This window comes from Sporocytophaga sp., assembly GCF_017745095.1.
Lineage (GTDB): Bacteria > Bacteroidota > Bacteroidia > Cytophagales > Cytophagaceae > Sporocytophaga.
In genome coordinates this window covers 286,844-344,514 of the sequence record NZ_JAGHZZ010000008.1, presented here as the reverse complement: position 1 = coordinate 344,514, position 57,671 = coordinate 286,844, and the positions used below count along the sequence as shown (strand labels likewise).

General features: G+C 35.8%; 46 protein-coding genes and 1 tRNA gene (2 of these 47 running past the window's edge). 36 read left to right on the top strand and 11 right to left on the bottom strand.

Annotated features, from left to right (window positions below; all coding sequences use genetic code 11):
• Positions 1-817, bottom strand: the 5' portion of a protein-coding gene (locus J7604_RS14605; protein WP_293897072.1) for an acyltransferase. Its footprint begins 284 nt before the window's first position; only the first 817 of its 1,101 coding nucleotides appear in the window; the start codon lies at positions 815-817; its stop codon lies off the left edge, out of view.
• Positions 818-924: 107 nt separating this feature from the next.
• Between J7604_RS14605 and J7604_RS14600 the strand changes: the two genes are divergently transcribed.
• From J7604_RS14600 to J7604_RS14590, 3 genes are all read left to right on the top strand, one after another.
• Positions 925-1,728: an SDR family oxidoreductase gene (locus tag J7604_RS14600; RefSeq protein WP_293897071.1), complete on the top strand. Its 804-nt coding sequence runs from the start codon at positions 925-927 to the stop codon at positions 1,726-1,728.
• 237 nt (positions 1,729-1,965) lie between these two features.
• Positions 1,966-2,409 carry a hypothetical protein gene (locus J7604_RS14595; protein ID WP_293897070.1) on the top strand — a complete coding sequence of 148 codons (444 nt, stop codon included), beginning with the start codon at positions 1,966-1,968 and terminating at the stop codon, positions 2,407-2,409.
• A 15-nt stretch (positions 2,410-2,424) separates the two neighbouring features.
• Positions 2,425-2,634 carry a hypothetical protein gene (locus J7604_RS14590; RefSeq protein WP_293897069.1) on the top strand — a complete coding sequence of 70 codons (210 nt, stop codon included), beginning with the start codon at positions 2,425-2,427 and terminating at the stop codon, positions 2,632-2,634.
• On the opposite strand, the gene J7604_RS14585 is transcribed toward J7604_RS14590, so the two are convergent.
• Complete coding sequence (locus tag J7604_RS14585; protein WP_293897068.1) at positions 2,631-3,017, bottom strand: hypothetical protein; 387 nt, start codon at positions 3,015-3,017, stop codon at positions 2,631-2,633. The two genes, J7604_RS14590 and J7604_RS14585, sit on opposite strands and share 4 nt — an antisense overlap.
• 250 nt (positions 3,018-3,267) lie before the next feature.
• Here J7604_RS14585 and J7604_RS14580 point away from each other — a divergent pair, with 250 nt between their 5' ends.
• Positions 3,268-7,008, top strand: coding sequence for a PAS domain-containing protein (locus J7604_RS14580; protein WP_293897067.1), 3,741 nt, complete (start codon positions 3,268-3,270; stop codon positions 7,006-7,008).
• A gap of 32 nt (positions 7,009-7,040) precedes the next feature.
• On the opposite strand, the gene J7604_RS14575 is transcribed toward J7604_RS14580, so the two are convergent.
• Positions 7,041-8,264 (bottom strand): MFS transporter, encoded by a 1,224-nt coding sequence (locus J7604_RS14575; RefSeq protein WP_293897066.1) that lies wholly within the window; start codon positions 8,262-8,264, stop codon positions 7,041-7,043.
• A 179-nt stretch (positions 8,265-8,443) separates the two neighbouring features.
• Here J7604_RS14575 and J7604_RS14570 point away from each other — a divergent pair, with 179 nt between their 5' ends.
• The 6 genes from J7604_RS14570 (at position 8,444) to J7604_RS14545 (ending at position 13,941) form a co-directional block, all read left to right on the top strand.
• A complete protein-coding gene (locus J7604_RS14570) occupies positions 8,444-9,277 on the top strand; it encodes a universal stress protein (RefSeq protein WP_293897065.1) in 834 nt (277 codons plus the stop codon).
• A 7-nt stretch (positions 9,278-9,284) separates the two neighbouring features.
• Positions 9,285-9,797, top strand: a complete 513-nt coding sequence (locus J7604_RS14565; protein WP_293897064.1) for a DinB family protein — start codon at positions 9,285-9,287, stop codon at positions 9,795-9,797.
• A gap of 167 nt (positions 9,798-9,964) precedes the next feature.
• The gene (locus tag J7604_RS14560) at positions 9,965-11,251 is read left to right on the top strand and encodes a hemolysin family protein (protein ID WP_293897063.1); all 1,287 of its coding nucleotides are present in this window, start codon (positions 9,965-9,967) and stop codon (positions 11,249-11,251) included.
• Between the two features lie 98 nt (positions 11,252-11,349).
• Positions 11,350-12,249 (top strand): DUF3078 domain-containing protein, encoded by a 900-nt coding sequence (locus J7604_RS14555; RefSeq protein WP_293897062.1) that lies wholly within the window; start codon positions 11,350-11,352, stop codon positions 12,247-12,249.
• A gap of 113 nt (positions 12,250-12,362) precedes the next feature.
• The gene (locus tag J7604_RS14550) at positions 12,363-13,439 is read left to right on the top strand and encodes a GTP-binding protein (protein ID WP_293897061.1); all 1,077 of its coding nucleotides are present in this window, start codon (positions 12,363-12,365) and stop codon (positions 13,437-13,439) included.
• A gap of 292 nt (positions 13,440-13,731) precedes the next feature.
• A complete protein-coding gene (locus J7604_RS14545; RefSeq protein WP_293897060.1) occupies positions 13,732-13,941 on the top strand; it encodes a hypothetical protein in 210 nt (69 codons plus the stop codon).
• 9 nt (positions 13,942-13,950) lie between these two features.
• Here J7604_RS14545 and J7604_RS14540 read toward each other — a convergent pair whose 3' ends face one another.
• Both J7604_RS14540 and J7604_RS14535 read right to left on the bottom strand, forming a co-directional pair.
• The gene (locus tag J7604_RS14540) at positions 13,951-14,586 is read right to left on the bottom strand and encodes a hypothetical protein (RefSeq protein WP_293897059.1); all 636 of its coding nucleotides are present in this window, start codon (positions 14,584-14,586) and stop codon (positions 13,951-13,953) included.
• Positions 14,587-14,678: 92 nt separating this feature from the next.
• Positions 14,679-16,031: a HAMP domain-containing sensor histidine kinase gene (locus tag J7604_RS14535; protein WP_293897058.1), complete on the bottom strand. Its 1,353-nt coding sequence runs from the start codon at positions 16,029-16,031 to the stop codon at positions 14,679-14,681.
• 679 nt (positions 16,032-16,710) lie between these two features.
• On the opposite strand from J7604_RS14535, the gene J7604_RS14530 reads away from it, so the two are divergent.
• The 9 genes from J7604_RS14530 (at position 16,711) to J7604_RS14490 (ending at position 29,759) form a co-directional block, all read left to right on the top strand.
• Positions 16,711-19,233, top strand: a complete 2,523-nt coding sequence (locus J7604_RS14530; RefSeq protein ID WP_293897057.1) for a gliding motility-associated C-terminal domain-containing protein — start codon at positions 16,711-16,713, stop codon at positions 19,231-19,233.
• Between the two features lie 2 nt (positions 19,234-19,235).
• Positions 19,236-20,177, top strand: coding sequence for a PorP/SprF family type IX secretion system membrane protein (locus J7604_RS14525; RefSeq protein WP_293897056.1), 942 nt, complete (start codon positions 19,236-19,238; stop codon positions 20,175-20,177).
• A gap of 4 nt (positions 20,178-20,181) precedes the next feature.
• The gene (locus tag J7604_RS14520; protein WP_293897055.1) at positions 20,182-24,429 is read left to right on the top strand and encodes a CHAT domain-containing protein; all 4,248 of its coding nucleotides are present in this window, start codon (positions 20,182-20,184) and stop codon (positions 24,427-24,429) included.
• Between the two features lie 15 nt (positions 24,430-24,444).
• On the top strand, positions 24,445-24,666 hold the full coding sequence (locus J7604_RS14515; protein WP_293897054.1) for a hypothetical protein: 222 nt from the start codon (positions 24,445-24,447) through the stop codon (positions 24,664-24,666).
• A gap of 329 nt (positions 24,667-24,995) precedes the next feature.
• A complete protein-coding gene (locus J7604_RS14510; RefSeq protein WP_293897053.1) occupies positions 24,996-26,555 on the top strand; it encodes a cellulase family glycosylhydrolase in 1,560 nt (519 codons plus the stop codon).
• Positions 26,556-26,831: 276 nt separating this feature from the next.
• Positions 26,832-28,043 (top strand): NO-inducible flavohemoprotein, encoded by a 1,212-nt coding sequence (hmpA, locus tag J7604_RS14505; RefSeq protein ID WP_293897052.1) that lies wholly within the window; start codon positions 26,832-26,834, stop codon positions 28,041-28,043.
• Positions 28,044-28,054: 11 nt separating this feature from the next.
• Complete coding sequence (locus tag J7604_RS14500; protein WP_293897051.1) at positions 28,055-28,492, top strand: Rrf2 family transcriptional regulator; 438 nt, start codon at positions 28,055-28,057, stop codon at positions 28,490-28,492.
• 265 nt (positions 28,493-28,757) lie between these two features.
• Positions 28,758-29,216, top strand: coding sequence for a hypothetical protein (locus J7604_RS14495; protein ID WP_293897050.1), 459 nt, complete (start codon positions 28,758-28,760; stop codon positions 29,214-29,216).
• A gap of 84 nt (positions 29,217-29,300) precedes the next feature.
• A complete protein-coding gene (locus tag J7604_RS14490) occupies positions 29,301-29,759 on the top strand; it encodes a hemerythrin domain-containing protein (RefSeq protein ID WP_293897049.1) in 459 nt (152 codons plus the stop codon).
• A gap of 12 nt (positions 29,760-29,771) precedes the next feature.
• Here J7604_RS14490 and J7604_RS14485 read toward each other — a convergent pair whose 3' ends face one another.
• Positions 29,772-30,557 carry a helix-turn-helix domain-containing protein gene (locus tag J7604_RS14485; protein WP_293897048.1) on the bottom strand — a complete coding sequence of 262 codons (786 nt, stop codon included), beginning with the start codon at positions 30,555-30,557 and terminating at the stop codon, positions 29,772-29,774.
• Between the two features lie 183 nt (positions 30,558-30,740).
• Here J7604_RS14485 and J7604_RS14480 point away from each other — a divergent pair, with 183 nt between their 5' ends.
• From J7604_RS14480 to J7604_RS14445, 8 genes are all read left to right on the top strand, one after another.
• Positions 30,741-32,078, top strand: coding sequence for a TolC family protein (locus tag J7604_RS14480; RefSeq protein ID WP_293897047.1), 1,338 nt, complete (start codon positions 30,741-30,743; stop codon positions 32,076-32,078).
• Positions 32,078-33,136: an HlyD family secretion protein gene (locus J7604_RS14475; RefSeq protein ID WP_293897046.1), complete on the top strand. Its 1,059-nt coding sequence runs from the start codon at positions 32,078-32,080 to the stop codon at positions 33,134-33,136. Before J7604_RS14480 ends, J7604_RS14475 begins: the two co-directional genes overlap by 1 nt.
• 6 nt (positions 33,137-33,142) lie before the next feature.
• The gene (locus tag J7604_RS14470; RefSeq protein ID WP_293897045.1) at positions 33,143-34,732 is read left to right on the top strand and encodes a hypothetical protein; all 1,590 of its coding nucleotides are present in this window, start codon (positions 33,143-33,145) and stop codon (positions 34,730-34,732) included.
• 148 nt (positions 34,733-34,880) lie between these two features.
• On the top strand, positions 34,881-35,216 hold the full coding sequence (locus J7604_RS14465; protein WP_293897044.1) for a hypothetical protein: 336 nt from the start codon (positions 34,881-34,883) through the stop codon (positions 35,214-35,216).
• 18 nt (positions 35,217-35,234) lie between these two features.
• Entirely contained in the window at positions 35,235-35,519 is a 285-nt protein-coding gene (locus J7604_RS14460) for a hypothetical protein (protein WP_293897043.1), read from the top strand.
• 235 nt (positions 35,520-35,754) lie between these two features.
• On the top strand, positions 35,755-36,345 hold the full coding sequence (locus J7604_RS14455; protein ID WP_293897042.1) for a hypothetical protein: 591 nt from the start codon (positions 35,755-35,757) through the stop codon (positions 36,343-36,345).
• Positions 36,346-36,485: 140 nt separating this feature from the next.
• Entirely contained in the window at positions 36,486-37,358 is an 873-nt protein-coding gene (locus J7604_RS14450) for an AraC family transcriptional regulator (RefSeq protein ID WP_293897041.1), read from the top strand.
• Positions 37,359-37,424: 66 nt separating this feature from the next.
• Positions 37,425-38,162 (top strand): SDR family oxidoreductase, encoded by a 738-nt coding sequence (locus J7604_RS14445; protein WP_293897040.1) that lies wholly within the window; start codon positions 37,425-37,427, stop codon positions 38,160-38,162.
• A 928-nt stretch (positions 38,163-39,090) separates the two neighbouring features.
• On the opposite strand, the gene J7604_RS14440 is transcribed toward J7604_RS14445, so the two are convergent.
• Genes J7604_RS14440 through J7604_RS14430 form a run of 3 tightly spaced genes read right to left on the bottom strand, consistent with a single transcriptional unit; the run spans position 39,091 to position 42,400 of the window.
• Complete coding sequence (locus J7604_RS14440) at positions 39,091-40,701, bottom strand: hypothetical protein (RefSeq protein ID WP_293897039.1); 1,611 nt, start codon at positions 40,699-40,701, stop codon at positions 39,091-39,093.
• Positions 40,698-41,822 (bottom strand): hypothetical protein, encoded by a 1,125-nt coding sequence (locus J7604_RS14435; protein ID WP_293897038.1) that lies wholly within the window; start codon positions 41,820-41,822, stop codon positions 40,698-40,700. The genes J7604_RS14440 and J7604_RS14435 overlap by 4 nt, the downstream gene beginning before the upstream one ends.
• Positions 41,819-42,400, bottom strand: a complete 582-nt coding sequence (locus tag J7604_RS14430) for a sigma-70 family RNA polymerase sigma factor (protein ID WP_293897037.1) — start codon at positions 42,398-42,400, stop codon at positions 41,819-41,821. Before J7604_RS14430 ends, J7604_RS14435 begins: the two co-directional genes overlap by 4 nt.
• Positions 42,401-42,499: 99 nt before the next feature.
• On the opposite strand from J7604_RS14430, the gene J7604_RS14425 reads away from it, so the two are divergent.
• The 4 genes from J7604_RS14425 (at position 42,500) to J7604_RS14410 (ending at position 49,984) form a co-directional block, all read left to right on the top strand.
• The gene (locus J7604_RS14425; protein ID WP_293897036.1) at positions 42,500-43,366 is read left to right on the top strand and encodes a type IX secretion system membrane protein PorP/SprF; all 867 of its coding nucleotides are present in this window, start codon (positions 42,500-42,502) and stop codon (positions 43,364-43,366) included.
• 916 nt (positions 43,367-44,282) lie between these two features.
• On the top strand, positions 44,283-46,913 hold the full coding sequence (locus J7604_RS14420) for a hypothetical protein (protein ID WP_293897035.1): 2,631 nt from the start codon (positions 44,283-44,285) through the stop codon (positions 46,911-46,913).
• A gap of 19 nt (positions 46,914-46,932) precedes the next feature.
• The gene (locus J7604_RS14415) at positions 46,933-49,359 is read left to right on the top strand and encodes a family 43 glycosylhydrolase (protein ID WP_293897034.1); all 2,427 of its coding nucleotides are present in this window, start codon (positions 46,933-46,935) and stop codon (positions 49,357-49,359) included.
• 88 nt (positions 49,360-49,447) lie between these two features.
• Complete coding sequence (locus J7604_RS14410; protein WP_293897033.1) at positions 49,448-49,984, top strand: DUF6702 family protein; 537 nt, start codon at positions 49,448-49,450, stop codon at positions 49,982-49,984.
• A 457-nt stretch (positions 49,985-50,441) separates the two neighbouring features.
• On the opposite strand, the gene J7604_RS14405 is transcribed toward J7604_RS14410, so the two are convergent.
• Positions 50,442-51,329, bottom strand: coding sequence for a PorP/SprF family type IX secretion system membrane protein (locus J7604_RS14405; protein WP_293897032.1), 888 nt, complete (start codon positions 51,327-51,329; stop codon positions 50,442-50,444).
• Between the two features lie 114 nt (positions 51,330-51,443).
• Here J7604_RS14405 and J7604_RS14400 point away from each other — a divergent pair, with 114 nt between their 5' ends.
• The 4 genes from J7604_RS14400 to J7604_RS14385 all read left to right on the top strand — a co-directional run bounded on the left by J7604_RS14400 (position 51,444) and on the right by J7604_RS14385 (position 56,760).
• Positions 51,444-52,013 (top strand): sigma-70 family RNA polymerase sigma factor, encoded by a 570-nt coding sequence (locus J7604_RS14400; RefSeq protein WP_293897031.1) that lies wholly within the window; start codon positions 51,444-51,446, stop codon positions 52,011-52,013.
• Positions 52,010-53,092, top strand: a complete 1,083-nt coding sequence (locus J7604_RS14395) for a SprB repeat-containing protein (protein WP_293897030.1) — start codon at positions 52,010-52,012, stop codon at positions 53,090-53,092. Before J7604_RS14400 ends, J7604_RS14395 begins: the two co-directional genes overlap by 4 nt.
• A gap of 3 nt (positions 53,093-53,095) precedes the next feature.
• On the top strand, positions 53,096-54,529 hold the full coding sequence (locus J7604_RS14390; protein WP_293897029.1) for a leucine-rich repeat domain-containing protein: 1,434 nt from the start codon (positions 53,096-53,098) through the stop codon (positions 54,527-54,529).
• 200 nt (positions 54,530-54,729) lie between these two features.
• Positions 54,730-56,760, top strand: coding sequence for a cellulase family glycosylhydrolase (locus tag J7604_RS14385; RefSeq protein WP_293897028.1), 2,031 nt, complete (start codon positions 54,730-54,732; stop codon positions 56,758-56,760).
• A gap of 642 nt (positions 56,761-57,402) precedes the next feature.
• On the opposite strand, the gene J7604_RS14380 is transcribed toward J7604_RS14385, so the two are convergent.
• Positions 57,403-57,476 (bottom strand) — tRNA-Ile (locus tag J7604_RS14380).
• Between the two features lie 96 nt (positions 57,477-57,572).
• Here J7604_RS14380 and J7604_RS14375 point away from each other — a divergent pair.
• A protein-coding gene (locus J7604_RS14375; RefSeq protein ID WP_293897027.1) for an HAD family phosphatase crosses the window boundary here: on the top strand, positions 57,573-57,671 show its beginning. The gene runs 528 nt beyond the window's last position; 99 of the gene's 627 nt are visible here — the first part of the coding sequence; it begins with the start codon at positions 57,573-57,575; its stop codon lies beyond the right edge, outside the window.

Here is a 57,671-nt window from a genome sequence, read left to right as displayed (position 1 = left end):
TACCCGCTAAAAACGAAATGACAAACATGAAAAGTATCCCGAAGCACAATGGTTCAATAATATGTTTTAAAGGAAAGCTTAGTTTCGGGACAACGAAAACAAAACAAACCGCTATGATATAAATGAAAATTTTCAAAGCACGAGGGATATAACTGTTCCATTTTTCAAATACATCGTTTCGCATTACATAAAGATAGGCAGGTATAGCCCCGAAGGCAAAATAGTCCAGGTTGCTTGCAAGATCTGCAGAAACCAATGCATGACTGTGATAAAAGATTCTGAAAGGTGTAGCTGTTATCAAGGCCAAACCAATGAGGAATATGGAATTTTTAGGCTTAAGGAAAATGAAAGCTAGTCCCCAAAGTATATAAAAATGAATTTCAGTACAAAGACTCCAAACCACACTTAAGGGAGAAACATTAGCGGAATCTCTTTCCAGCATCATCTTGTAGTTTTCCATAAAAGTTAAAGACCATATGAGTTCGGGATTGTATCCTTTGTTGGAAAACGGTAATTGTAATAAAATAAGAATTGTAGGAGTGAGGAAGGCAAATGCTATAATAAGATAATATAGGGGTACAATTCTACATGCACGCTTGATGATAAATTTTATGAAATTAAATGATTGATTTTTATTCTTTTCATTTAGAATTATAAAGGTTATCAGAAAGCCGCTGAGTATGAAAAAGAATCTTTCAGCTCCTGTGCTTTGGAGTAAATGCAATGTGGGTAATATAGCTAAGGGTAAATGACTTAAAAAAACTTTTAAAAAAACTATAAACCTGACAGTATCAAATTGAAAGCGTTTTTTGCCCATTTTACCTTTCGTTTCAGAATGTAATTTACTAAGGATTGCTCTAAATACAATAATCGAACGCTGAATGAGCTGAACTTATATACTTTGATGGAGTTTGATATTTAGATATGAAGATTCAAAGACTGAAAGGGCAATCTGCCATAATTACAGGATCTAGTTCGGGCATAGGTGAAGCTATTGCGATCGAACTTGCAGTTGAAGGAGCAAAAGTGGTTATTAATTATTCTCACAGTGAAAAAGCTGCATTTGATATAGTCAGAGGCATTAAAAAGAATGGAGGAGAAGCAATTGCAATTAAAGCTGATGTGAGCAATGAAAATGATGTGAAAGATATGTTTAAAGAAGCAATCTCTACTTTTGGGACAATAGATATATTGGTTAATAATGCAGGTATTCAGAAAGATGCCAGCATAACGGAAATGAGTCTGAATGATTGGAAGCTCGTATTGGATATAAACCTAACGGGGCAATTTCTTTGTTCTAGGGAAGCTATTAAAGAGTATAGAAGACGCGGATTAACAGAAACTTCTTGTGCCCTTGGTAAAATAATATGTATGAGCTCTGTTCATGAAATCATACCATGGAGTGGTCATGTGAATTATTCAAGTTCAAAAGGAGGAGTGAGTATGTTTATGAAGTCAATGGCCCAGGAGGTAGGTAGAGATAAAATAAGGGTTAATGCAATAGCACCGGGAGCCATAAAAACCAGGATTAATAAAGAGATCTGGGCGACAAAAGAAGCTGAGCAAAAAGTTTTGGAACTTATCCCTTACAACAGGCTAGGGGAAGCAAAAGACGTTGCGAAAGTGGCTGCCTGGTTAGCTTCGGATGAAAGTGACTATATTCACGGTACTACAATATTTGTTGATGGTGGTATGGCCCTTTACCCTGGATTTGTAGACAATGGATGATCTTCCGAATTTAAAATCGGAAGAATTCTGGGAAAGTTCACTTGTCAAATTAAATTTGAGAAAATCTTATTAAATTATATTACAATTTCCATACAGCTGAATTTTTTTAATTCAATTTTTTGTATTGGCTATATTTTCAAATTAGAATTAATATCAAAAAAGAGTTTAGAATATTTTGATATAGATTTAATTATTTTATAATTGTTTAAAGTTATCTTGTATCAAATTTGAGCTAACATGAATAATCTGGTTGAAATAGGCAAAAGGCTTAAAGAGTTTCTTGATTATAAAAAGATGAAAGTTAATGAGTTAGGTAGGATGAGTGATACTTCAGGAACTCAGATTTATAATATAGTAAAAGGGAAAAAATACGGTGTAGATAAATTTATAAGCGTAGTAAATGCCCTCCCTGACTTAAATATTTACTGGTTATTGTTCGGAGATGGTCATATGTTAAAAGAGACCGTTCTAAAATATAATAATGCAACTTCAGGTGAAGCAGAATTGCTTATTAAGGAACTCGAAAACCTGAAAGTACTTATCAGTTATCAGGAAATGACACTTAATGCTTATAAGCGATCTCTTGATATGGCTGCAAGTACTAATGATGATTTGAAAAAAATGGTTGAGTTCTACAGATCTCAGGCTGAGAACAAATCTTCAAATATTAAAAGCGCTTGATTGTAGCAAACTGTTATGACTTTTACGCTGAAAAAAATCAATGACCCTAATGTTTACCGTTCAATTGAAATCATTAGGGTTGATGATAAATATTTTATTGAGATTGGGGAGTATGAGAATGTTGAATCATTTGCAGATCTAACTTTATTGTTAGCTTCTCGCATCGATTTTTTAAAAGAACGGGTTGATTATCTTGAAAACAAAATCAAAAAGTTTGATTGTTAATTAGGCTTGCATGTCAAGCTTTGAATCCATTCTATTGCTTCTTTTTCCTTTTTGAAAATTTTTGCAGGTATAGGGGGTTTATGCAAATTTAAAAATAAAGTTCCTGTAATCTCCTGAAAGAGGCTTTCAACTATAAAGGCTCCAGCCCACAGTTTTTCCATGCACTCCGGACGCGCCAGATATTCCCTGCTGGCTTTATCTATGCTTTTTAGCTTGCGCATATCAAGAACCAGTGGAAGATTTTTTTCATAGCACAGCTTCAATCTTTGTTTTACAATTTCTTTGGCAACTTCCAGTGATAAATTTTCAGTTAGGTGATTTATAAAAATTATATCATTATTGATATGCATCTCTACATTTTCATTTACAAAGCTAGTGTTCATTCTCATAGATGTTTGATTCCCAAAAATAAATTATTCTATCGTTTTTTAAAAAAAGATTTGTTATTGGTTATGAGGTAATTGTGGTGTATTGTGAAGCTTTTTTGAGAAGAGAAATAAAGAGGTTAAATCCTTGCGTGATTGAGAATTACAGGAATTGGCTGTCAATGACCTGAGGATAATTTTTTGTTAAATCTTTTTCTCTCACAAACTATTAAAAAAAATAAGGGTTTAGTAGTTGGAAAGGAAGGTCATGGCTGAGAAAAAATCCATCCCCGTTACAGATTTAACAGCAATTGTATTATTAAGGTTGGGCAAGGCATTTTGCCTTTTGGGGACATTTATACCTATTTTAATTCTAATGGGTCGTTTGATAGACTATCAGCTATTAGTGAGTCTGACCCCGGGTAAATTCATCGTGATGAACCCCCTTTCTTCAATTTGTTTTATTCTTACTGGTATTGCCATTTGGTTAGTTTGGGATGCCAACGCACCTCAGAAAAACAGAAGGATATCTAAGTCCTTAGTGTTTGTCGTCACTTTAATTGGCTTTTTAAAATTACTCTCCCTCTTCATCGGAGTGAATTTTGGTCTGGATGTGCTTTTATTTAAAGATCAATTGAATTTTCATAAAGAAATCTACAATACTTCCTGGAATGAAATGGCTCCCAATACAGCATTAAATATGATGCTGCTTGGTATAACAATTTGGCGGATAGACTATGATGACAGTAAAGTGAAGTATTTTCAGTACATCAATTACTTTATTACCCTGATGGCTTTGCTCTCACTTTATGGATATATCTATGGCGTAAAGAATCTTTATGGCGTATTTCATAGAGTTCCAATGTCATTCTATTCGGGACTTTGTTTTCTGTTTTTTTCGATTTCTGTGCTATTTATAAGGCCAATGAAAGGAACTATGGCTATTCTGGTTGGGGAAAATCCTGCAGAAGTGGTCCTACTGAGGTTTCTTGCATTCGTGTTGCCCTTGTTTTTTGGTTGGTTAAAGATTCAAGGAGAAAAGCTTGAGCTGGTTGAAAAGGAGCTTGGTACGGCAGTGTTGGCAGTACTTACTTATGTGATTTCAATGTTACTTATAGCCCGCAAATCCTCAGTGCAATATCGACTTAGAAAAGCCAGGAAAAAGATCGTGGATCTGATTGAGGAGGATAACAAAAGGTTAAAAAGAATTCTTGATAACTCGCCTACCTATATAAGTATCTATGATTTGGAATCAGGATATCTTGTCTATTCTAATAATGCCATGAGTATTCTTGGAGATAGGGAAAAATTTACTGCAGCACCTTTTGCAGAGGTAATGAAAACAATTATACATCCAGAAGACATTGAGAGATTGCAATCGAGGGTGAAGGAGTATTCTTCTTTCAAGGAGGATGAAGCTGGTCAGAATGAATTTAGAATGATTGATAAACGTGGTGAGGTACGCTGGTTTTATTCAAGAGCAATTCCTTTTAAGTTTGATAATGGTAAAGCCAGGCAGATACTAATTAATGCAATGGATTTCACTAACTTTAAAAAGGCAGAGCAGGAATTGCAGGAGCAGAAGAAGTTTATCGGGAAGATTGTTAGCGCTTCTCCTAATGTGATATATATATTCGATATCAAAAACAGACAGAATAAATTTTTTAGTAAAAATTTTTTTGAATCGCTTGGTTATAGTAAGAGTAAGCTGAACCCTTCAGATGTTAACTTTCTTATCACCTTGATATATCCGAAAGACTTGGTTCGTCTACAAAAACACTACATGAATTTTGTAAATGCTCGGAGTTTTGAAGTAAGGGATATTGAATACAGAGTTAAAGACGCAAAGGGAAATTGGCGATGGGTTTATGCAAGAGAGACGGCCTTTGCCCGAGATGAAGATGGTTTAGTGTCTCAGGTTGTTGGAGTATTGCAGGATATTACTTCAAGGAAAAATGCAGAAGAAGCTTTGAAGTACAGGGAACTTCAGCTTGTGGAAGCACAGAAAATAGCACACGTTGGAAGTTATGAATGGAATGTGATCAAAAATGAAATTGTCTATACTGAAGAAGCATATAGAATATTTGGTTTTTCATTGGAACGGAAAAGTTTTACAGTAGAAGATTTTAAAGCACTACTTTCAAATGAAGATCTGATTAAATACGAAATAAACATGTCTATAGCTCTTCAGGAAAGCAATAATTATGAAGGAGAATTCAGAATTCATCTTGCGGATAAGACTCAGAAAACGATTCTCAATAAGGCAAAGATAGAAAAGGATGATCATGGGAAGGCAATAAAGGTTTTTGGAACTATCATGGATATAACAACTCATAAACGTGATCAGGAAAAACTTAGACAAAAGAATGAAGAATTATTTCATGCCTATGTACAGTTACAATCTACTCAAAGAGAGTTGAGTATTGCCAATCAGGAGCTTAAAACAAAAGTGGTTGAGCAAGGGGCTGAGCTTTCGGGAAGTGAAGAACGTTACAGGTCATTTATCAGCAATAGCTCAGAAGGTATATGGAGGTATGAGTTCCGTGGTATAGATCATGTCGATACTTATCTACCTCCGGAGGTGCAGGCAAAACTTATTCTGAAACACGCCTATATTGCTGAAGCCAATGATATGATGGCCTGGATTCATGGATTTGATTCTGCTGATGATCTGATTGGAGTGGGGCTTACTAAATTTATCATGCTTCCTGAAGATGATAAGATCGAAATGCTAAAGAATTTCATATTGTCTAATTACAGGCTCTCAGATGTGCAGACACCGGAAGTAGATAAAAATGGAAAACTTAATTACTATTTAAGTAATATCAGTGGAGTTGTTAAGCAAGGAAAACTCTTGAGAGGATGGGGCACACAGAATAATGTTACTCAAAAGGTTTTAACTATGGAGGCGTTAAAAATAAGTGAGCAAAAATATCGGTTTCTTGCTGAAAACGTCCCTGAAATTTTCTGGACGGCAGATCCTGATGGCACTGTAGATTACCATAACAAAAGATGGTATGAATATACCAAAAGTAAGAAGGCTGAGTCTTTGAACTTGGAATGGAAATCTATGGTACATCCAGATGATTTTCCCAAAATCGAAAAGCTTTGGAATGAAAGTTTAAGGACAGGTAAGGAGTTCGTAGCTCAGTATCGATTGAAAGGGGCTGGCCATGATTATCGATGGAATTTAGGAAAGGCTTCTCCCTTAAGAGATAATGAAGGTAAAATTGTAAAATGGATTGGGACTTCTGTTGACGTGCATGAAGGGAAAATACTTTCACAAACTCTTTCTGAAAAGAATGAAGAACTGACCAGGATAAACAATGATCTGGATAATTTTATTTACACAGCGTCTCATGATCTTAAAGTGCCTATCACAAATATTGAAGGGCTGCTTTATATGCTTCTAGAGGAAATGAGTGAGGTTTGTCGTTCTGATAAAGATGTGAATGAAATTCTTCTTCGAATGAACATATCTGTAAATAAATTCAAGAAAGTCATTACAGATTTGACAGAGATTACCAGAGCACAAAAAAGTAACGAGGATGAAGTGGTTGAAATTAACTTTTCCGAAATTCTGGATGAAGTTCTTTCACTTCTCAGAGACCTGACAGATACAACAAGTACAACTATTCTCACTGATTTTTCCGAATGTTCAACTATTTATTTTTCTGAAAGAAATCTTAAAAGTGTTCTTTATAATCTTATTTGCAATGCAATAAAATTTGCTTCCCCCAATAGGGCTCCTGAAATTAAAATTACTACCAGTTGTGTTAATGATATGCTCTTGTTAAGGGTAGAAGACAATGGTGTAGGTTTTGATATTTCACAAATAGATAAAGCGTTTTCTATGTTTAAAAAGCTTCATTCTCATAAAGAGGGCTCGGGTATTGGTCTTTATATAGTTAAAAGAATTGTTACCAATGCGGGAGGTAAAATTGAAGTTGAAAGTGAAAAAGGAAAAGGCTCGGTTTTTAAAGTATACTTTAAGAAAAATATTGAATAATTCTTTGGTCTAATTTAATTGAGATTGTTTTTTTATCTGAATCCAACCGACAATTTCCTAATGTCTTTAGTTTCCGGCATGTAATAAATCACAAATATAAGAGTGAAAAGAGAGGCTACTGAAAGAACCACAAAGCAGTTATTGTAGCCGAATATGTTGGAAATTTGACCGGTAATATAAGCGCTGAGACCTGTTCCTATACCAATGCAGGCTGTTACTACACCTTGAATAAAGTTAAACCTTCCGGTTCCTTCCGTTAGATCAGCAATAATAATGATGACCATTACACCAAAAATCCCTCCTGCGATTCCGTCAAATAATTGTGTAATTGTCAAATAGACAGGATCCGCAGTTAAAGTTACCAGTAGTGCCCTTAAGGGGAGTATTAAAAATGAAACCATAAAAATACTTTTCCTTTTTCTGTTTGCAGAAAGCTTTCCGGAAAGCCTGGCCATTATAATCATTACCAGCTGAGCGATAATAATACAACAGGACATGAAGATATAAGCGCTTTCTTTTTCTGTAGTAGCAATTTTCTGCCCTACCAAAGTCATCATGGAACCATTGCAGAATCCGAAAAGGGTAACTGTGACCAAGAGAATAATAATATTTTTCTCTCTTACAATTTCTGTATATCCTATTGGTTTGTGCTGGATATTACTTTCATCTTTAGCACCTCTTGCAAGAGAATGATCTATGTCACTTTTTTTAATCATTAATACAGAAATGCTGCTGGCTATAGCCATTAACGTTACTAGGTAGAATATTCCTTCAAGAAACATATAATAGCCAATAATGCCAGCCAGCAAAGCATTAAGTACATTTCCTATATGATTAAAAGACTCATTCCTTCCTATGCGTTTTGCCAGACGTTCATATCCAACCATACCAAGAGTGATGGCTGCTACGGTTGGGGTATAGACAGAAGTGGCCAGCCCTATGATGCATTGGGATATACAAATAATCATAAAGCTCGGTGAAATCACATCAATCAAACATGCAATTCCTATCATAAGAGAAGAGAAAACAATGAGTTTTCTTTTATGATGGGTTTTATCAATCCAGGCACCGGAAGGAGTTTGAACCAATATTCTTATAAATCCCGGTAAACCCATGATCAGTCCTATATCAGCTGCATTCCAGTTTTTTTCAGTCAATAGGTAAATGGCAAGGTATGGCCCTAAACCGTCGCGCACATTAGCTAAAAAAAAGCTTAGGCAATCCAGTCCTCTCAAACTCCTCGGTGTAGCTTCCATAGAAAAATGACCAATTCTGATAGATATATAAAAAGATAACTTAAGTTTAAAAGATTGGTTTATCTATTTAGATTGAATTTTCTTTTCATAGAAGGATTAAATGGGGATTTCTTTCGTGATAATTCAATTGCATTGTTTCAATATAATTTTTAATGAACAGAAATAAAATATTTGTTTAAATGAGGGTTATACTTTGTCCTGTAGATTTTTCGGAGAACTCACTTAAAGCTTTGGAGTATGCTGCTGCTATAGCAGCGCAAACTCAAACCAAGCTATTTATTTTAAATAAATTTACCCTGACTGGAGGGGAAAAGGTAGAGTCTAGTGATAGTATATTTGACGAATCAAAAGAAGAAGCAGAAGATAAACTGAATGAATTAAGGAATATAATCCTGACGGAATATAAAGACTTGCAGGTGGATGTTTCTGTAACTTATGGCATTGAGCCTTCCCAGGTAATATTGGATTTTGCTGAAGATATTAAAGCTGACCTCATAGTGATGGGGACTAAAGGGGCGGGAGGTTTTAAAGAAATTTTTTTCGGAACCACTACCACATCTGTAACCAGCAAGGCATCAGTACCAGTACTAGCATTTCCTGTTGCAGCAAAACCTCATTTGCCTAAGTCAATTGTATACGCGACAGACCTTAAATGGGAAGACAGAGCGGTACTACATCCTTTATGGAATTTTACAATAAGTCTTGACGCTCAGCTTACATTTCTGTATGTTGCAAAGGGTGAGGAAAAAGGTGTTGATGCTATCAGAAATGAAATGGAAAGCAGTGAAGGATTTAATAGAATAAAAACAACGCTGAAAGTACATTTTGCAGAAGTGAAATCCAATGACGTCTTCGGGGCAATTCAGGATTATGCTAATGAAACAAATGCAGGTCTTATTGTGCTGGGAAACCATGAAAAAAATTATCTCGAAAAATTGAGAAAAGGGGATCTGACGCGTTTGATGACTATGTATACTGAAGTTCCTTTATTAATACTTCATAAGAGCAAATAAAATGAAAATGAAAAACGCAGCCGAGCTGATTGAAGAATTGAATAATTCTACAAATATGCTTACTAATAAAATTAATCAGTTTAAGGATAATGATTTTAACGTTAAGCCTGAACCTAATCAATGGTCTGCCGGTGATGTAGCAGAGCATATATATATTCTGGAATCCTTCATTAATAAGGTCCTTGTAGGGACGTGCATATCCACAGAGAGAAACCCGGAAGAAAAGATTTTGGTTGTCAAAAACATATTTTCAAATTTTGATAAAAAACTCAATGCTCCGGATCCTATTGCGCCTTCTGTTAATATAAAAACAATAGATCAATTATTAAATGATATTAAGACCTCAAGGTTAATTACTGAACAGATCGTTTCAGCCCACGATCTTAGCCTCATTTGTAAAGATTTTGTGCATAAGGGATTTGGAGAAATGACTCGCACTGAATGGGTTCACTTTTGTATTTATCACACCGAAAGGCATCTTCATCAAATGCAAAAAATAAAAGAAAAAATATCTGCATAGTTTTAATTTAAAATCCAAGAGATATAAGTTTTTTGTGAAAATAGGGTAGTTTTTAGAATGTTATAATATTTACAATTTTTGAAGGGTTATTAAAGTGACTTTAATTTTTTGTTTTTAGTCGATTTATTATAATCTTTCAAGCTTCATTGGATATTTAACATATAGAAATGGTAGTAGAAATTATCATCATTCTCCTCTTGATCATAGTGAATGGTATATTTTCAATGTCTGAAATTGCCCTGGTTTCTTCCAAGAAATATAAACTTGAATCTGCATCTGAAAAAGGGAATAAGGGCGCTAAAGTAGCTCTTGATCTTTCGGAAAATCCTGGAAAATTTCTGTCAACGGTTCAGGTTGGAATTACGCTAATAGGAATCCTAACAGGGGTTTTTGGAGGCGCTTCAATTTCACGAAGGCTCAATGATTATTTTGAAGCTTCCGGAATATTCGGAAACTATTCTGAAACTGCCTCAGGACTTATCGTGGTATTCGGAATCACTTATGTAACCCTTATTCTGGGAGAACTGCTCCCCAAAAGGATAGGTATGAACAGTCCTGAAAAAATTGCTTCAGCTATTGCTATTCCGATGACAATTCTTGCTAAGATTGTCAAACCCTTGATATGGCTTCTTTCCGCATCAACTGATCTGTTTATTAAAATTCTTCAACTCAAACCTCAGGAGGATCATTTTGTAACTGAGGAAGAGATTAAAGCTATGCTGGAAGAGGCTTCTGATATAGGAGAGGTCGAAAAGGAGGAAAGAGAAATGGTGGAAAGAGTATTTTTCCTTGGAGATACTGATGTCGGGTCACTTATGAGCAGTCGCGCTGATGTGGTTTCCCTTGATATAAACGAAGATCTAGAGGTCAATAAACAAATTATGGCCGAATCCATTCATACACATTTCCCAGTATATGAAAATGAATATGACAACATCATTGGTATTCTGAGTCTGAAAACCTTCAGTTCTTCCTTACTGAGAAAGGAGGATATAGACCTAAGATCTATGCTTATTGATGCCTTATTTGTGCCTGTTCAAATGACTGCTTTTAAATTATTGGAAAATATGAAAAGCAGAAATACTCATTTCGCTGTGGCCGTAGATGAGTATGGTTCTGTAAAGGGAGTAATTACAACCAATGATCTGGTAAATGTGGTCATAGGAGATATATACAGAAAAGAGGAGGCAGAGATCATAAAAAGGCAGGACGAATCTTATCTTGTAGATGGACTAATATCTCTGGATGAATTTTTCAGATATTTTGAAGTTGAGAAAACTGAAGAAATAGAAAGGGAAGGCTTTTATACTTTAGGTGGGTTAATACTTTACATTTTTAAAAGAATTCCTTCTTCCGGTGAAATAATTGATTGGAAAAACTTGCATTTCGAGGTGTTGGATATGGATGGACAAAGAGTAGATAAAGTTCTTGTGAGGCCGCTAGATAGGCAGTAGTATAAAGTATTTATAGATACTGTGTAAGTTAATTAAGGAATTTGTTTAGTTAATTTCTTCTCAGGCTTTTAATTTTGGATTTTACATCCTAATTAATCATGAAGAAGTTTATTTTAATAGTTTTTATTCTTTTAGCAAAAAACGTTTTTGCTCAAACAGACTTTTCCAATCAGGATACCATACCTTCTCCCTGGAAAAAATCATTAGAAGCAGGTGCAAATATTAATCAATCCTCCTTTAGTTCTAACTGGAAAGGGGGAGGAGTAAATTCCATTGCAATGGGCTTAGTGCTGGATGGTCGACTACTGTATGAATCAAATAAAATATCATTTGATAATATAATTCAGTTGCAATATGGTATGGTGAAAAATGATAAGGCTATATACAGAAAAACTACAGATAAAATATTCATTGATTCGAAGCTGGGATACAGACTTACAGATAAATGGAATGCTTATGTTTCAGTAAACTTTCTCTCTCAGTTTGCACAGGGCTTTAAAGTTACCAAAGATAGTCTTGACAGAGAATCTCAGCAGTTGATTTCAAGATTTATGGCTCCCGGATACCTTACTTCCTCTATGGGTCTTGAATATAAGCCAGTGAATTATTTTTGGCTAAGGTTTGGTGTAGGTAGCTTTCGTAACACTTTTGTTACTGATACTACACTATACAAAAATGTACCTCAGAATTATGGAGTACCTATCGGTAAGAAAGTCAGAAATGAACTTGCATTTGCGCTAACTGCAAACTTTGATAAAGATATCGCTAAAAACCTCCACCTGTATACCAGATATACAATGTTTGCTAACTATGAAAATCTGAAAGCTATTGACTCTCGACTAGACCTTACGCTATCAGCAAAAGTGAACCGATATATTAACGTTAATTTAACTGCAACTGCCTTGTATGATCAGGATCAGGATTATGAGATTCAATATACTCAAATGTTGTCTCTCGGCCTTTTATATAGGTTCTCTGAGTTTGATCCGAAGAAATAATTGGTGAAAGATTTATACCTGAAGAATAAAATCAGATTATCAAAAGCAGGCCCGTTTTGTTATAATTCTTGATAACTCTAACTGGCCTGTTTAATTTAAAATTAGAAACTACCATGACAATGCCGAAAATTCCCGTCACTATCATTACAGGCTTTCTGGGCGCAGGAAAAACTACATTGCTCAATTACCTTATCTCTCATCATAAACAAAAGAGATTTGCTGTGATTGAAAATGAATTTGGAGAAGTGGGAATTGATGGAGCTCTGGTGATGGACACAAAAGAGGGAATCTTTGAGCTCTCCAACGGCTGTCTATGTTGCACGCTTAATGATGATCTGATAGATGTTCTACAGAAAATCATTAACAGAGACAGAAAGATAGATCATCTGCTTATAGAGACCACGGGTATAGCTGATCCTGGACCTATTGCCATGAGCTTTCTTTCAGATCCGTATGTCAAAGAAGCATTTTATATTGATGGAATTATTACTTTGACAGATGCTCAGTTCATAGAACAACAATTGGAAGATCAGGAAATCGCCTGTAATCAGGTTACCATGGCAGATGTCATTATTATTAATAAAATTGATAAGGTAGATTCCTATCAGAAAGATACCGTAAATAATATTCTAAGACGAATTAATCCTGGAAGCCAGATTGTATTCCATGGAAAAGATTCTACTTTTGATATAAACCTTCTGGAGTTAAATGCATTTTCAGAACAAAATTTTCACAGTAGCTTCAATGCTTTGAAGAAACAAAGCTATTCCTATCAGAAAGAGACTTCAAATCAGTCAAATCTTTTGGCTCCCACAAAACAGGTGAGACATGCAGGTATTCATTCTCATACATTTGTATTCAAGGCTCCTTTGGATGTGCTTAAATTTAATATTTTCGTCAGAGCCTTGCTGACTGAGCAATTAGAAGTATTTCGAATTAAAGGAATTTTGAATCTCAATTCAGTTGAAGAAAAAATTCTATTTCAGGCAGTGAATAGCCAATATGCTACTGATTCAATGGGTCCTTGGACCTCAGAGGATGAAAAGGAAACCAAAATAGTTTTTATTGGAAAAAACTTAAGTAAAACTCTATTACAAGAGGCTATGGACTTATGCAGTTCTTCAGATCCATTTGAACCGGAAATTTTTTATAATCAATTAAATAGGATTATTCTAGGAATGAAAAAATAAGTATATTTTGTATTATACTGTTATTTTTTGGTATTATTTTTATTATTTTGGATTGTTGAAATAATTTCCCTGATAAGTTATATTTTTTATGTTTACCTTTTCATCTAATTGTTTATTAAAGAATATCTTTTTAGTGATTATTGTCTAATCTCAAGAAAGTTGAAATCTACGTTTAACTTATTTTGAATTGTTAATTTTAGGTATTAGACTATAAAATTGTTATATTTGTCTAAGACACTTGTTTTTAAATTTCGTTTTTTAAAATTCTTAAGACCATAGAGACTGACTCCTTATGATGACTTTTGAGACCTTGAAAAAATACCATCTATCAAAAATCAAAGTGGTATTAAAATCCGGAGAGGAATATATAGGGATAATCACTTCTCATGATTTTACGGATAAAGAAAGGGTTGTAATAGACCGAATATCTTTATTAGGAGATCTCAATATCTCGAAAATTAAATGTGAAGATATTCAGTCTATTTCCTTTGCTAAGGAATAAAAGAAGATTCTAGAAGGTATATCTGATTCCTGTGCTTATATCACCTTTTATAAATAAAGGACTATTGAATACCTCAGTGTAAATAGTGTTTTCTGCAAATAACATGATTGGGAAATTTTTAAAAATATATTCTATTCCCAGCACTGCATCGACGCCCATGGAAAATGTTCTTATATATTCCTTCTCATAAATGATAGTATTGTTTTCTGTATAGTGATAATTACAGTAATAACTGGAAAATCTTGACTGAATTCCGGCTCCATAGTACCATCTTAATCTAGGTAAAAAGGATATTTTGTTGTGTACTAGATAATGTAGTTGCAGAATCCACGGCCTTTCAGTGTGATCATATCCGTCGAAAATATACCCTTTATTCCTAAGGCGTCTCTTATTGCTTCTATAGTAATAGTCATTGTTCCTATAGGAACCATTTCGGCCAGCTACAAACTCTAGAGCATTGTTTCCAAAATACTTTTTAAGGGTAATTCCTCCCGGATTATGAAACTTAAAGCCAGCAGTCCAGTTCAGAGTTCTGGTGGAAGTTGATTGGCTGCTATCCGTTTGTGCAATTGCATTAAAAGAAAGAATTAAGAATGTAATAATGAAGAAATTCCTGGAGAATATACTTCCTGAAAATGTTGTCATCTTGCTAATAGATTTTTGATTCTATTTCTATGACAACCTTAATGCGACATACCCCTATGCGGGAAAAAAATAATTAGTGAAAGATAAATTGGTTAGTTTCTGGATATAGGAAGTTCTACCGAAAATGTAGTCATAATGCCAGGTGTGCTGTAGACATATATATTTCCATCGTTTGCGTTGATAAGCTGTTTGCACAAAAGTAGCCCGATTCCGGACCCTTTTTCTGAGTTTGTACCTAATCTCGTTTTAGAAATATTTGGCTCAAAAAGCTGGTTAAGCATTACATCAGGAATGCCTATACCATGGTCTTCTATAGTTACCTGGATTTTGCTATTCTTCTGGGAGGCATAGGCAATGACCTCTTGTCCGCTATGACTAAATTTAATAGCATTCAGAATAAGGTTTCTGAAAGTTATTTCCATCATGTCATAATCACACCAGACAAGGGTATTGGCTTCTATAGAATTGGTTAGCTTTACATTTTTATTTTTTGCAAGGTAGCCAGTATAGTAAAATACATTATCAATAAGCTCCTTTAGGCAAATATTTTTAGGATCAGGGGAATGATTGGTAAGATGTGTACTGGACCAGTTAACCAGGTTATCCAGCAACTGTTTCGTATGAATTGAGGACTCTTTAAACTTTAGCGCAACAGCTTTTATTTCTTCTTTCTGGATTTTTTCTTCAAGAATCAGTTCTGTTATAGCCTGTATATTGTTTATAGGGCTTTTAAGGTCATGAGATAGGATGGATAAAAGTCGATCTTTTACAGAGTTTAATCTCTCCAATTCACTTTTTGTCTTTTCCAATTCACGGTTTTGAGCTGACAATAGGCTTTGTTGTTCTTTTAGTTGATTGCTTTTTTCAAACAAAAGCGTTTCTCCTAATTCTGACAAAGAAAGAAACAGATTTGCAAGAAAGATCATGCAGAATATGGCTGTCAGATTAAAAGCTGTGTTGATCCACTGATTCACTCCTAAGGATATATTGGGAGCAGGCAGAGAAATTTTGTATTTGTCAAGGGTATATATGATTGCAATATTTAGCAGGGTAAATAAAATGGATATGTTAAAAAGGGGTCTTTCGTTTTTTCCGAAAATGATAAAAGGTATAATCGCAATTGGAATATAAAATACTTTGAGATCCATTTCACTTCCCAGGCTGGCTGACATAGATAACACCTGAAGCAATAGAGAAAAGTATAATACAATCTTTGCAACTCTTGAAAAGCCTGCCATACAGATCCTCCAAGTTGAAAAATGTACTACAGCAAAGAATGCAAAAATAAAATTTAAAGGAAAAATATTATAAATGAAGAATCCTGCACCAAACACTACGCATAAAAAAATACAAATAATTGTCGTGTATGCTGTTATTTTAATCCTTTTTGTCTCCAATTGATTTTGATTTGGAGCGATGTCTTCTGATAAAAAAGATAGGATCATTCATTCTTTATTTACATGTACGCAATAAAACTGACTGAAATATTGAATTTTAATCTACAATATACCTATTTCTGATTTTAATTCTAATATTAGAACATTTTTGTGAGTTAAATTCTATTGCGGGAAATACAAATACATTTTTGGGCAGTATCTCATACGTTTGTGAATAATTTATTCTAATGATATGCATGCCTACTTGCCGCATGCAATAACTATCGGATCTAATAAGCAAATGATTTTTGTCCATGGGAGTTGTAAAGACTATCCATACATAAATTCGTCGAGATAAAAATCTAAACTGATAAGCAATTACCAGCTCACAGAAGTGTTGCTGAAATGCTTAAAGTTGAGAAATGAAGAATGGAAATATTGGGAAAATGAAATTTTAAATTTCCAGTTTCGTGGAGCTTTTGATAAATGGTGTTATTAATATTATCTCAGTGAAAGGAGTTATCAAAATGTAGGTGGAATAATGAGTTTAAAGTTAAAACCTATGGTGAAGTAGTAGAATAGGCAAAGCGATTTAAAATAACTCGTCGAAATGGATGAACTTAAATTGGAGAATCGCATGATAATTTTTACCTTTAATAGCTATTTTTCTGTGCTTTAAGAGAAATGATTTGGTCAATTAATTCTCCAGAAAAATCTAATTTCAATCCTATTTTAATTCTTATCATATATGCATAAAAGCAGTTTTTTAACCCTCTTTTATTTCCTGATTGTTTTCTATTCCATTGCTCAACCTGCCACTATTGATTCCTCATTCAATAAAGCAGGGTCTCCTCCCGGAATATTCCAAACCAGATTTTATGGCAAGGAAGAAGAGGCTAGAATGATCATTGCACAACCGGATGAAAAAGTCGTAATGGTGGGAGCTTCGCTGAATGGCTCTAAAGGTCATGATTTTACTTTTGTGAGAATAAAACCTGATGGAACCCTAGATGAAAGTTTTGCCTCGAAAGGAAAGGGAATATTTTCTGTATCTGATACTACTGATGATTACCCCGAAGCAGTTGCAATTGATAAGGCCGGAAGGATTTTGATAGGAGGATATTTTAAAGCTTCTGGTACTACCTTGCCTGTAATAATCAGATTGACTCAGGATGGTAATATTGATAAAACTTTTGGGAAAGAGGGTAAACTTTTTCCTGATCTGACTACAAAGAAAAAGATGACAAGTATACATTCTCTGAAAAGACAGGGAGATAAAATACTTGCAGTAGGATCGTATGTGGATTCAATATATTTATATATAAACGGTCCTACCACTGTTGTTTTTAGATTAAATGATGATGGGACAATTGACAGAACATTTGGAAGTAAAGGTATAACTATATTGGATGACGTAGCCTGCTATCAGATTGCTTTAAATGAAACTAGTATCGCATTGGGAGGTTCATATCCCATGCCGCTTAAAACAGAATCTGTGACGAATCCCATTGTCGCAATGCTTAAATCTGATGGAACAATTAATACTACATTTGGCGATAAAGGATTTTACCAAAGGACTGTAGTGGCAGAGGAAATGATTGCTGATATGGCTTTTCAAAAAGATGGTAAGTTGGTAACCGTGGGGCAGGTAAGGGATCAAAGTGTCATCATGCGTTTAAATTCTAATGGAAAAATAGACTCCACTTTTGCGACAGCTGGAAGACTTGTTAATCTTATTGCATTAAAGGAAAAAGGAAAGTCAATATTTGTTTTACCAAACGGAAAAATATTAGCTACAATAGAAGCCGAATATTCTGATGGGAATTTTACGAGTCAAAGATTAAGGCTTGTTAAACTTAGTGAAAAAGGAGAAATTGAATCTTTTGGCTATGATCAAATTTCTAATTTCTCAACTTCACTTAATAACTCCGTTTTAACTTCCGATTATAATCTCATTTGTGCCAGAGCAACAGGATATGACTTTAGTGTAGTCAAAGTCAAAACGAAAATTATGCCTAGCATAAGATTTCTCGACTTGCCGAAATTAAACATTGCAAGTGCCAATACACCTCTAGTCGCATATGCTTCTTTTAACTTACCTGTTTTATTTAAATCGAGTGATGTAAATGTAGCAGAAACCAAAGATACTCTGCTTATCATTACCGGCGCCGGACCTGTAACTATAACAGCTTATGTTGAAGCAAGTATAGATTATGAAGTAGCTAAAGCTAACCAGGCCATTATCGTATCTCCAGCTGCGGAGTTTCTGGTCGGTAAAAACTATACTAGTACCAAAAAAGTACAGACATATGCTGTGATCCCTTATAATGGTGAATATAGTTATGAATGGTCTTATTCCGGAGAAAATGCATATCTTTTAAACAACAATCAGATAAGTGATTCGACCAATAAGGTAAATATATATTTTTCGGACGATGCTGTAGAAGGAACACTGACCTGTAGGATTTATGACAAACAAGGCTTAGTGAAAGCTATATTAAGAAAAGAGATTAAAGTGGTGGAAGATGCAACAGATGGAAATATTCGTGAAAATGTATGCCCTAAAAGTTTTGCACTATGCTATGCAACACATATAAATTCATTCAGGATTAATACTCTGAAAAGTGATTCTTCAGGTTGCCAGGGGACAGGGTATACAGATTTCACAGAATCAGGTAGAACAACAGACCTGTTTCTCGGCAATGTTTACACTGCAGATTTTGAAATAAGCGCTATAGGAAAATCCAGTAAGTATGTAGGAATCTGGATAGATTATAATAATGATGGGGATTTTGATGAAGCTGATGAATTTGTAAACGCAACCTTTGGAGAAGATTCTCTTGTTTCCATGAAACCTATCATTATAAAAAATTCAAAAGAATATGCAGGTAGCAGAAGATTGAGGGTAAGATGCAGAACAAATGGTCGCTTTACATCTTCTGATGCATGTATCCTTTCAGGTGAGGCTGGAGAAACAGAAGATTACATGGTTACACTAAAAGTAGAGGATGCTTTGGAAGCACCTGAAATCATCACTCCTAATGAAGATGGAAAAAACGATTACTTTGTCATTAGAGGCGTCAACGACAAAGCAGACAATAGACTTGATATCTTTGATAAATGGGGGGATATCAAATACAGTTGCGCAAACTATCTCAATAACTGGAATGGGAAAACCAATACCGGAGCCCAGGTCACTGAAGGAACCTATTATTATGTATTTAAAAATGGGGCAAACGTTCTAAAGGGATTTGTAGAAGTAAAGTATTAAAAATGGATTTAAATATTTCAAGTAATATACAGCACATGTTTCGTTATCTTTTATTCTCAGCATTTTTTGCAAGTCTGTCTATTGGGACACAGGCACAACAAATGCCTTTGGTTTCCAATTTCATGTTTAATCAATTGATCTATAATCCGGCTGCTGCAGGTATGCAGGAAACACAGTTCAATGCAAACCTTGTGTCAAGATTTCAATGGACTGGCATGAATGGAGCTCCTGTTACCAATATGTTCTGGGCAGATTATAGATTTCCCGCGAAGAAAATGGCATTGGGGCTTAATATCAATTATGACAAGTTTGGAGCCAATAGAAATACTGACTTCCTGCTCAATTATGCCTATTATGTACCTCTCACAAGTAAGTGGAAGCTTTCTATGGGATTGAGAATGGGATTTACTTCAGCTAAATTCAGTACAGCCTATCTTGACAGAGTTTGGGATCAGGGCGATCCTGTTGTGGAAGCATCTAATGTAAGTGCTATGATGCCCAAGGCAGGTGCCGGATTACAACTATCTACCAAAAATTTTTATGCGGGTTTTTCTGCTCCGGACCTCATCATGAGTGATAAGCAAAATCTTTATGGAAATGAAGGCAAGCCTTTCTTTAGCAAGAAAAGGAACTACATGATGATGGCTGGCTACAGAGTTAAACTTAGCGATTCTTACAAACTTTATCCAAACCTCAGAATTTCATACTTCCCAGATTCAAAAGTACGGGCAGACCTGAATTTGATTTTTGAAATTACTGACTATTTCTGGGCAGGAGCTACCTATTCTTCCTATAAAAGTCATGCTTTGATGGCTGGTACTCACATTAGCTCAAGGGTGAGATTTGCATATGCATATGAATTTAAAAGGGATTTGGGCGTGAATTTAAATACTCACGAAATAAATCTTATGCTGAATCTGGATGGTCTGTTTAGAAAAAAATAAAGTTATGAATCGTTTTTTACTAGGAGCCGTCCTTTGTCTTCTGCTGCCTCTTATTTCTAGAGGAGGAGATAATGCAAATGGTCTGAATCAGCCTAAGAATGACAGAAAACTCGCTTTCTTTGAATATAAATTTGCACAAGGGGAGTACGAAGAATGTATTGATGGCGCAAATAAATTTGCTAAAAGCTATGATAAAGGTAAAGTAAGCATTTCGGACGCTGTACGGGCCAGACTATTGGAGGCTAGATCTTATTTCTCCATGATGTCATTTGATAAGGCAGGACAAACGTTTAATCATGCTTTAAGCCTCGCAGAGAAAAGTAAAGGGCAACCGGTTGATGAGCATAAGTGTCTCCTTTATATTGCCAAGTACCTTAATGATGCTGGAAACTATGCTGAAGAAGAAAATGTCCTTCATCAGATAGATAAAATTTCCGGAATTGATAAAACCTCTATAGAGGAATTAAACTATTTATTAACGCTTGCAGAATTTTATAAAAATCAAGGTTCCTGCTTTGCAGCTCTTGAAATAATTGAAGCTCAGGAGCCATATAGATTAAAGATGGCCACATCTCAACTTGTTGAAGATAAAGATAAAGCTGCAGAAGATAAAGCCATAGACTTCCAGATTCGCAAAGAGACTTATTTACATTTACTCAACCTCAAAGCAGCTTGCTTACTTCAGGTAGGCAAAACAAGCGAAGCTGAAATGTTAATAAAAAACAATTTGTTATGGGGGAGTAAGAATCTCTCTTCCGCAAACAGATTTGTGATTGAAACATTAAGAGGTGAGGCGGAGCAACTCGATAAGAAAAGAGCTTTTGCAAGGTCTGCCATGGCCTACAGCCATTGCTATGGCCGTTCGGAAGCAGCAGAATATGAGTCATTAAAAGTTGAAGATCTGGTAAATCAGACAATAGAGTCTATAAAAGATGGACAAATAATACAATATAAAAATCACTTGCGCAGGCTTCAGATGTATGCATTCAGATCTATTGGCACCAAAGATAGATTTGAAATAGCTTATAACTATTGTGATGCTTTCAGATCATTTTATGAAGGCGATCTGGAGGCTGCTGAAAGCAGGCTGAATTCCTTGAGTTCAATAATTAAGTTTTTGCCAGCATATCATTCATATCAATATAAGGTACTCCAACTTCAAGCGGATCTTAAGCTTAGACAGGGAGACCTGAAAAACTATAAGAATGTATTGTCATTAATAGCAGAATTTAATTCAAAATTTAAAGGAGCCAAGTCTCCTGATTTTTATAAATCAAATATAGATCTTGCTTTCTATGAACTCAATTATGGCTCAGATCTGAATAAGGCAGAGAAGATGTTTGTTGCTAATTATTCGTCTTATCTGAAAAAGGAAATTACAAAAGAATCGGATCTTAATATTTTTTATCTAAAGACATTTGCAAGACTACTTGAGAAAAAAGATAAACTGGATTCTGCTATCACAGTAATGAAAGATGTGGTGTCCGGCTCTGCCACACAGCACGGAGAGAAATCTCCTGAATACGCAGCAGGTATGGCTAAACTTGGAGAGTTGCAGATCCTTTCAGGTAAATATGAAGAAGGTTTTTCTTCAATGCAAAAAGCTGAGATTGCTTTAGAATCAGGGAGGGAGAGCCGTAATGAGCAATTGCTGGAAGCTTATTTGATTATCTCAAGACTTTATGCTTTTAAAGGAGAATTTGACAAGAGTAAGAATTTGTTGAATAAAGTTACTCATCTGAATCTTGACAAATCCGGATTTGACCCTCTCGCAGATGCACTTGAACATGAACAGGAAGCTTCTCTTTACCTTATGGCAGGCAATTACTATAAAGGTGAGAAAGAAGTAAAAAAATCTCAGGAGATAAAAGAAAAGATTCTTGAAGTTGGTAGTTTACAGCTTTTATCGGTTTATGAAACTTTAGCCAGACTTTTTTTGATTAATGGTAATTATAATTTATCCGACCAATACTTAAAGCATTCCAAAGAAATAGTTGAAAAGGTTTTTGATAAACAATCACTGCAGCAAGCAGAGGTACTTCTTATGCAAGGTGATTATTTTAATGAAATCGGAGATTATAAAAAAGCAGAGGAGGCCTATACTAAAGCTGATGAGATATTTTTAGCAAAACTTGGAAAGGAAAATTTAAAGCGTGTAGAAGCCTTGTCAAAGCTAGCTGCAATAAAATATAAAAGAGGAGTAAAGGTAGTTGAAGTAGAAAAACTATATCAGGAGGCTGGAAAAATTATACAAAAAAGTGCAGGAGAAAATAATCCTCTATACGCACTGCATTTACAAAAGCTTGCTGAATTTTATATCCAAATAAAAAGAACTGAAGAGGCAGAGAAATTATTAAGTGAAGCAGAAAAATATTGGGATAAAAAAATAGGTTCTGAAAACAAGTATAATGCAGAGATTAAATTACTGCAGGGCGATATTGCATACAACAAGGAGAAGTTTGATTTTGCAGAGAAAAACTATCAGAAGTCAAGACAGCTCTTCAGTGGAATATTTAATGAGAAGCATCCTGGATACATAATGGCTACAGGTAAGCTTGCCAGAGTGCAATATATGTTGAAGGGATATGATAAATCTCTTGAACTTATGGAAGAGATCATTCCGAAGTATCTGGATTATACCAGAAATTATTTTCCATCTTTGAGCTTTAGGGAAAAAAGTAAGTTCTGGAGCAAAATGAAGGACGAGTTTGAATTCTATAATTTTCTTTCACTTGATGTGTTTGGAAATAAAAAATCCAGACTGTCTGCAGAGGTCTATAATAACACGATTGCAACAAAAGCCCTTTTGTTAAATTCCAATATAAAGTTGCGGGAACAGATTCTGAATAGTAAAGATTCAGTCCTTATTGGAATGTATAATGAATGGATTATACTAAGCGAATCTCTTACAAATTCATTATCCTATACAAAAGAACAGCTTACTGCTCAAAAACTGGATCCTCATCATATTGAAGCTTCCATTGAACATCTTGAGAAAGAAATGAGCAAACGCTCCACACTTTTTAACGGTGAAGAAATCAAGAGAAGGGCCACCTGGAAAGAAATCAGGGCAAGCTTACAGGAAAATGAACATGCAGTGGAGATGGTTCGCTACAGATTCTTTAATAAAGTGTTTACCGATTCTATAGTTTATGCTGCGCTTATAGTTAATAAGCATTCAAGCGAATTCCCCGATGTTGTTTCATTTTCAAATGGCAATGCCATGGAGAAGAAATTTCTGAAGTACTACAGAAATGCTGCAAACATGAACATCAGTGATCAATATTCTTATGAGACTTATTGGAAAAATATCAAAACGAAAATTCCAGATGGAGCTACAGTGTATTTTTCATCTGAAGGTGTATACAATCAGCTAAACCTTGAAATGATGCCTGCTCCAGACGGCTCATTCGTTTTGGAAAAAAATCAGATAGTTTTGGTTACTAATACAAAAGATTTACTTGGTGTTGTAGAGAATAAAAAGAAGAATAATAAAGATGTAAAAAAGGCGCATACTGAGGAATATCTTCTATGTGGTAATCCTGATTTTTATTCTGAAAATCACAATATCAAAAGTGCTGCAGTTGTGTCTCTACCGGGAGCGGAGAAGGAAGTAAATGAATTAACCGCTTTGCTTAGTGGGACAGGAAAAAGAACAGTTAAAGTTTTAAGTAATCATGTGACAGAGGATACTATTAGTTCTTTCGTTAATCCAAAAGTTTTTCATATTGCTACACATGGCTACTTTAAAGAAACCACTAATCGTGCTAATGATGATGATTTTGCATCAAATCCATTATTGAATTCAGGTCTCATGTTGACTGGTGCAGGTGAAATAATCAGCAATATCGAAAATACCTATGTAAATCAGAAAGATGGAATACTTACGGCTTATGAGGCAATGAATCTCAACTTTACTTCTACAGAACTTGTGGTGCTTAGTGCTTGTGAAACAGGGAGGGGAGATGTTCAAGTTGGAGAAGGTGTTTACGGCCTTCAAAGATCCTTTCTCATAGCTGGTGCTGATGCAGTAATAATGAGTTTGTTTAAAGTAAATGACGAAATTACGCAAAAACTTATGTATTCTTTTTATAAAAAATGGATTGAAAGCGGAAATAAAAGAAAAGCATTTCTTGAAGCTAAGCGTGAAATCAGAAAGGCATATGACAATCCATTGAGTTGGGGTTCTTTTATTATGATTGAAGGAAAGCCCTATCGGGAACAAACTCTGCAGGCTTTGGTTAAAGAATAAAGGCTTGTATTATTTATGATTAATGACGAAGACTTCTCAAAATTACCACTGGAGGATCAGGCCCTTTTTTTATGGGAACACGGGCAATTTGTTGATCTAAGGAAAGATTTGAATCACACCATTCAGCTTTATGCAGTTGGAAAACTTTTTTATGAAGTATGGTATGAAAATGAAGATAATCAAACGGAAAAGATCAAAAAGATCGATGCGGATGATGTAATTATTCTTTACCCATAATTAATAAATGAAAAAGTAAAAAGCCCCAGCTAATGCAGTTTTAAGCAAAGGCTGGGGCATTTTATTTAAACCTTTTATTTGGAGAAGTTCAATGATGTATTTGAAAAATACAAGGTTTACTAAAGAGGATTCTGGTTATACTATCTCCTTTTAAAATGGTTTTATTTTTATAAGTTGTTGTTTTTTATGGTGTTGATGTTTTTGGGGGATTTTTTTATTTACTCTTACCTTCTCTCGAATGGTTCAGTTCCTCTTCTCAGTACAATTTATTCTGATTGGAAAATACAAGATTATTCTTTAAATTATTCAATAAATTAAAAAATACCAGGATGAAATTTATAACTAAAATTCAGCTTTTATTCTTTTTTATTTTCATAAGTACCAGCCTAAGTTCTTATGCTCAATATCCTGCGGGATCTCCTGTGGCTATAAATGGAAGGTTAAAGCTAATCGGCAATCAGCTAAGCAATGAATGTGGGAACCCAGTTGCGCTAAGGGGAATTAGTTCACATGGATTGCAATGGTTTCCAAATTGTACTAAAGATAATGCCTTAAAAGAACTTACCGATAATTGGGGAATGGATATATACCGACTTGCAATGTATGTGCAAAAGTCGGAACAAGGCTATTTAACTAATCCTACATATTGGAAATCTTACATTGATACCTGGGTTGATAAATGCGGAGCTTTAGGTGTATATTGTTTGATTGACTGGCACGTTCTGAATCCAGGAGATCCATACAACAATGTTACTGATGCAACTGATTTTTGGACTTACATGGCTTCAAAGCACGGAAATAAGAAGCATGTTTTATTTGAGATATGTAATGAACCAAATGGAGATGGAGTGAATTGGGCTAGGGTCAAAGCGTATGCAGATGTAGTAATCCCAAAAATCAGGGAAATAGCCCCGAATACTATCATCATTGTTGGAACACCTTCTCATAGTCAAGAAGTGGATAAGGCTGCTGCATCTCCACTTCAATATGAAAATATAATGTATGCCTTACATTTTTATGCTGGTACACATTATACAAGTTTAATGAAAGTGGCTGAGAATGCCCTTGCCAAAGGAATAGCAATATTCGTTTCAGAGTGTGGTACAACTGACGCTTCTGGTAACGGTGATACATGGTTTACAACCTTTGATGACTGGATTATTTGGATGAGAAAGTACAAGCTGAGCTGGATTGTGTGGAGTTTTGCGGACAAACCAGAAGCTTCAGCCCTTCTGGCGCCAAATTCCTGTGCATCGGGTAAATGGACAAATTTGTCGGCCTCAGGTACTTATATAAAGGCAAATATGTCTTCTCCAGCTGATAATTTTGTCGCTTGCAACCAATCACCAAAAGTAACTCTGGTTTCCCCTACTCAGGATACAACAGTAGTTTCTCCTGAAAATCTAATATTAAAAGCCAATGCAGTGGACCCTAATGGTAACATAGTTAAAGTTGATTTCTATATGGGTAATACTTTAATTGGAAGTGTTAATGCACCATCTGATTCATACGAGGTAAATTGGACAGATATTCCTTCTGGGGTCCATACGATTAAAGCTGTTGCTACTGATGCAAAAGGAGCATTTGGATCATCTCTAAGAACAATCACGGTAAATTCTGTGGATGGTTTGTTTTCGAAGCCTGTATATGGTGCTGCTGAAAATCTCTTTCCAAATCCAAGCAGCAGTTCATTTGCATTTAAGGTATCACAGCAGATTAAATCTCTTGAAATACTAAACTTATATGGCGAGCCGATGGAATCAAAAGAATCTGTAGCTCCAGGACAAACCTTGGATTTAGGAAGTAATTATGCTAATGGTACCTACATCATGAAAGTTCAGTATGAATCTGGGTCTTCAGAAATTTATAGAATGATAAAGGTGAGATAAAAGTCATCTGAGAAAGATATAAATGGGTAGCCTGTCTGTGCAGGCTACCCATTTTTTTTATCCTTTTATAAGGGAAATATTCAGATGTCTTTTTTTAAAAATTGAATCTCAAGTTTTGTTTCACAAGACGGAATTAAGTTCTCACTATTGACTGATTGGAGTTTATTATAATCAGGGCTAAAAAATGATAAATATCATTTTTAAAAATTTTAAATGGCATTTTTCATGCAACTTTAAAGAGGTATATTTGATGCAACTTTAAAAAATTTCGAAAATATGTTAACAAAATCTGAAATCGATTTAATAAAAGGAACAGTTCCTATATTAAAGGAACACGGTCTATTGTTGACCAAACATTTTTATCAGAGAATGTTTAGGCTGAATCCTGAGTTAAAAAATATCTTTAATATGGGAAATCAGAAAAACGAAACACAACAGACTGCATTGGCTAATTCTGTACTTGCATATGCTGAAAATATCGAAAATCCAGGTGTCTTGTTACCTGTATTAAAACATATAGGAGAGAAGCATACAAGTTTGCTCATTACTGCGGAACAGTATGCAATAGTAGGGGAAAATTTATTGGCTTCGATAAAAGAGGTTCTTGGAGACGGAGCTTCAGATGAACTCATTGCTGCTTGGGGGAAAGCTTATAAAATCCTAGCAGACATAATGATTAATCTTGAAAAATCAATTTACATTGAAAAGGGCTCTATTCCGGGAAGTTGGAATGGATGGAGAAAGTTTGTTATAAAGAAGAAAGTTCTGGAGTCTGATGAAATTTCATCTTTTTATCTGTATCCTGAGGATGAGAAGGAAGTCGCATTGCATAAGCCTGGACAATATCTAAGCATCAGGGCTTTTGTAAAAGAGCTAGGACTGTTTCAACCTAGACAATATAGTATTTCGTCAGCTCCAGGTAATAAATATTACAGGATTTCGGTTAAAAAAGAAGTTGGTCATGGCTTAGCTAAAGAGGATGGAATAATTTCAAATTATCTCCATAACACTTTGGGTGAAGGTGACATTGTTGAAGCCACTCCTCCTGCAGGTGAATTTGTGTTAAATCTGGAGAACAAGGGACCAGTTGTTCTTATCAGTGGTGGCATAGGGCAGACACCATTTATGTCAATGTTGGAGTATCTTGCTGGTGAATCGGAGAAACGCGAAGTCAAATGGATTCATGGTTGTCGCTCTGCCAATGTTCATGCATTTAAAAATGAGGTCAGCGCCTTAGATAGAAAATTTGACTGGTTAGAACATATAGTGTTTTATGATGATTGCTCTAGTTCAGATAATAAAGTTAAAAAAGGAAGAGTGGAACTATCTGAAGTAAAAGAAACAATATTATTACCCGGAGCGGATTATTATATTTGTGGTCCCAAACTATTTCTTGAAAAGGCAATAAAAGATCTTGCATCATTGGGAGTGAATAGTGAGCATGTCTTTTTTGAGGAATTTGGTCCTCAGACATTGAATATAAATTAGAATATAAAGAAGTGAAGCTGAACCAATTTACCGATTATGGGCTGCGTATACTTATGTATATGTCACGAAAGCCTTCAAACATGCCAGCAACCACCATTACGGAGTTGTCTGAAAGGTTTGGAATTTCTAGAAATCATGTGGCTAAAGTGGTTCAGTTTCTTTCTAATAATAAAATACTTGATGCCCAGCGAGGAAGAGGAGGAGGCTTATACTTGGCAGACAAACCTGAAACATATAAAATTGGTAACCTTATTCGCTTACTTGAAATGGAGGAAGAACTAGTCGATTGTGATACACCGCCTTGCATACTCGCTGACAGCTGTGGCTTTAAATCTGTTCTGAAAAGCGCATTGTCCACTTTTTATGAATATCTTAATCAGTATACATTAAAAGATATTAGCAAACCCAAAGTTACCAAGGCTCTTGACGGTCTGATAAAAGGAGAATAGCTTTTTGTATTTCTTTATATTTCATCCGAAGGCATATTTTATATTCATCTCTGATATTTGTACTTCCTTTAAACATAAAAATCAATTCAATTATTTTGGTGCTCAATACCTGGCCTTATACAAAGTTAATCTTCCTATAAAACAGAAAGGTCAATGAAATGTACGTTGGCGAGATTAAGCTATATTTAGTCTATTTTGAATAACATAGAGAGCATAATGTCGGATATATTTACAATTACTAAGTATGCAATAAATATTATGCTATATGGTAACTGTGAAATACCCTATTGTTCTGATGAGTGTTTTTCTTTGGCTAGGATTTGTCTTTGCTTTAGATTTTCTGGAAATATGGATTGAGTTTAAGCCCTCAATAGTATCGATTCCTATTGACTCTTTTTTGTCGGAACTGATCTACAATACAATGACTAATCTTGAATGGTTCTTTGTGTTATTGATTATTGGAACTACTTATTACACAAGTATAGAGGAGGTCTTCCCTTTATATTCTTTATTTATTATTCCATTTCTTATCCTTAGTATTCAGACTTCAAAGGTTTTTTCCTATGTCAACAATGATTTTGTAATTTTTATTATCGGAAGGAATAGTTATTATCTAAACAGTTCCATTTGTTATTTCGCTCTAGAGGGAATAAAGATTTTGTGTCTATTAGCATTCGGTTTAAAACTCTTTAGATTAAATGACAAAGAACCGGGAATGAAATAGTAATTTTCCCTTACTACATAGACCAGATGATAGGGGATGATATTACAAACGTCAATAATATTTAAAATTTAACTGTTACATTCAATGTCAAATAAAATTTTTGAATGTGGTCAAATATTGGACCATTTGAAAACTGAACACCATTTCATTTTTGAATCGTGTTACCGAATAAGGAGTGGGCTTTTACAAAGGGTACCAACTAAGAGAATTAAGATTTATACAGACTTATTTTATCATGAATATCTAAAGCCACATTTTGAGCTGGAAGAGAAATTTATTTTTGCAGTTTTTGAAAAGGATAATCTTATGGTAAAAAGAGCAGTTGCTGAGCATAGGAAATTAAAAAGGCTATTTGGAAAAAATGATAGCCTTGAAGAGTCACTTAGTCTAATTGAAGAGATATTGGAAAATCATCTTCGATTTGAAGAGCATGTTTTATTTGCTAGTTTAATAGAAAAGATAGAGAATAAAAAAATATTATTTGTTATGCCTGAGCTTGCTGAAGTGTCCATAGAATGGCCCGATAAATTCTGGATCAATTGAATAGAAGTATCTTTATTTTTCTTTCTTGAAATCAGATGGTCTGTAGTTGGTTAATTTTAAAAAAGTACTGCTAAATGATGCAAGACTTTGATACCCTACAGTATATGCAATTTCACTTAGTGATAGATTGGTTTGTAGCATTAATTCAATTGACCTTACCATACGCAGAAGTTTTAAGTATTGAAGAAATGACATATTTAGTGTTTGTTGAAAGAGCCTTGATAATGATCTTTCACTGATACCAAATCTGTGACTGATACTTTCAAGTGAATGTGTTTCACCGATATTTTTCTCCAGATATTTGAGTATAGGAAGCATCCTTTCATGTTCTGTGAAAGGTAAAGCAATCGGGATTTTTTTAGAACTGATTTCTGGCAAAATGTTTTTTATGGCTGATAGAAATAAAAATCTGTTATCACCTGGTAAAATATGGCCGTCCCAGGGCTCAGAATATTTTATCATCTGCATCAAAAGATCATTTATTGGATAAATTCCCATCTGAGAATAAAATGGTGAGGTCATATCATCATGAGTGTAGAAAAATAACGATCTTAGAACAGTTCCTGAATGTCCTATTTTCAATACATGAGATAATCCTGTAGGAATCCAGAAATAATGTCTTGCTGGTATTACATACCTTCTGTTTCCGATTTCAAGATAAGCTATTCCTCCTTCAACATAAGACAATTGCCCCTTTGCATGTTTATGATTAGGAATATATTTTTCTGATCGTTCATGCATGACATATACCGATGCGGGACGCTTGTCTATATCCGGTAAACTTGCAATCAGACTCATATTATTATGATGATATTATATAATGAAGAACGATGCAATCTATAAAAACATCTTCTATAAGGAATGGAAAATTTTACAAAATTTTTAAAATACTCGTTTGGCTGGAATCAACTAATATTAGTCTATTTTGGATAAAATTGAATAATAAAAGACAAATAACTTTACAGCGTAAATAGTTATAGAATGTTTATCTGTCTTAGAGAAATAAGTATCTTAAGTATTCTTATTTTAATTTCCATTTCCATCCCTGTTTTATCACAAGATTCTCTTAATACAGCCATTCCTCTTTACATGGATAATGTGTGGGAGAAAGCACTTGAGAATAGTAAAAAGATTGAGTTATCTCATTTTGAAGAGGCGATTGGAAAGGAGGAAGTCAGGGAGATACAATATGAGAGACTTCCGGAGATACAATTCAGTGGGCATATAGAACATGCAACCAATCTTGCCATGTATACCAATGGCCTTTTAAATAAGCCTGAGCAGCATGAAGTGATTCACACTTTATACAGGTTAGGTACCGATTTTTATCTTAATCTTTATGATGGAAATAAATTGAACCTATCTGTGGACAAACGAAAGCTCTTATATGAAATAGCTATAGAGCAAAGAAAGTATACTGTTTCAGATATCAAGTTACAGGCTTCTGTTTATTATTTAAACCTTATGCGTAATTTGATTTTTAAAGAATTAATGATAAAAGATATTGAGAATCAGGAGAAGCAACTTGCAGAGATTAGAGAATTACTTACTAATGGCGTGGTTTTGAAGAGTGATGCTCTAAGGGTAGAATTGAAACTATCCAATCAGAAGTTGCTACTGGTGCAGATTGAAAATAATATTGCAATAGCAAATCAAAAGTTGAATATACTTATAGGGCTTGCTGATACTGTTGCTGTTTTACCGAAAGAGATTATCAATCCTGAATTAATTTCTTTAAAATCTTATGAGTCTTATCTGGAAGAAGCAATGTCAAAATCTTTTATTTACCACATATCAGAAAAGAAAGAAAAGATCAGTCATATTCAGCTCCAATATACTAAAGCAGCCGTTAGGCCGAAGGTCGGTTTGTACGGTGATTTCTGGCTCGCCAATCCTCAGATATTTCTTTTCCCTTATTCACCGAGTAACTATACACTAGGAGTAGTGGGGATTAAAGCCCGTCTGCCTGTTTCTGAAATATATATCAATAGACCCAAAAATAAACTGGCTCGTTTAAATCTGAAGAAAGAAGAATTGGAACATCATGATACAGAAGATAAGATTAGGCAAGACGTTTACGAAGCTTTGCTAAGGTTCCGGGAATCGCTTGTAAGGATTAATGTTGCTAAGGCGAATATTGATCAGGCTGCCGAAAATGCAAGGATAGTAAAGAATAACTTTTTTAACCAGGCTGCTTTAATAACAGATTTATTGGATGCGGATATTCAAGCGCTGCAAACTCAATTTGAATATGCTTCGTCTCGAATGGATGCACAGATTCAATACTATAAGCTACAAAACATATTAGGTAATCTTTAATGAAAAAGGCAAGTCAATATACTTCAACGGATCAATTGATCACCAAGATTACTGCATGGATAGCAGGAGGGATAGGAGTTGTTTTATTTATCTGGGGAGCTATTACGCTTTGGGATTTGTATAACAATGAAACAACCAATGATGCTCAGGTGCAGGAATATATCAATCCCATCATTTCTCGTTCTGGAGGATTTATTGTAGAAGTAAAATTCGATGAAAATCAGCCTGTAAAAAAAGGCGACACATTGCTGCTGATAGATGATAGGGAGTATAAAATACAACAAGCACAGACAGAGGCTGCTTTAATGAATGTCCGTGCACAGTTAAAAGTGTTGGAAGTAAGAATGGAAACATTGAAAAGAAGTTCCCAGGTTAAATTTGCAAGAATAGCTGTAGCTGACGCTGAACTTTGGAAAAAAGAATTAGAGTTTACTAGATATAAAAAACTACTAGCTACTGAATCAGCTACTCAGCAACATTTGGAAGCTGTTGAAGCCGCATATAATGTATCCAAGGCTGAAAGACTGTCTGCTGAAGAGGATTATGAAGCCTCAGTTTCCCAGGTAGAGGATGCTATAGCCCAGAAGGATGTGGTGAGAGCAGAGATAAAGAGATTAGAAGCCTTACTTGAAAGACATAAGCTTGATGTTTCATATACGGTCATTACAGCATCTTATGATGGTGTTATGGGGCGGAGAACTATAGAAAAAGGACAGATGATTGATGTAGGGGAGATTCTGGGTTATATAGTAAACAGGGAGACAGATAAATGGGTAGTGGCTAACTATAAAGAAACTCAAATCAAGTCAATGGATATAGGAGATACAGCTCAGTTTACTGCAGATGCTTTTCCTGATAGGATATTTAAAGGCATAATAATTTCACTTTCTCCTTCTACCGGTTCTAGTTTTTCTTTGCTTCCTCCCGATAATTCTACAGGCAATTATGTAAAGATTGTTCAACGTATTCCTGTGCGAATACGAGTGACGGGGGATAAGAAAGATGTCAATCTTCTTAAAGCAGGAATGAACGTGAATGTTTCAGTTGCAAAAAAGTAAAAAGATATGGTGGAGAAAAGTTTCTTGTTTAAAGAGTGGGTGCCTGAATGGTTAGTGAAAGTTACATTGTTTATGGTCCTTCTACCCGGGCTTGTTCTTTTTTTTCTTCCTCTGACTAACTTAAATGCTTCTGCAGGTAATACAGGTATGGAGACTTATGATGTGTATTATTCAGTGGTTTTATTTTATGCAGGTTATGCAAGTTTTTTTTCTCTTGAAAGAAGGTTCTTCAGCTTCCTAGCTGTAAAGGAATATTTTGTGATTATTACATTTGTTCAGTTGCTGAGCTCTTATATATGTTTTGTGACGGATGAAACAGTGATATTGTTTATATTCAGGTTTATTCAGGGAATGGCATTTACCATGACTGTCAATCTTGCTCTGACTTTGATATTTATGAGGCTTCATTCTGACAAGGCAAGAACAGTAGGCTATTCAATATTTTTTGGTATGCTGGTCTGTATGATACCATTTAATAATTTTGCCACCTCAGAAATTGTAGATTCATTCAATTTTAACTCACTCTATAAGTGTACTATGTATTCTTATTTACCAGCTCTGGGTTTGCTTTTGCTGCTAATGAATGACGTCAGAATTAATGTAAAGTTTCCATTATATAAACTTGATTGGGAAAGTTTTTTATTCTATGCTGTTTTCCTGTGTTTAGTAGGGTATATAATGGTTTATGGTCAGCAATACTATTGGCTTGAAGATCCTGAAATTCTTGGGTGCGTTGTGTCTATCTTTATCGTTTTGATTTTATTTGTGATAAGACAGGTATTTGCGAAACGTCCTTATTTTAATCTGGAAGTCTTTCGGTTTAGGAACTTTAAAGTGGGGCTCTTTCTTATGTTGATATTTTATATATGTCGCTTTGCCTTTGGTATCACTACGAATTACTTTCAAACTGTATTGAAGTTTGATCCAATAAATATTGGATATATTACCTTATTGAATATAGCTGGTATTGTTACAGGAGTAGTAATTTCTTGTGCCTTTGTACTTGAAAAACGCCCCATTAGGCTTTTATGGATTTATGGTTTTTCGATATTGCTTGTCTTTCATTTTTGGATGATTTGGTTGTTTACTCCTCAGGCAAATGAAAGCGAGTTTTTCATTCCCCTGATCCTTCAAGGATTAGGGGTTGGTTTGATTATGACTCCCACAATAATATATGTTGTAGCGTCAGTCCCTGAGAAACTCAGTGCATCTGCAGCAGGGATTTGTTTATTTATGAGATGTTTGGGTTTTTACCTGAGTATTGCTTTGATTAATTATTTCGAGTTGCTTTCAAAAGGTACTCATTACAATACCTTTCAAGAGCACGTATCAAAGCAAAATCCAGTCCTGATTCAATCTCTTCAAAAAATCAATCATGTGCTGTCCACTCATGGTGCTGTGGTAACTAAGACCTCCAAGTTAAGTAATAAGATGCTTGTTAGCTCTTTAAATGTTCAGACCCAGATAAGATTTGCGATTGATTATTATGAGATGATATGTCTGATGCTTGTTTTTACAATTATAATCGTTGCGTTGTTTCCATATATTAACAGGACAATTATGGCTCTAACGAAGAACCAACCTTCTCCTTTTTGATAACATGTTGTTGTGGAATGTATGATGGATAGGTTTACTATATCAGTATGATAACTAAAATATTAAAATAAACATGCGTAGGATCTGGATACTTCTAATTATAATGTTTTTGTCTGTGAGCTGCAAAAAGGATAGGTATATTTTTACCATGAAAACTGTTAAACTGAATTCTTTCAGAAAGGTGAATATCCCTTCCCAATATCTGACCATTAAAGTTGTTAATGGAAATTCAGGTAATAGTGTAATAGGTACAACCGGGAAGTATCCAAGTGATTTTACGCTTCCTGCATTGTTTGCATTAGATAAACCAGTGAAAATACATTTGTATAAGGAAGATCATATCAGTATTCAATTGTGGGGAGATTCAATAGGTTTTATAGCATCCAGCAAGATAGATATGAAAGAATATAAGATTATTTATCCGATAGATATGGAGACCAAGAATGATAGTGTTAGTTTCTCTGTGCTGGGGAGTTGGGAGTAATATCATAAAACTTTAATCATGAACTTTATACCAAAAGAAGATGAACAATTGATTCAATGGTTAAGAAACTACTCTTTCCATTTATCAATACTAGGAGTTGAGTTAGGAATTACTCCTGCAGAAATAGCTTCCTTAAACGCACTGATATTTGATGTGAGTACAGATATTATTCAAGGCAGGTTGAATAACGAAAATGATAAAAGGGAAAAGATGATGGAGTTTTTATTTAAAATGATTCATAAAATGAAGAACCATCCCTTGTATAGTGAAAGTGAACATGGTATGAAATTAAGACTGGTTTAGTTTATTTATTGTTGAAATTTTTGAAATGGTTTGTTGAGTATTTTTTCGATCAATTTTTTAATACTCCTTTTTATTGTTTAATGTAAATTCTATTTTAGAAGAATTCTTGACTGAAAGATAAATACATCTTTACAAAAGCTATCTATTTGCACGCTTTTTCGTATAGATATATTTAAAGCAATTTCTATTTAAGTGCCAAGAATTGTTAAAGAGTGAGTTTTAATCTAATTAATTTATGTCCAAGAATTTAATTATAAAAAAACCTTGTAATGAGGACTGGAATAAAATGGAGCCGAGAGAGTATGGGAAGCATTGCGACTTATGTGACAAGGTTGTTGTTGATTTTACTAATGCAAAGGAAGAAGAGATATTAAATTATATAAGACAAAACTCTGAGCGAAGAGTCTGTGGTTATTTCAAGTCAGATCAGGTTGTTAATAAGCAATCTTATATAGAAAAGGTGTTGAATAATTTTCTTGTATTTATAGATACTAGATTTTCAATACGCATATTAAAAAACTCATTAAATTTTATAGTTGGAATTCTTCTTGTTATGTTGGGGTGCCAAAGCAGGACAACCGGAGAGATAGAGCTTCAGAAGAAGGATGCAAAAGATAGTTCTGGTACTATACATCAAAGTCCTGGTGCTGATACATTAATTGAATCTGTTATGGGTAAACCAGTTCTGGCTGAAGATTCAATTAAGGTGAAATCTAATGATGTTAAAAATAAAAATTGTTCTGTCCCTGTAAAGGGAAATTTAATAGAAACAAATGTAATAATGGGCGACGTGACTGACAGTATTGGTTATATTAAGGGAAAATAATATTTCAGAAGTAAGGAGTTTTTAAAAAACAGCATTTGAGTTCTGTCACAGGCTTGAGTCTAATAACATTAACGAAATGCGTACATTGAGATATTAACGGTCATCATAGAGCGTAGCCCTACTAACATTGAACAGCCAACATGCAAGATACAAACGGAAAATCTGAGGGTTTAGAAAACGATAAGTTGAGTATTAAGATTGTCTCAAACAACAATCCTTATCTTTCTGCTGATATTCAGCAAAAGCTTCTACAACCTCGTAGGTTAACTTCTTATTTTATAGTGTTAATAGACAGCGGCTCTGTTACCTACAATTTGGATTTACAAAATATCACTCTTACTGACGGCCATTTGCTTTTTGCAATGCCTAATCAAGTTTTTACACCTCCACCCAAAACTGCTAATCTTAAATATTACAAGGTACTATTTGATGAAAATACATTGGCATTGCTACCACAACATTTTCCTTTTTTAGTTAATCCTTTTAATTCACAAACTATAATTTTTGATAATCCGGCAAGGGAGAGAGTAAGAAAAGTTTTTGAAATATTAAATCAGATACTTCACATAGATAAATATCCACCCGACACAGAAATAATATTAGCTTACCTGAACTTACTATTAGTAGAATTAAACAGTGCTTACTTCAAAAACAAAGAACCACTTACTATTTTAAACACGAATCTGTCAAAGTTTATTGAGTTCAAATTAGTCGTGGAAACCCATCTTGCCGAACAACCTTCTGTTAATGTCATAGCCGAAAAACTGGCATTAACTACAAACAGCTTATATCGGATTGTAAAAGAATATTCGGGAGTTTCGCCGAAGGATTTTTTTACCAATCGTTTAATGATTGAAGCACAGCGAAAATTAAATTACTCAACTCTTTCTGTAAAAGAATTAGCTTATGAATTAGGCTTTAATGACCCTGATTACTTTTCACGCCTTTTTAAAAAATGCACAGGTAAAAGCATAAGTGAGTTTTTAAAAGCTCAGCAAGATTCGTCAAGATAATAAATTGATTTGTCCATCTCCTCTGCTTTTCAGCTAGCTACTTTTGCCTAACTAATTTATAAAAAAATGAAATCAGCATTAGTAACAGGAGCTAATAAAAGCATTGGCTTTGAAGTTGCACGGCAACTCGCTCAAAAAGGAGTTTATGTTTACCTCGGCAGTCGTAATCTAGAAAACGGTATGGAAGCCGTGAATAAATTAAAGTCGGAGGGATTAAGTAATGTAGAGGTTATTCAGCTTGACATTACAGATGATGAATCTGTAAAAAATGCCCGTACAGAAATAGGTAAGAAAACCAAAGTGCTGGACATACTTATTAATAATGCTGGCATTTATGGTGGCTATCCACAGGCGGCACTTGATTCAACCATCGAACAGTTCAAAAATGCATACGATGCAAATGTTTATGGGGTCGTAAGAGTTACACAAGCATTTATTGATTTATTGAAGAAATCTTCTGAGCCTCGTATTGTAAATGTAAGTTCAAGTCAAGGTTCAATTACTTTGCACAGCGACCCGTCATACAAATATTATGACTACAAAGGAGCTGTTTATCTTTCTTCAAAATCAGCAATGAATATGTATACAGTTGTATTGGCTTACGAACTAAGGGATAGCGACTTTAAAATAAATGCTGTTTGCCCAGGATATACAAAGACGGATTTCAACGGTCATCGTGGGCCAGGGAGTGTTGAGGATGCAGGGAAGCGAATTATAAAGTATGCGCTGATTGATAAAGACGGACCGACTGGAAAATTCTTTAGTGAAGAAAATAATCCTGAAACCGGAGTAGTTCCTTGGTAATACTTTATCAAAGAGTACTATTCTGAAATGAGAAAGTCATTGATGTATTAATATTAAAAATAAGGAAAATAATGCAATTGGATGGAAAAGAGGATAATAGTTCGTTCTTAAGAACTAAGGCTAAAAAAGAAATTTTACCCATACTTTAAACAAAAAAGCCTTCAAATTTGAAGGCTTTTACTTTTTGTGGGCCCAATTAGGAAATTATAGAATTTATATGGAGAATGAGGAGTCTAATCAGAACTCCATTACATTTTCCTTAATTTTTTAATTTATCCCAATCTCATAATATTCCTCTAATGATTCATTCTTGATTACCTTATCAATGATAAATTTTTTATTAAATCAGATTATGAATTACATTGACCAGATATAAAGGAGTTAGTTGATACTTCACCCCTTAACTACTCCTTTGTTAAAAGGAAAATTACCTGCAAAGAAATTAAAGAATGACAACCTTATAACCTGTGTAAATAATGAGCTCAATGGTTATGTGGGGAATAAGGATTTGTTCTAAATCGATCTCCTCAATAGTCCTGTAACTTACTTAGATTGATTTCTAAAAGGTTTAGATTGGGCTCCGGAACTTTTTATTTTTATCAACAAAACGAGTTATACTCAACTGATAAAATAATTCAGATTACTGGTTCAATGATGCTCACTGTTGACCATGGATCTAATATTACTTACCTGTTGGAAAGGAGCTAACTGTGCGAATTAAAACTTTTGATAAGGATATTGCAATGCGGAGTCTGATATTTCACGGATTATGCATATATAAATATATTTACATTTCCATTAAAATATATATAGTATTTGTGGAGTAAATAGGGTTGAAAAGCATTCTATCAATAATCATCTTTTAAATATAAGTTTAAGATGTTAAAGTAGTAGAAATGACATTTGAATCTTTTAACACATAATTACTTCAATAAACTACTGATATTTTAATCACCTCTCCATTATTTATCTTTACAAGATATAGCCCGGGAGAAACTATGCCCGAATCTCCTGTTCCGTTCCATTCGCCTGGAATAGAAAAAGTTTTCACCAGATCCCCCCATTTGTCCGTTATAGTAGCTGTGCCCGTTTGGGGAAAGAAAAAGGTATCATCCACGCCATCTCCATTAGGAGTTATAAAGACATCCTTGCAATTTTCCTTGGGAATATAAATTGTATTGGACAATTGTTTTGAGCAATTGTTTCCAGCTTTTACTGTGAGCCTGTATTCAGGCTCGTTGAGATCTTTGAATACACCATTAGAAGACGTGAATATCTTTCCTGTACTGATGCTTGTCAGTATGTAGAAAAGATTACTGTATGGCTGATTATAGGCAGAAACAATTAAGGAGCCAGCCTTCATACAGGTGGTGGAAGTTACTATAGTTGAAAAATCAGAGAGATTGATACAAGGAAGTACCTTTACAAAAAAACTATCCGTTTGGAGTACGAGTCCTGGAAAGGCTGGATGTATAATGTTGCAATAATAATATCCTGTATTGGCAGTTATTACTGTAGAAGCTGAAATGGTATCTTCAGAAGAAGAACGAATCATTTGCCCGTTGCATATCCATTCATATATCACCCCGCTGATAGCTGTATCTATTCCGGTCTTTAAAATCACTTTTTCAGTTTCCAGTACGTCAATATTTTTTCCGACTTTTAGAATGGTCTGAGGTGTTACAAGAAAAATAGTATCAAAATTATCAATTGAAGTGAGTGGAACAATATCTTGAAATGTTAGTCTGTTACCATAAAGCCTAACTGTTTTCAGATGTTTGTATACTGAAAAATCAGGAAGTGAATCCATAATATTTCTGTCAATATATAAGTTCTCAATTTTGCTTTCAGATGAAAAGGGTGGGAGGCGGGTGATCTTATTTTTTGAAGCATCCAATAGAATCAGATTATTTAATTGATCCAATGAAGGCAATTCTTCCAATTCGTTTTCCCAACAGATAAGACTGGTTAAATTGCTTTGATGGCGCAAATCAGGAAGACGGATCAACTTATTAAGGGCAACATTCAGATAGGTTAAGTTTACCAATGCATCAAGGTTTGGAAGTATCTCAATTTCATTCGAATGTACATTCAAATGATTAAGGGCAACATTTTTTGAAAGGTCAGGAAGCGTTTTCAATTTATTACGACGGACATCAAGAAAAATTAATCCTTTAAGACCGTCAAGTGAAGGAAGAGTATAAATCTGATTATCAGAAACACTAAGATACATTAACTTTGGTAAAGAAGGCATCTCAGGGAGAAAGCTCAGTTGATTGTTAGAAAGGTTAATTTCATAAACATTGGTGAAATATTGAATTCCTTCTGCATTCTTTATATTTCGACCTGAGCAGTTAAAGGTACCGGGAATCTGGGCTGCATCTGCGATTTTTAAATTTTGAGATGAATCAAGTACTGCAGGAAATTTTTCCAGAATGAATGCCTTAAGGTTAGCGTCAGGTATAGAAACAGTCTGTCCCGCAACCTTTATAAAAGGAAGCAGAAATAACAGAATGAAATAAATCCTGCATTGTTTCATGGTGCTATAGTTATACTACCTTTTTCATCAGATCCATCCTCATACTGGATCACAAACACATAATAGCCCGCAATTAACTCGCCTGAATTAGACAATCCGTTCCACATGAATTTCTCTCTTGCAGGAATGCTTTGCTGATAATAAAGTTTGCCTGTTTTGTCAAAGATGCTAAGATTACCTGATTTTTCATAGACAGGCATTTGAAGTTCTTCTCCATGGGAAGGACTAAATTCAAGATCTTTCCTGCAACGTCTTTCAGATAACGTCACTTGATTCAAACTTATATGACATCCATTATGATCTGTAATTTTTATCTGATAATTTCCGGCAACCAGATCCGAAAACTGACCTTGAGAATTCTCCTCATTTCCGTTCAATACATAGGAATAAGGCTCTGTGCCTCCCCTTACCCTATTAAGCATGATCCGGCCGTTCTGCTCTCCCCTGCAAGGTCCTTCCGTTTTTAAATCCACTGTGATCCTGATACCTTCACAGGATGCTATTTTTTTGTCTGCCTGACTTGGATTCGATTTTACATTTTTAACTTCAAGTTGATGAATATTATGTATTACAGAAGTATCTGCTGAGTGTTCCATATTGATACTTACAGTGTCTACAATCATCTTCCCGGGAGATAACATCATGTCTTCCTGATTTTCCTCCTCAACAGACTTAGAGTTTCCATTATTATTGTGATCGTTATTTATCCATATTTCCTTTTTTTGCAAAGGAGTTAAAACGGAAGAGGCTGATTTATCAACTGTTCTTTGATCTTTGTTAATTATTCTTGCAGGTCTTGACTCCTTGTCACTTTGTGAAATAAAGATTACAATTGAAATAAGCATTGCCAGAGCAGAAATTCCTAATATGAACTTTCCTTTGTTGCTGTTACCATTTTCCTTCTTTTTCAATGAAGCGGTCTCAGCTTTCAACATGATATTCACCTCACTCAGTCTGTTCAGAACTACAAGTTGGTTGGTAACTTTAACAAGCTCCGCTTTTCTTTTAAACTCAGGATTCTCCGCAAGCAATTTTTCAAAAGTCTCCAGCTTCTCGCCAGCCAGTTTTCCCTTAGTATATTTTTCAATCAGCAGATCTATATGTTCCTTATCACTCCTCATCCTCTTATTTTTTCTAATATTGATGGATCCTTTTCTGCTTCAGCATATAACTTTTCCCTGCACCGCTTGATCTGCATTTTAACAGCACCTTCCGATGTAAATCCCATTCGAAGAGCAATGTCTTCCGCCATTAAATCATAGTAAATTGTATAGGTCAATAACTCAACACATTTTTCACCAATATTGGAAAATAACTTTTCCAGTAAGTTTTCTCCTTCTTTCAAAATGGAAAGATATTTATTTTCCTCCTCGTCAAATTCAATCCCGTTGCTGCTTTCTAGTTCACTTGTAAAATTTACACGCTGATCCTTTTTCAGTTTGTTCAGCCAGCGGTTTATGGATAATCTATAAACATAACCAAAAACCGTATATTTATCACTGAATCTGTCTTCAACTACTTGCTTGTAAAAATAAAGCAAGGCATCCTGAAAAACGTCATAGGCATCATCCTTTATACCATTGTGTCTTACTATATATTTTTTAACTTTCGGGAACACAATTTTATACAATTCCGTAATTACCTCTTTATCATTTCCTTGTTTAATGAGTAGTGGTATTTCGTGCTCAGATATTTTCATAATCAATAAAGAGACATGACAAAAATCGGAAAGTAACGATTCTGTAAAATGATTATTTTTTAAAAAGATTTTATTTTCCCCAATACCCTGGAATAAAAAATGCGGATTACCCTGTCAGTTTTAGTTTCTCTAATTTCTTTTACAGCGTACTCTCAGTCCGGAAGAATATATCAGGATGTTTTTTCTTCTTTTTTTACTAACATGGCTTTGGTTAATCCATCATACGTTCCTCAAGATGGTAATGTTGAACTGATGTCCTATTATAAATTCAGGCAAGGATTATTAAGTGATGTTTCCACTTTTATGGCTTCAGGTCATAAAGTATGGAGAAAAGAAAATGCGCCTGACCATCTTGCAAGGCTTATCTTTTTTAATGAAAAAGAAGGTCCCTTTATATCCAGTTCCAGAGCTTATGGAAATTATGCTGTGAAAGAGCATTTATCTTCTGAAGTGGATATTTCAGGAGGAGCTTCTCTGGGGTTGGCAGGTATAAATTTCTCCACTCCGTCTGCAGCAGGTTCCCTCACTGTTTTAGACGGGAATATAGGTCTTGGTTTCAATTACCGGAAAATCTCTGCTGGTATGGCCGCTATTCAGGCTTTTAATGCCCAAGGTACGGTAACCTCTGGTAAGGTGCGGTTTGAGAGATTCTATAATATGCATTTTAGTGCTGAAAAAACAGTAAGTGAAAATCTGGATCTCAAATCATACTTTTTGTGGAGAAGCCTGCCCAGCTTGCCAGATCAATATATTGGAGCGTTAACCTTTTTTTATGGTGGATTCCTGGAAGCAGGGGCATTGTATTTCAGGCCAAGAGGAGTATCTTACTTAGGTACAATAATATTGAATCAGGAGAATAACCCTCTTTCCATTCTAATGACTTATAATACGTCTTTTTTGGGTTCCAATCCTCTATGGGGAAATTCATTTGAGATTGGATTGAAATATAACATCAATAAGCAATAAAGATGCAATTACTTTGACTTAATACTTTGACCATGATTACGCTTTAATAAAACTGGTTCCTGAATGTCGGCATCATATTGACTATACAAATAATAGGTTTGTTTAAATCCGACTTCTAATTTCTATCTGATTGTATCACAATAAACATAGCTAATATCTTTCAACCTTTTTATAAAAAGTTATGACTAGAAAAAAAATATTGGAAACCATGTTCACCTTTGCTTAACATAACTGTAAGAGAAACATAATTAATTAAAGGTAAGTGAGTCAATTTTAAATTCTCATAAAAAAATGTTCACCATTGTTTCCAGTAATTGTAGTAGAATAAGGATCTGATAAAGAATGTACTTTACTATAAGCTTTCAATATGATAAGAACTATTATTCATTCGAAAATAATCATTGGAGTTATAAGGATCATTTTCACATTTATTGTTATTACTCTTATGATATTAAGTTTTATTTCTGTACATCTTTAGTCTAGAGAATTTTATTTTTGAATTTAAAATAAAATTTTACACTCTTTTAATTATCAATCTTGTCAAAAGAATAAGAGTTGATTAATACATGATGGGAATCTGTTTCGTTGTTTTACTCATTATTTTTTATTTTTTATCTTTATTACTTTTCCTCTTTACTAATTTCTCATTTCTTATAGATACAATCTAAATAACGCTTGAGTTATATACCTTTTATTTATAGTATAAATTCATAGATAAAATTTTATATAAGAAAACATATTCAATTATACTTTCTCAAAAATTTTTTCCTCATATCGTTACTTCTCATTTTGTTGAATGTCTCCTACCAGCAATTGATTCAAGAAGGAATGAGTCAGGTCGATTTGATCAATGGCATAATAGTAAATGTGATGTAGTGTCTTTACTATAAATGATAACAAATAAACCTAGATCAAAATGAAAAAAGCCGAACACTCAAGCGGATTTCCACCTTCCATACAAGGGAAGAAATTAATACTCTTGTTCATTATGTTTTTCGCACTGATGAATGCGTCTCAGGCACAAAGGTGGATGGAGAATCTGGGCCGCGGTACTGTGGCTGTCAGGAAGAGCAGTAATGAGGTCTTTGTGAGTTGGAGGATTCTCGGGCAAGAATTTAATACAGACATTAGATATAATGTATACAGAGGAAATACACGGGTTGCTTCTAATTTAAATGTATCCAATTTTACCGATAACACAAATACAAACAGTACCTATTATGTTGCTGCTGTATTAAACGGAGTGGAACAAACTAAATCTCCTATGGTAAATGTAAACACTCATGTGCAGGGAACGAATGCGATGGCTTGTGTAAGAGTACCTATTAATAATTTACCCAATACCTACATAGGCCTTATACATGTGGGAGATTTGAATGGAGATGGCGAGTATGATTATGTCTTTACAAGACATCCTAATGATCCGGCTCAGCAAATCATGGTGGAAGCCTATTTAAATAACGGTACCTTCTTATGGCAATACAATTGCGGTCCCAATAGTGTAAATAAAGATCGGATAGAACCTGGTTCTGCTACCCTCGACCCAGGACATGGAGACAATTGGATGGTGTACGATTTGAACAATGATGGAAAAGCGGAAGTGGTCATCCGCACTGCCAATGGAAGTGTTTTTGGAGACAGAAGTGTACTTAGTGAGAGCAACAACAACAGACAATTCATCTCAGTGTTGGATGGAATGACAGGTAAAGAAATGGCTCGAGCTTCAGTTCCAACCGATTTTATTGCAGACGGCCCTATGAACGGACAGATGGGAATTGGCTATCTCGACGGCACCAACCCGAGCATTGTTTGGTCGTCTAAAAACCGTGTCGGAAAGGGTGGATTTAATATGATGGTAACTTCATACACACTTGCCAACGGATCTCTGAGCATGAACTGGAAATGGAAACGAAGTGGAGGTTGTCCTGACGGACACAATCTTAGGATCACGGACCTGGATGGAGACGGGAAAGACGAAATTATTCCTTTCGGATTCGCACTGAGACCAAACGGTACATTGCTATGGGATCTCGGATCACAAGGTGTTATTCATGGAGACCGGTTTCATATTGGGGATCTGGATCCTAATCGACCAGGGCTGGAGGGGTATCTTATTCAGCAAGACAATCCTTCAAAACTTGGATGGGTATATTATGATGCACTTACAGGGAAAATATTGAAGAGTCAGTTCATGGACGCTGTATATGATATGGCAAGAGGTTATGCAGGAGATCTTGATCCAAGATACAGCGGTTATGAATTTCATACTTTCACTGACGGATTGTACAATGTATCCGGAACAAGAACATCTTCAGGCACTCCTGATTCCTATCCTAACCTTAGGATCTGGTGGGACGGAGATTTATTGAGTGAGAATCTGGATAATAACAAAATGACCAAGTGGAATTATACTGGTCAGTATGAAGACCGATTATATAATTTCAGGAATAACGTACAATGGGCCAGGAACGTCCCCGGATGTTATGGAGATATAATGGGCGACTGGCGAGAAGAAGCGGTATATTCTTCTGATGATGGTCGAAGCCTGTTGGTATTTACAACAATTACTCCTACAAGTGAACGGATCTATACCTTGCCTCATAACCCTGGATATAGAAATAGCATGACTAATAGGGGATATTATCAGTCCCATATGGTTGATTACTATCTCGGTTTTGGAATGAAAGCACCTGCTCCGCCAAATATTAAAATCGTAGGTAAATCAACATGTACACCTACAGCCGTGGTTCCTTATTATCAGCTCAATGGAGGAACCTGGGTGCAAAGCGCAACTGCTACGGCAGATGCCGGAGGAAAAGTGGTACTGGGGCCTCAGCCAGCAAACGGTGGTACATGGAGCTGGACAGGACCCGGAGGTTTTACATCCGCAAACCGTGAGATCACACTGGATAACATCCAACAAAATCAGGCAGGTGATTATGTAACTACATTCAAAAATGCTGAAGGATGTACAAGTACAGGTACAATTACTGTCAAGGTGTGTTCACCTATAACGGTCACGCATCATGTACAGATAGACGGAGGAGCATGGATCCAAACATCTTCAGAATCTGTAAATGCAGGAAGTACGGTCCGCTTCGGCCCCCATCCCATGACAGTGGGAACATGGTCCTGGTTAGGACCTAACGGATTCACTTCTACGACCCGAGAGGTTACTATAAATTCCATACAGGAGAATCAGGCCGGGAATTATGTTGCTGCCTATAATGATGCTTCCGGATGTCAAAGCAAAGGAACTCTCATAGTTAATGTAAATACGATCACTAATACGGTCTCACCATTAGAAGCGCGTTCTTCCGCAACTATACTTCCTAATCCGGCTGAAACGTTTTTCACCGTCACGGTTCAGGAAGAAGTGCAAAGTATAGAAGTAATAGATATGAAGGGCTCGTTTATGTTTGCTCACGGAAAAGTTGGAAAAGGAGAAAGTATTGATTGTGGAAGTGATCTGGCTTCTGGGCTTTATACAGTAATGATCAGATATATCAATGGAAGAGTGGAGGCGAAAAGAGTACAAAAACTTTAATCATTAATGAAATCACAATATGAAAAAAACATTACATAGTCTTCGTCTGATTGATGTTCAAAGAGAGCAGACCCAATCAATGATCAAGAAAATGTTCTCTTATGATAATCGTTTTCCGATTCGGCTTTTTATTTATGAGGATTTTATAAAAGCTGTTTCTATAGGAAAGCATATATCGCTAACATTTATAGCATTTCTCCTAGTTACTTTTTCGAACGTGTATGGTCAGAAGATACAAAATGATGTCTTCTGGAAAGATACTCAGGGAAATCCGATTTATTCTCAGGGCGGAGGTACGCTAAAAGTTGGAAATACATATTACTGGTACGGGGTTAAGTACAGAGGCGCAGTCACCTATTACAACGATCCTTATTCAGGTAAGAACGGAGATATTGCCTTTCAGGGTATCACCTGTTACTCTTCCACGGATCTTACCAATTGGAAGTTTGAAGGATATGCGCTGACACCCTCGGAAATCAATGGAGGCTGGATCGGGCGTGTGGGTGTGGCATACAACCGCACAACAAAAAAATATGTGTTGCTCTCCCAGCTTAACGATGGGCTGATGTTTGCTACTTGCAATACGCCAAATGGAAGATTCACATACCACCACACCCAAACAAAGATCCAGAATGTGGTGAACGATATGACCGGTGACCAATCTGTCTATACCGATGAAGATGGTCAGGCGTATCTGGTTTACAGCAACAGGGAAGGAAGATCTCACTTGTATGTATCTGCGTTACGAACTTCTGATTTTCTGAATGCAGAACCGGCTGTAAATATTTATAACAGCAGATCAGGAGGACGCGAAGGGAGCATCATGTTCAAACAGAATGGGACCTATTATTTCTGCTCATCCGATCTTCACGGATGGAATACATCCAAGACCTATTGCATTACAGCAAAAAATATTTTCGGTCCGTATTCTTCAGAATTTGTTATACAGGGCACTAGTGCAGATTATTCACATGTTACACAATGTGGCCTGGCAGTAGAAGTAAAGGGGACGAAGGGATCTTTCGTCATATTTGGTGGAGACCGCTGGGCAGACTTCGCTGGAAACGGCGTAGGATATAATCAATGGATACCTATTTCCTTTAATGGGAATACACCGGTATTTAATTCGCTCAGTCAATGGAATATCGATGCCGCCGAGGGGACCTGGTCTGTAGGAAGCGGTAACAATTATGTTTTGAACCCTAACTTCGAAGCGGACCGGATCTCCGTAACCAGCGTGACTGGATGGTCAAAAACCGGTATAATTGGAGGTAATACCGGAGGAAGTCATGACCCTGGACGTTATGCCTTGTCTCAAAGTAGTTCCTCTGCTTACCAGTCTACCATATATCAAAATATCACTTTGCCGAACGGAACATACACCTTGTCTGCCTGGGTCAAGAGCAGCGGTGGTCAGAAAGCAGCGAATATCTATGCAAAGAATTTCGGAGGCAGTGAAATGAATTATTCGATCAACAGGTCCATGGGAAATTGGACGAAAGTAACTATCTCCAACATTAATGTGACGAATGGAACAATTCAGGTGGGGGTATTTTCTGATGCAAATGCAGGCAACTGGGTAAATGTAGATGATTTCAGTCTGGTCAGGACAGACGGTAATGACTGTTCAAGTGTCACAACTGTCGTTCCTTATTACCAGCTCAATGGAGGAGCCTGGGTGCAAGGAGCAACTGCTTCAACAGATGTCGGAGGAAAAGTAGTACTGGGACCTCAGCCAGCAAGCGGTGGTACATGGAGCTGGACAGGACCCGAAGGTTTTACATCCGCAAACCGTGAGATCACACTGGATAACATCCAGCAAAATCAGGCAGGTAATTATGTAGCTACATTCAAAAATACAGAAGGATGTACAAGTATGGGTACATTTACAGTCACGGTGTGTTCACCTACAACGGTCACGCATTATGTACAGATCGACGGGGGAGCATGGATACAAACATCTTCAGAATCTGTGAATGCAGGAAGTACGGTCCGCTTCGGCCCCCATCCCATGACAGTGGGAACATGGTCCTGGACCGGACCTAACGGATTCACTGCCACAACCCGCGAGGTTACTATAAATTCCATACAGGAGAATCAGGCTGGGAATTATGTTGCTGCCTATACAGATGCTTCTGGATGTCAAAGCAAGGGCACTCTGGAAGTCACTGTAAATACGATCACTAATACGGTTTCTCCATTCGAAGCACGTTCTTTAGCAACTATACTTCCTAATCCGGCTGAAACTTCTTTCAATGTCACAGTTCAGGATGAAGCGAACAGTATAGAAGTAATAGACATAAGGGGATTGGTTCTGTTTGCGCATGGGAAAGTCGGAAAAGGAGAAAGCATTGATTTTGGAAGTGACCTCGCTTCCGGACTTTATACACTAATGATCAGATACACAAATGGAAGATTGGAAGCGAAAAGGGTACAAAAACTGTGATCATTTTTAAATTCTTACCGCATCAGTGGATAGATCAATATCCCCTGATGCTTGTATAAAAAAAGGAAGGTGAATTTAATTCATAGATATGCGTACTACTCCCGTGTTGAAACCAATTCTGTTATTTTTCCTTTGGTTACTTGTTTATCATGTCTATGGTCATGATACAAGAATGACCCAATCAATGATAAACTTTTCCAAAGGTAAAGCTACCATGAACACTCGTATGTTTGGCGATGATCTTCAGAATGCGTTGATCAAGCATTATAAGAAAGAGATAAACTTGACACAGTTTTATAAAGCTCCATTCCCTGATGAAGTAAAAAAGCTAATTCAAGGTTACATGAATTATCATTTTCATCTTACCGTGAATACGAAAAAAGTTAATTTAGCAATCCTGTCTCTCGCCTGGGATCAAGCTTCCTTTAAACTGGGAGAACCGGTCTTGATCATAGAGATGTCGTCCAATGATCCAATTGCATCTGTAAAACAAATTAAGATCCACAACTCCTTCTTAAATCATATTTTTGATCAATATAATTTTGTTCATATAAATATGAATGGTAAAGAGGAAGAGATTCTAACTTTTGAAAATGGTGAAGAAGAAGCTGAGATTAGCTTTTAGAGGCAAATCATAATTGTTTCCTTAGTATTGTGTCTGAACATGGTTGATATTTTATTGGAGTCAGGTAGCTTCCCAAGTCCTAAACCTACACTACTGTAAAATGGCTTAGAGACGATTGATGCATTAACGTTATCAGAACTCCTATGGCAGTGACAAGTGGTGGCTGTGAGACCAATCCTACTGCGGAAAGGAATAACTGATTACTGAAGTGGATGCTGCCATTAGTTTAGGGAAGACATCCTCACATTTTTTCCTTGGAATATAAATTGTATAAGGCAGTTGTCTTGCGCAGTTGTTCCCGTCTTTTAGCGTGAGCCTGTATCAGGTTCGTTAAGGTCTTTAAAAAAACACTAAAAGAAGTCGAGGTCTTTCCGGTACTGAAACTTGTCATTGTATAGAAAAGATTACTGTAGGATCAAGTACGGTAGGACAATTTTTCCCGCAGTAAGTTGAGATATTATTTCAGTTTATATGCCAGGACAATTTCAAAAGTCTGTATGTTTCCCAAATTAATCGATGGCCATGGCAAACTATAAGAAACCGTCAAATCTGTTAAGCCTTCTAAAAAAGAAAAATCTCTGATGCCTAAAAAATAAACGGTCCCTCTTTGTAATTGATAACTTAATCCAAGAAAAAACAGATCGTCAATTAAAAAAGAACCCGTAATATCAAGTTCTGATCTTTCTTTCTTCATTGTATAAAAAAACCAGGGAGTAAAAGAGGTGTGAGGGGTGAGCTCCATTTTTCTGGAATATAAAAATTTATAATACCTTTTTATCGGTAAGGGTTGTGAAAGAAGTTCAATGGATCTATTAAAAATCTGGGAGGAAGAAACGCCAATCTGTTCTTTATCCCTGTAAAAAAGAAAACCTATACTTCCATCCGGAGCATAAGATGAAACTCCCTGTGAGGTAGGTGTAGGATCAACAGACAGATTAAGCAATCCTAAAGATACACCTCCTGAAATTTTCCAATTTTCAGAAAGAGCCAGATGATAAGCATATTGAGCATACATTCTGTTGAATGAAAACAGACTTCCCTCTTTATGGTTCATAAAGATTAGTCCAAAGCCATGACCTGAGCCTTCATCTTTTTTTCTGGCATATTCACCAATTGCTAAAAATGTACGTATTCTACTAAAATAACCGGCATTGAGCCTTTCTCCTGCCAGCATGGATAGTTTATCATACCTTCCTGTAGCAGAAGGATTTACAAGCGATTGATAATTGAAAAATTGAGAAAAAACCGGTGGGTAAAGAAAATTGTTTTGAGCATGGGATACAAGCGATAATAAGATTATCAGGAAACAAACTGGACAACTCTTTAAAGAAGGTATAATCGCCACACTATTTTTATACTAAATCTAAAATTAGTACTTTATATAATCACAAGTTTATTTCTTTAATAATTTTTTGAATAGGGGGTCACATATGATCCATATACGGGGAAGTAGATAAACATGGCTGAAAAGGATAAGGAGATTCTGGATAGTATTGCGAAGGGAAGAGACAATGAGGCATTGGGTGCTCTATATAAAATTTCTTTGCCCAAAATCAAAAAATTTATATTATCTAATAATGGGACTGAAGAAGATGTAAAAGATATTTTTCAGGATACGATAGTAGTTTTTTATCGGCAGGTAAAATCGGGTAAATTTAAAAGCGAACTAGATATTGACGGTTTCCTGTACTCAGTTGCAAGGAATCTTTATTTCAAACATTTTACCCGTCACACCAGAAAAAATGTCCTTGTTGATTCTGTAGCAGAAGACAAGGAATATGAAGATTTACTGCATCAAATAATCGGAAAAGAGAGGCGGATGCTTATAAAAAAAATATTTAACGAACTTGGTCCTACCTGCGGCGAACTCCTAAAACTTACGATGTTTAATGGATATAATTTAAAGCAGATTTCAGAAAAAATGGGGTTCAGCAATGAAGGAGTAGCAAAGACCAAAAGTTATAAATGCAGGCAAAGGCTTATAAAATTGGTACAAGAAAATAACCTGATAAACTTTTTCAAATCGTGAGCTTGGATAAGGAAAAATATGATCTGATTGATCAATACCTTAAAGGAGACCTTTCTTCTGAAGAGATATTTGCATTTGAAAAAGAAGTTGGCAATAACCCCGAACTGGCTGAGCAACTTCAACTTCATCAGTTAGCGGATGAACTGAGCTTTGAAAAAGGATTAGTGGATATCTGGGAAAAAGTAGGCCAGGATTTGTCTCAGCAACCGCCGCCTTCTCTCTTTTATAAAAAAATACTGATGTTTTTTGCCGGAGCACTTATCCTTGCAGGGATTACCATTTATTATTTAACCTTAAGGGAAAAAGAAATTATAGCATTGCCAAAATCCGTAACTATCAAACAGGTTGATCAATATGATTCAAATAAAGCTGAACGATCTCCGGAAGAAACGTTACCGGAAAATAAAGCAAACAAAAAAAATATGATCGGTACAGAACACAAAGAAAAAATGCTGGTAGTGCCGCATGATACCAATTTAGCGCTTAAAGAAAATTTAGTTGCATCGCCGAAAGAAGATTCATTGATAAAGCAGCAGCCGGTTAATACTACCCCTCCTGTAATTCCAGACAAGACCTGTCCGGAAATTACATTTGGTGTCCATACGAAGCCATCATGCAGGAACCAGGAAAACGGGAGTATACAAATACAGGTTTCGGCTATTAAAGGCGGAGAAAAACCTTATTCATATTCCATTGATGGCAATGATTTTAACTTGGAATCTTTTAACAACCGACTTGCCAAGGGGATTTATCAAGTTAAGGTAAAAGACCAGAATGGATGTGTAGCTCAGAAGCAGGTAGAGGTGCATGAAAAACCTTGTCCGGAATTTAAAGATTATACATTTAACCCTAGCTTGGGCAATTGGAAATTGCCTTTCCTGACAGGAGAAAGCGGAACGATCACTATTCTGGATCAATCGGGAAAAGTTGTGTACGGCACCAAAGTTATTTCAGGTGTTCCTGAGGAGTGGGATGGCCGGTTCCGGACAGGTGAGTACGTTGAAATAGGTACTTATTTGTATATTGCAGAACCGGAAGATAAAGAAATAAGACAAGGTTACATTACCATTATTTATTAACGGATGAAAAAGGTTGTACTATTTCTGGGAATATTTTTGGGGGTATGTGTTACGAAAGTCCTCTCCCAAACGGCGGTGATTCCTGATCCGGCCTTCAGGCAATTCCTTGTTACCAATCATCCATCTTTAATGAATGCAAATCAGGAGCTGATCACAGCCAATGCTGCTGCCGTTACAGGGGTGTTTTATTGCAGTGAAGCAAATATTTCCAGCCTTGAAGGAATTCAAAACTTTACCGGAATTAAAGAGCTCCAATGCCTCAAAAACAAGTTAACCACACTTCCGAATCTGAGCAATCTTACCGGTCTTACACAGCTGAACGCCTCCGGAAATCAACTTACTATTCTGCCTGCATTGAATTCACTGATCAATCTTCAGGTATTGAATGTGATGGAGAATAAGATAACTGCCTTCCCTGATCTTTCCGGCTTGACAAATATTAAGGAGATACGCATTTACAAAAATCAGCTTTCTTCCATTCCGGATCTTTCGGGCTTATCCAATCTGCAGAAACTCTCATGCTATGAGAACAATCTTACCTCCATTGGTAAAATGCCAGCATCGTTGAAAGAGCTGAACTTTGGCGATAATCGGATGACCGTTATACCCGATATTTCACTTGCAACAGGATTAACCCTGCTTGCGGCTTATACTAATCAAATTTCGTCTTTGCCAGATTTATCAACTTTTACTTCTTTAGTACATTTAAATCTGGGAACGAATAAAATTTCTTCTGTTCCCAATTTGAGTACTTTAACAAACCTGAACCACTTAACTCTTGATAATAACCTTCTCAGCGATCTGCCTGATTTATCAGGTCTGAACCAGCTTACTTTTTGCTGGCTGCATAAAAATTTCTTTACTTTTGAAGACTTGTCACCTTCCGCTGCCAATCCGAATTTCGGAAGCTGGACCATCCATCCTCAAAATCCGATACAGGTATCGCCCTCTTATAAAGGAATGGAAAACCAACGTCTTGAAATTTCTCTTAATTATAACTCATCGATATCAGGACTTACTTTTTCCTGGTATCAGAACGATTCGTTAAGAACACAAACTGCAGAGCCCGTACTTGAGATCCCTTCGCTGCAAAAATCTGACAATGGCTCCTACTATTGTGTTGTTACATCCTCCCAACCTTCATTAAGCGCTCTAACCCTTACTTCTACAGAATTTACCATTATCATGATCCCGGATTTCCTGAAGGGGTCAGAAGAGCTTACCCTAAGTCCAAATGGGGACGGCAAAAACGATGAGATCTATTTTGAAGAGCATGGTACACTCAAAGTATATGCTTCCTCAGGAGATCTTGTGGATCAACGATCTTCCCCATGCTATTGGAACGGCACGACCAGATCCGGAAGAGACCTTGAAATAGGGTATTATGTGATCCGGATCAATGATGAGATCACTTATCATATGAATATTGTCAGGTAAGCCTGCATTTTTAGAATACGTTTTCCCCGAATCTCCTTTTTTTATTCAGCAAAAATCTGACTATACCAACCCTTAAGATTAATTAATTATCTTTTAAGAATATTTTCAATGAGGGGTCACCTTTTGAAGTCCTTTTGGAAAGAAGATTTAAACTGAAAAAATGGCTGGACATTTTAGTATTTAATCTTAATCCAATAAAAATGAAAAAGAACCTGCATTTAACTTTTAGTAAAGCGCTGCCTCCTGTTTTGAAGATGATGCTTATCAGTGCTATCCTTTTTGCACACGTCCATGTAAATGTGCATGGACAAACTTTTGTAGAACAGCACGGTCAGCTCCGGGTGCAAGGAAATAAAATTGTTGATAAGAATGGAGCGCCAGTTCAACTGAGAGGAATGTCACTTTATTGGAGTCAGTGGCTTCCTAAGTATTATACCTACAATACTGTAAAATGGCTTAGAGACGATTGGTGCATTAATGTGATCAGAATTCCTATGGCAGTGTCAAGTGGTGGCTATGAGACCAATCCTACTGCGGAAAGGAATAAAGTGATAACAGTAGTGGATGCAGCCATAAGTCTTGGGATATACGTTATTATTGATTTTCATGAGCATGGAGCGCAAAATAGACTCAATATTGCCAAAACATTTTTTGCAGATATGTCGCAGCGTTATGGAAATCAACCTAATGTTTTGTATGAAACATTTAATGAGCCTCTGGATGTTTCCTGGGCTTCTGTCATAAAACCTTATCACGAACAGGTCATTTCTACAATCAGGCAATATGATCCGGATAATATCATTATTTGCGGTACACGGAAGTGGTCACAGGAAGTTGTTGAGGCCTCTTTAAATCCTATAAACGGACCCAATATTGCTTACACCCTGCACTATTACGCTGCTTCACATAAGCAATGGCTAAGAAATAATGCGCAGACCGCAATGAATAATGGGATAGCTCTTTTTGTTACCGAATACGGTACAACTGAGGCTAGTGGCGATGGTACAGTGGACGCTGCGGAATCCAGATTATGGTGGGACTTTTTAAATAAAAATTCTATCGGCCACTGTAACTGGTCTGTTGCTGATATTAGTGAAAGTTCAGCAGCACTATATTCAGGAGCGAGTCCGAATGGCGGCTGGACTGCCAGTCAGATTAAACCTTCAGGTACCCTGGTTAGAAATGAGCTGAAAGCCCGGTGTGGCCTGACACCTCCGCCCTGTACCACATCAGCTCCAGTGGTTACCACTTCGCTATCTTATTGTCAGAATGCCGTTGCATCACCCATAATAGCCAATGGGACATCATTAAAATGGTATACAACAGCTTCAGGCGGGACTGGTTCGGCTGCAGCGCCTACACCCTCTACGGCAACAGCGGGAAGTACCACATATTATGTGTCACAGACACTTAATGGATGTGAAGGCCCCAGGGCAGCCATTGCTGTAACAGTAAATCCAGTTCCTTCAATTGTTCCTTACGTTCAGCTGGATGGAGGAACCTGGTTACAACAGAATACTGCTCAGATTTGCCAGGGAGGATCATTGAAACTGGGACCACAACCTGGAACTACAACAGGATGGAGTTGGTCTGGCCCCAATGGTTTTACCTCAGGTATAAGGGAGGTTTCTTTAACACCTATCTCTGCAAATCAGGGAGGCGTTTACACGTCAACTTATACTTCCAATGGATGTAGTAGTACTCAGACATTTACAATAACAGTGAATAGTTTTCCCAAAGCTGAAATTACAGCAAGCGGGCCTACAACATTTGTGGAAGGAGAAAGCGTTACCTTAACGGCAAATGCAGGAGCAGGATTAAGTTATAATTGGTTTAAAGATCTTTCTCAGATTGGGACCAGTGCCAGCATTATAGCTACAACTTCAGGAAGCTACACAGTGGATGTGACGAATGCTTCACTCTGCAGATCAACTTCTGCTCCTGTGACAGTCAATGTCGGTATAACTACCGGTATACATGATATTAAGGAATTGAATAGTACCATTTATCCCAATCCTGCAACTGGAGATCTTAATCTTCAAATGGACTTTGATCTGTCAGATGCAACAATCCAATTGACCGATGCATTGGGTCAGAAGGTGCAGATATCCATAAATATAAATGGTGGAAAAGGAGTAGTTGATGTTAGCTCCTTACCTGATGGTTCATACTTTCTGGTGCTCAGAAAGGATGATCAATTCACTAAAAAGAAAATAACCGTAATGCATTGAAATGATAATCTGATTGGAACGTCTTTTAACCTTATCGATTTTCTTTTAACTAATAATGCCAAAGAGTAATGACTTGTATGGTCATTACTCCTATTTTAAAACATGAAACATAATTCTATTTTTATTCGAAAGACGGATTATCAAACTTATACCAACCCATATACTATAATGGAGCAATATAAAAGTCTTTGAGATGTATCAGAGAATTAATGCCAATATCAAAGGCCCGGGAGCTGTTTTTTTCTTGTCTGAAAAGACTCGACTGGAAGGTTTGCCCGAATGTCATTTAACAAGCCAATACATGCTTCGGATTTCCAAATTAACAACCATTTTTCATCTGCCCTTTTTTGAGAATAAATATGGTGAAGTTTACCCCGTTTTTTTTATTTCAAACCAGAATAGTTTCTCTACCTCTTTGGAATTAGAGATTCTAAATTGCTTACTTAATTTTTTTTAAGTGTATGTATTTTTGCTGTTGAATAAAATTTAATGGGGGCATAAAAGAATCTGATATTGATTTTTTGAATGGAGCCGTGTCCTGTGAAGGTGATGTGCGTGGTTTTTGTGCTCTTTAAAAGAGCTGAAATGTCTAAAAATAAAGAAGCCTCATCGCTTGATGAGGCTTCTTTATTTTATTGTCTGTGGGCCCTGCTGGAATCGAACCAGCCACCTACTGATTATGAGTCAGTTGCTCTAACCGAATGAGCTAAGGGCCCCTTCCCTCAGAAGACTTTTACAAGCCCCCTTGAATTTGGGAGTGCAATTTTACATATTTGCATTCATATTGCCAAACATTTAAACACTATTTTCAATTGAATTTTTCAGAATATAAAAATATTATTTTTGATCTCGGCGCTGTAATCATCAATATCGACTTTCAGAAAACTTTTGAAGCTTTTGCAAAACTTGGT

Excerpts from the sequence above, each read along its gene's own strand:
- J7604_RS14470 (WP_293897045.1), top strand. The coding sequence starts at position 33,143 with ATGGTGGAGAAAAGTTTCTTGTTTAAAGAGTGGGTGCCTGAATGGTTA.
- J7604_RS14565 (WP_293897064.1), top strand. The coding sequence starts at position 9,285 with ATGAAAAACGCAGCCGAGCTGATTGAAGAATTGAATAATTCTACAAAT.
- J7604_RS14515 (WP_293897054.1), top strand. The coding sequence starts at position 24,445 with ATGATTAATGACGAAGACTTCTCAAAATTACCACTGGAGGATCAGGCC.
- J7604_RS14585 (WP_293897068.1), bottom strand. The coding sequence starts at position 3,017 with ATGAACACTAGCTTTGTAAATGAAAATGTAGAGATGCATATCAATAAT.
- J7604_RS14440 (WP_293897039.1), bottom strand. The coding sequence starts at position 40,701 with ATGAAACAATGCAGGATTTATTTCATTCTGTTATTTCTGCTTCCTTTT.
- J7604_RS14575 (WP_293897066.1), bottom strand. The coding sequence starts at position 8,264 with ATGGAAGCTACACCGAGGAGTTTGAGAGGACTGGATTGCCTAAGCTTT.
- J7604_RS14535 (WP_293897058.1), bottom strand. The coding sequence starts at position 16,031 with ATGATCCTATCTTTTTTATCAGAAGACATCGCTCCAAATCAAAATCAA.
- J7604_RS14555 (WP_293897062.1), top strand. The coding sequence starts at position 11,350 with ATGAAGAAGTTTATTTTAATAGTTTTTATTCTTTTAGCAAAAAACGTT.
- J7604_RS14475 (WP_293897046.1), top strand. The coding sequence starts at position 32,078 with ATGAAAAAGGCAAGTCAATATACTTCAACGGATCAATTGATCACCAAG.
- J7604_RS14485 (WP_293897048.1), bottom strand. The coding sequence starts at position 30,557 with ATGAGTCTGATTGCAAGTTTACCGGATATAGACAAGCGTCCCGCATCG.
- J7604_RS14550 (WP_293897061.1), top strand. The coding sequence starts at position 12,363 with ATGACAATGCCGAAAATTCCCGTCACTATCATTACAGGCTTTCTGGGC.
- J7604_RS14490 (WP_293897049.1), top strand. The coding sequence starts at position 29,301 with ATGTCAAATAAAATTTTTGAATGTGGTCAAATATTGGACCATTTGAAA.
- J7604_RS14455 (WP_293897042.1), top strand. The coding sequence starts at position 35,755 with ATGTCCAAGAATTTAATTATAAAAAAACCTTGTAATGAGGACTGGAAT.
- J7604_RS14465 (WP_293897044.1), top strand. The coding sequence starts at position 34,881 with ATGAAAACTGTTAAACTGAATTCTTTCAGAAAGGTGAATATCCCTTCC.
- J7604_RS14450 (WP_293897041.1), top strand. The coding sequence starts at position 36,486 with ATGCAAGATACAAACGGAAAATCTGAGGGTTTAGAAAACGATAAGTTG.
- J7604_RS14600 (WP_293897071.1), top strand. The coding sequence starts at position 925 with ATGAAGATTCAAAGACTGAAAGGGCAATCTGCCATAATTACAGGATCT.
- J7604_RS14385 (WP_293897028.1), top strand. The coding sequence starts at position 54,730 with ATGAAAAAGAACCTGCATTTAACTTTTAGTAAAGCGCTGCCTCCTGTT.
- J7604_RS14425 (WP_293897036.1), top strand. The coding sequence starts at position 42,500 with ATGCGGATTACCCTGTCAGTTTTAGTTTCTCTAATTTCTTTTACAGCG.
- hmpA (WP_293897052.1), top strand. The coding sequence starts at position 26,832 with ATGTTAACAAAATCTGAAATCGATTTAATAAAAGGAACAGTTCCTATA.
- J7604_RS14570 (WP_293897065.1), top strand. The coding sequence starts at position 8,444 with ATGAGGGTTATACTTTGTCCTGTAGATTTTTCGGAGAACTCACTTAAA.
- J7604_RS14460 (WP_293897043.1), top strand. The coding sequence starts at position 35,235 with ATGAACTTTATACCAAAAGAAGATGAACAATTGATTCAATGGTTAAGA.
- J7604_RS14420 (WP_293897035.1), top strand. The coding sequence starts at position 44,283 with ATGAAAAAAGCCGAACACTCAAGCGGATTTCCACCTTCCATACAAGGG.
- J7604_RS14430 (WP_293897037.1), bottom strand. The coding sequence starts at position 42,400 with ATGAAAATATCTGAGCACGAAATACCACTACTCATTAAACAAGGAAAT.
- J7604_RS14545 (WP_293897060.1), top strand. The coding sequence starts at position 13,732 with ATGATGACTTTTGAGACCTTGAAAAAATACCATCTATCAAAAATCAAA.
- J7604_RS14580 (WP_293897067.1), top strand. The coding sequence starts at position 3,268 with ATGGCTGAGAAAAAATCCATCCCCGTTACAGATTTAACAGCAATTGTA.
- J7604_RS14445 (WP_293897040.1), top strand. The coding sequence starts at position 37,425 with ATGAAATCAGCATTAGTAACAGGAGCTAATAAAAGCATTGGCTTTGAA.
- J7604_RS14590 (WP_293897069.1), top strand. The coding sequence starts at position 2,425 with ATGACTTTTACGCTGAAAAAAATCAATGACCCTAATGTTTACCGTTCA.
- J7604_RS14530 (WP_293897057.1), top strand. The coding sequence starts at position 16,711 with ATGCATAAAAGCAGTTTTTTAACCCTCTTTTATTTCCTGATTGTTTTC.
- J7604_RS14540 (WP_293897059.1), bottom strand. The coding sequence starts at position 14,586 with ATGACAACATTTTCAGGAAGTATATTCTCCAGGAATTTCTTCATTATT.
- J7604_RS14410 (WP_293897033.1), top strand. The coding sequence starts at position 49,448 with ATGCGTACTACTCCCGTGTTGAAACCAATTCTGTTATTTTTCCTTTGG.
- J7604_RS14495 (WP_293897050.1), top strand. The coding sequence starts at position 28,758 with ATGGTAACTGTGAAATACCCTATTGTTCTGATGAGTGTTTTTCTTTGG.
- J7604_RS14510 (WP_293897053.1), top strand. The coding sequence starts at position 24,996 with ATGAAATTTATAACTAAAATTCAGCTTTTATTCTTTTTTATTTTCATA.
- J7604_RS14435 (WP_293897038.1), bottom strand. The coding sequence starts at position 41,822 with ATGAGGAGTGATAAGGAACATATAGATCTGCTGATTGAAAAATATACT.
- J7604_RS14520 (WP_293897055.1), top strand. The coding sequence starts at position 20,182 with ATGAATCGTTTTTTACTAGGAGCCGTCCTTTGTCTTCTGCTGCCTCTT.
- J7604_RS14560 (WP_293897063.1), top strand. The coding sequence starts at position 9,965 with ATGGTAGTAGAAATTATCATCATTCTCCTCTTGATCATAGTGAATGGT.
- J7604_RS14390 (WP_293897029.1), top strand. The coding sequence starts at position 53,096 with ATGAAAAAGGTTGTACTATTTCTGGGAATATTTTTGGGGGTATGTGTT.
- J7604_RS14400 (WP_293897031.1), top strand. The coding sequence starts at position 51,444 with ATGGCTGAAAAGGATAAGGAGATTCTGGATAGTATTGCGAAGGGAAGA.
- J7604_RS14525 (WP_293897056.1), top strand. The coding sequence starts at position 19,236 with ATGGATTTAAATATTTCAAGTAATATACAGCACATGTTTCGTTATCTT.
- J7604_RS14595 (WP_293897070.1), top strand. The coding sequence starts at position 1,966 with ATGAATAATCTGGTTGAAATAGGCAAAAGGCTTAAAGAGTTTCTTGAT.
- J7604_RS14415 (WP_293897034.1), top strand. The coding sequence starts at position 46,933 with ATGAAAAAAACATTACATAGTCTTCGTCTGATTGATGTTCAAAGAGAG.
- J7604_RS14480 (WP_293897047.1), top strand. The coding sequence starts at position 30,741 with ATGTTTATCTGTCTTAGAGAAATAAGTATCTTAAGTATTCTTATTTTA.